Annotated in this window: 53 protein-coding genes and 1 pseudogene (1 of these 54 running past the window's edge); 23 read left to right on the plus strand and 31 right to left on the minus strand. The window is 68.5% G+C overall.

Annotation, left to right across the window (positions count from 1 at the left end; genetic code table 11):
• From ACODRX_RS05595 to fdhD, 4 genes and pseudogenes are all read left to right on the plus strand, one after another.
• Positions 1 to 532, plus strand: a pseudogene (locus ACODRX_RS05595) (DNA primase); the annotation flags it as partial.
• Between the two features lie 65 nt (positions 533 to 597).
• Positions 598 to 1,326, plus strand: coding sequence for a hypothetical protein (locus tag ACODRX_RS05600; protein WP_488870109.1), 729 nt, complete (start codon positions 598 to 600; stop codon positions 1,324 to 1,326).
• 327 nt (positions 1,327 to 1,653) lie between these two features.
• On the plus strand, positions 1,654 to 4,035 hold the full coding sequence (rpoD, locus tag ACODRX_RS05605) for an RNA polymerase sigma factor RpoD (protein ID WP_488870110.1): 2,382 nt from the start codon (positions 1,654 to 1,656) through the stop codon (positions 4,033 to 4,035).
• 59 nt (positions 4,036 to 4,094) lie between these two features.
• Entirely contained in the window at positions 4,095 to 4,940 is an 846-nt protein-coding gene (fdhD, locus tag ACODRX_RS05610; protein ID WP_488870111.1) for a formate dehydrogenase accessory sulfurtransferase FdhD, read from the plus strand.
• A gap of 94 nt (positions 4,941 to 5,034) precedes the next feature.
• Here the strand turns inward: fdhD and ACODRX_RS05615 are convergent, their stop codons facing one another.
• Entirely contained in the window at positions 5,035 to 6,591 is a 1,557-nt protein-coding gene (locus tag ACODRX_RS05615) for a class I adenylate-forming enzyme family protein (RefSeq protein ID WP_488870112.1), read from the minus strand.
• Positions 6,592 to 6,967: 376 nt separating this feature from the next.
• Here ACODRX_RS05615 and ACODRX_RS05620 point away from each other — a divergent pair, with 376 nt between their 5' ends.
• A complete protein-coding gene (locus ACODRX_RS05620) occupies positions 6,968 to 7,273 on the plus strand; it encodes a winged helix-turn-helix transcriptional regulator (protein ID WP_488870113.1) in 306 nt (101 codons plus the stop codon).
• 79 nt (positions 7,274 to 7,352) lie between these two features.
• Positions 7,353 to 7,706, plus strand: coding sequence for an FKBP-type peptidyl-prolyl cis-trans isomerase (locus ACODRX_RS05625; RefSeq protein WP_488870115.1), 354 nt, complete (start codon positions 7,353 to 7,355; stop codon positions 7,704 to 7,706).
• Between the two features lie 51 nt (positions 7,707 to 7,757).
• Here the strand turns inward: ACODRX_RS05625 and ACODRX_RS05630 are convergent, their stop codons facing one another.
• On the minus strand, positions 7,758 to 9,791 hold the full coding sequence (locus ACODRX_RS05630) for a VC_2705 family sodium/solute symporter (protein WP_488870116.1): 2,034 nt from the start codon (positions 9,789 to 9,791) through the stop codon (positions 7,758 to 7,760).
• Complete coding sequence (locus tag ACODRX_RS05635) at positions 9,792 to 10,028, minus strand: hypothetical protein (RefSeq protein ID WP_488870117.1); 237 nt, start codon at positions 10,026 to 10,028, stop codon at positions 9,792 to 9,794.
• A 203-nt stretch (positions 10,029 to 10,231) separates the two neighbouring features.
• Here ACODRX_RS05635 and ACODRX_RS05640 point away from each other — a divergent pair, with 203 nt between their 5' ends.
• The 3 genes from ACODRX_RS05640 to ACODRX_RS05650 are packed head-to-tail and all read left to right on the plus strand — an operon-like array spanning position 10,232 to position 12,176.
• Entirely contained in the window at positions 10,232 to 11,062 is an 831-nt protein-coding gene (locus ACODRX_RS05640; RefSeq protein ID WP_488870118.1) for a hypothetical protein, read from the plus strand.
• Between the two features lie 26 nt (positions 11,063 to 11,088).
• Entirely contained in the window at positions 11,089 to 11,661 is a 573-nt protein-coding gene (locus tag ACODRX_RS05645; protein WP_488870119.1) for a sigma-70 family RNA polymerase sigma factor, read from the plus strand.
• Positions 11,658 to 12,176, plus strand: coding sequence for a hypothetical protein (locus tag ACODRX_RS05650; RefSeq protein WP_488870121.1), 519 nt, complete (start codon positions 11,658 to 11,660; stop codon positions 12,174 to 12,176). The genes ACODRX_RS05645 and ACODRX_RS05650 overlap by 4 nt, the downstream gene beginning before the upstream one ends.
• Here the strand turns inward: ACODRX_RS05650 and ppk2 are convergent.
• From ppk2 to murJ, 3 genes are all read right to left on the minus strand, one after another.
• Complete coding sequence (gene ppk2 / locus ACODRX_RS05655) at positions 12,170 to 13,084, minus strand: polyphosphate kinase 2 (RefSeq protein ID WP_488870123.1); 915 nt, start codon at positions 13,082 to 13,084, stop codon at positions 12,170 to 12,172. The genes ACODRX_RS05650 and ppk2 overlap by 7 nt on opposite strands.
• A gap of 84 nt (positions 13,085 to 13,168) precedes the next feature.
• Complete coding sequence (locus tag ACODRX_RS05660) at positions 13,169 to 14,017, minus strand: SirB1 family protein (RefSeq protein ID WP_488870124.1); 849 nt, start codon at positions 14,015 to 14,017, stop codon at positions 13,169 to 13,171.
• A gap of 19 nt (positions 14,018 to 14,036) precedes the next feature.
• Positions 14,037 to 15,602 carry a murein biosynthesis integral membrane protein MurJ gene (gene murJ / locus ACODRX_RS05665; protein WP_488870125.1) on the minus strand — a complete coding sequence of 522 codons (1,566 nt, stop codon included), beginning with the start codon at positions 15,600 to 15,602 and terminating at the stop codon, positions 14,037 to 14,039.
• Between the two features lie 128 nt (positions 15,603 to 15,730).
• On the opposite strand from murJ, the gene rpsT reads away from it, so the two are divergent.
• The gene (gene rpsT, locus ACODRX_RS05670) at positions 15,731 to 16,027 is read left to right on the plus strand and encodes a 30S ribosomal protein S20 (RefSeq protein ID WP_488870127.1); all 297 of its coding nucleotides are present in this window, start codon (positions 15,731 to 15,733) and stop codon (positions 16,025 to 16,027) included.
• A gap of 227 nt (positions 16,028 to 16,254) precedes the next feature.
• Here the strand turns inward: rpsT and ACODRX_RS05675 are convergent, their stop codons facing one another.
• Positions 16,255 to 16,590, minus strand: a complete 336-nt coding sequence (locus ACODRX_RS05675) for a DUF3579 domain-containing protein (RefSeq protein WP_488870129.1) — start codon at positions 16,588 to 16,590, stop codon at positions 16,255 to 16,257.
• Between the two features lie 291 nt (positions 16,591 to 16,881).
• Between ACODRX_RS05675 and ACODRX_RS05680 the strand changes: the two genes are divergently transcribed.
• Together ACODRX_RS05680 and argF are read left to right on the plus strand one after the other, a co-directional pair.
• The gene (locus ACODRX_RS05680) at positions 16,882 to 18,084 is read left to right on the plus strand and encodes an aspartate aminotransferase family protein (RefSeq protein WP_488870130.1); all 1,203 of its coding nucleotides are present in this window, start codon (positions 16,882 to 16,884) and stop codon (positions 18,082 to 18,084) included.
• Between the two features lie 24 nt (positions 18,085 to 18,108).
• Positions 18,109 to 19,029 carry an ornithine carbamoyltransferase gene (gene argF, locus ACODRX_RS05685; RefSeq protein WP_488870327.1) on the plus strand — a complete coding sequence of 307 codons (921 nt, stop codon included), beginning with the start codon at positions 18,109 to 18,111 and terminating at the stop codon, positions 19,027 to 19,029.
• Between the two features lie 99 nt (positions 19,030 to 19,128).
• Here argF and ACODRX_RS05690 read toward each other — a convergent pair whose 3' ends face one another.
• Genes ACODRX_RS05690 through ACODRX_RS05700 form a run of 3 tightly spaced genes read right to left on the minus strand, consistent with a single transcriptional unit; the run spans position 19,129 to position 21,583 of the window.
• Positions 19,129 to 19,329: a hypothetical protein gene (locus tag ACODRX_RS05690; RefSeq protein WP_488870131.1), complete on the minus strand. Its 201-nt coding sequence runs from the start codon at positions 19,327 to 19,329 to the stop codon at positions 19,129 to 19,131.
• Between the two features lie 2 nt (positions 19,330 to 19,331).
• Positions 19,332 to 21,269 (minus strand): ferrous iron transporter B, encoded by a 1,938-nt coding sequence (gene feoB, locus ACODRX_RS05695; protein WP_488870133.1) that lies wholly within the window; start codon positions 21,267 to 21,269, stop codon positions 19,332 to 19,334.
• Positions 21,266 to 21,583: a FeoA family protein gene (locus ACODRX_RS05700; RefSeq protein ID WP_488870134.1), complete on the minus strand. Its 318-nt coding sequence runs from the start codon at positions 21,581 to 21,583 to the stop codon at positions 21,266 to 21,268. The genes feoB and ACODRX_RS05700 overlap by 4 nt, the downstream gene beginning before the upstream one ends.
• Positions 21,584 to 21,755: 172 nt before the next feature.
• On the opposite strand from ACODRX_RS05700, the gene ACODRX_RS05705 reads away from it, so the two are divergent.
• Positions 21,756 to 22,076 (plus strand): YkgJ family cysteine cluster protein, encoded by a 321-nt coding sequence (locus tag ACODRX_RS05705; RefSeq protein WP_488870136.1) that lies wholly within the window; start codon positions 21,756 to 21,758, stop codon positions 22,074 to 22,076.
• Between the two features lie 6 nt (positions 22,077 to 22,082).
• Here ACODRX_RS05705 and ACODRX_RS05710 read toward each other — a convergent pair whose 3' ends face one another.
• Positions 22,083 to 22,553, minus strand: a complete 471-nt coding sequence (locus ACODRX_RS05710; RefSeq protein ID WP_488870137.1) for an Lrp/AsnC family transcriptional regulator — start codon at positions 22,551 to 22,553, stop codon at positions 22,083 to 22,085.
• A 128-nt stretch (positions 22,554 to 22,681) separates the two neighbouring features.
• Between ACODRX_RS05710 and ACODRX_RS05715 the strand changes: the two genes are divergently transcribed.
• The 6 genes from ACODRX_RS05715 (at position 22,682) to ACODRX_RS05740 (ending at position 28,020) form a co-directional block, all read left to right on the plus strand.
• Positions 22,682 to 24,076, plus strand: a complete 1,395-nt coding sequence (locus tag ACODRX_RS05715; protein WP_488870138.1) for an amino acid permease — start codon at positions 22,682 to 22,684, stop codon at positions 24,074 to 24,076.
• 34 nt (positions 24,077 to 24,110) lie between these two features.
• Positions 24,111 to 25,331: an amino acid aminotransferase gene (locus ACODRX_RS05720; protein WP_488870139.1), complete on the plus strand. Its 1,221-nt coding sequence runs from the start codon at positions 24,111 to 24,113 to the stop codon at positions 25,329 to 25,331.
• Positions 25,328 to 26,185 (plus strand): tryptophan 2,3-dioxygenase, encoded by an 858-nt coding sequence (gene kynA, locus ACODRX_RS05725; protein ID WP_488870141.1) that lies wholly within the window; start codon positions 25,328 to 25,330, stop codon positions 26,183 to 26,185. Before ACODRX_RS05720 ends, kynA begins: the two co-directional genes overlap by 4 nt.
• Positions 26,186 to 26,193: 8 nt before the next feature.
• On the plus strand, positions 26,194 to 26,571 hold the full coding sequence (locus tag ACODRX_RS05730; RefSeq protein ID WP_488870142.1) for a RidA family protein: 378 nt from the start codon (positions 26,194 to 26,196) through the stop codon (positions 26,569 to 26,571).
• Position 26,572: 1 nt separating this feature from the next.
• Positions 26,573 to 27,211 carry an arylformamidase gene (kynB, locus tag ACODRX_RS05735; protein WP_488870144.1) on the plus strand — a complete coding sequence of 213 codons (639 nt, stop codon included), beginning with the start codon at positions 26,573 to 26,575 and terminating at the stop codon, positions 27,209 to 27,211.
• A gap of 104 nt (positions 27,212 to 27,315) precedes the next feature.
• Positions 27,316 to 28,020, plus strand: coding sequence for a 3'-5' exonuclease (locus ACODRX_RS05740; RefSeq protein ID WP_488870145.1), 705 nt, complete (start codon positions 27,316 to 27,318; stop codon positions 28,018 to 28,020).
• On the opposite strand, the gene ACODRX_RS05745 is transcribed toward ACODRX_RS05740, so the two are convergent.
• On the minus strand, positions 27,995 to 29,488 hold the full coding sequence (locus tag ACODRX_RS05745; protein WP_488870146.1) for an L-lactate permease: 1,494 nt from the start codon (positions 29,486 to 29,488) through the stop codon (positions 27,995 to 27,997). The two genes, ACODRX_RS05740 and ACODRX_RS05745, sit on opposite strands and share 26 nt — an antisense overlap.
• Positions 29,489 to 29,580: 92 nt before the next feature.
• Between ACODRX_RS05745 and ACODRX_RS05750 the strand changes: the two genes are divergently transcribed.
• Positions 29,581 to 30,156, plus strand: coding sequence for a helix-turn-helix domain-containing protein (locus tag ACODRX_RS05750; RefSeq protein WP_488870147.1), 576 nt, complete (start codon positions 29,581 to 29,583; stop codon positions 30,154 to 30,156).
• A gap of 24 nt (positions 30,157 to 30,180) precedes the next feature.
• Here ACODRX_RS05750 and ACODRX_RS05755 read toward each other — a convergent pair whose 3' ends face one another.
• From ACODRX_RS05755 to ACODRX_RS05830, 16 genes are all read right to left on the minus strand, one after another.
• Entirely contained in the window at positions 30,181 to 31,050 is an 870-nt protein-coding gene (locus ACODRX_RS05755) for a class I SAM-dependent methyltransferase (protein WP_488870148.1), read from the minus strand.
• A gap of 72 nt (positions 31,051 to 31,122) precedes the next feature.
• Positions 31,123 to 32,178, minus strand: a complete 1,056-nt coding sequence (locus tag ACODRX_RS05760) for an adenosine deaminase (protein WP_488870149.1) — start codon at positions 32,176 to 32,178, stop codon at positions 31,123 to 31,125.
• Between the two features lie 22 nt (positions 32,179 to 32,200).
• Positions 32,201 to 33,385 (minus strand): histidinol-phosphate transaminase, encoded by a 1,185-nt coding sequence (locus ACODRX_RS05765; RefSeq protein ID WP_488870151.1) that lies wholly within the window; start codon positions 33,383 to 33,385, stop codon positions 32,201 to 32,203.
• 2 nt (positions 33,386 to 33,387) lie between these two features.
• Positions 33,388 to 34,785 (minus strand): FAD-binding oxidoreductase, encoded by a 1,398-nt coding sequence (locus ACODRX_RS05770; RefSeq protein ID WP_488870152.1) that lies wholly within the window; start codon positions 34,783 to 34,785, stop codon positions 33,388 to 33,390.
• Between the two features lie 24 nt (positions 34,786 to 34,809).
• The gene (hutH, locus tag ACODRX_RS05775) at positions 34,810 to 36,402 is read right to left on the minus strand and encodes a histidine ammonia-lyase (protein WP_488870154.1); all 1,593 of its coding nucleotides are present in this window, start codon (positions 36,400 to 36,402) and stop codon (positions 34,810 to 34,812) included.
• Between the two features lie 72 nt (positions 36,403 to 36,474).
• The gene (gene hutC / locus ACODRX_RS05780) at positions 36,475 to 37,245 is read right to left on the minus strand and encodes a histidine utilization transcriptional repressor HutC (RefSeq protein ID WP_488870155.1); all 771 of its coding nucleotides are present in this window, start codon (positions 37,243 to 37,245) and stop codon (positions 36,475 to 36,477) included.
• Between the two features lie 28 nt (positions 37,246 to 37,273).
• Positions 37,274 to 38,056, minus strand: coding sequence for an ABC transporter ATP-binding protein (locus tag ACODRX_RS05785; RefSeq protein ID WP_488870156.1), 783 nt, complete (start codon positions 38,054 to 38,056; stop codon positions 37,274 to 37,276).
• Complete coding sequence (locus ACODRX_RS05790) at positions 38,053 to 38,910, minus strand: ABC transporter permease (RefSeq protein WP_488870158.1); 858 nt, start codon at positions 38,908 to 38,910, stop codon at positions 38,053 to 38,055. The genes ACODRX_RS05785 and ACODRX_RS05790 overlap by 4 nt, the downstream gene beginning before the upstream one ends.
• 2 nt (positions 38,911 to 38,912) lie before the next feature.
• A complete protein-coding gene (locus ACODRX_RS05795; RefSeq protein WP_488870159.1) occupies positions 38,913 to 39,875 on the minus strand; it encodes an ABC transporter substrate-binding protein in 963 nt (320 codons plus the stop codon).
• Between the two features lie 80 nt (positions 39,876 to 39,955).
• Positions 39,956 to 40,780: a phytanoyl-CoA dioxygenase family protein gene (locus tag ACODRX_RS05800; RefSeq protein WP_488870161.1), complete on the minus strand. Its 825-nt coding sequence runs from the start codon at positions 40,778 to 40,780 to the stop codon at positions 39,956 to 39,958.
• A gap of 332 nt (positions 40,781 to 41,112) precedes the next feature.
• Positions 41,113 to 42,276, minus strand: a complete 1,164-nt coding sequence (locus tag ACODRX_RS05805; RefSeq protein ID WP_488870162.1) for a BMP family ABC transporter substrate-binding protein — start codon at positions 42,274 to 42,276, stop codon at positions 41,113 to 41,115.
• A 91-nt stretch (positions 42,277 to 42,367) separates the two neighbouring features.
• A complete protein-coding gene (locus tag ACODRX_RS05810; protein ID WP_488870328.1) occupies positions 42,368 to 43,288 on the minus strand; it encodes an ABC transporter permease in 921 nt (306 codons plus the stop codon).
• Positions 43,288 to 44,385, minus strand: a complete 1,098-nt coding sequence (locus ACODRX_RS05815) for an ABC transporter permease (RefSeq protein ID WP_488870164.1) — start codon at positions 44,383 to 44,385, stop codon at positions 43,288 to 43,290. Before ACODRX_RS05815 ends, ACODRX_RS05810 begins: the two co-directional genes overlap by 1 nt.
• Entirely contained in the window at positions 44,372 to 45,922 is a 1,551-nt protein-coding gene (locus ACODRX_RS05820; RefSeq protein ID WP_488870166.1) for an ABC transporter ATP-binding protein, read from the minus strand. The genes ACODRX_RS05815 and ACODRX_RS05820 overlap by 14 nt, the downstream gene beginning before the upstream one ends.
• Before the next feature lie 22 nt (positions 45,923 to 45,944).
• Positions 45,945 to 46,904: a LysR family transcriptional regulator gene (locus tag ACODRX_RS05825; protein WP_488870168.1), complete on the minus strand. Its 960-nt coding sequence runs from the start codon at positions 46,902 to 46,904 to the stop codon at positions 45,945 to 45,947.
• 105 nt (positions 46,905 to 47,009) lie between these two features.
• Entirely contained in the window at positions 47,010 to 49,028 is a 2,019-nt protein-coding gene (locus tag ACODRX_RS05830; RefSeq protein WP_488870169.1) for a sensor domain-containing diguanylate cyclase, read from the minus strand.
• 406 nt (positions 49,029 to 49,434) lie between these two features.
• Here ACODRX_RS05830 and ACODRX_RS05835 point away from each other — a divergent pair, with 406 nt between their 5' ends.
• Positions 49,435 to 50,457, plus strand: coding sequence for a porin (locus ACODRX_RS05835; protein ID WP_488870171.1), 1,023 nt, complete (start codon positions 49,435 to 49,437; stop codon positions 50,455 to 50,457).
• A 261-nt stretch (positions 50,458 to 50,718) separates the two neighbouring features.
• On the opposite strand, the gene hslO is transcribed toward ACODRX_RS05835, so the two are convergent.
• Positions 50,719 to 51,708: an Hsp33 family molecular chaperone HslO gene (gene hslO / locus ACODRX_RS05840; protein WP_488870173.1), complete on the minus strand. Its 990-nt coding sequence runs from the start codon at positions 51,706 to 51,708 to the stop codon at positions 50,719 to 50,721.
• A gap of 41 nt (positions 51,709 to 51,749) precedes the next feature.
• Positions 51,750 to 52,274 carry a gamma carbonic anhydrase family protein gene (locus ACODRX_RS05845; RefSeq protein ID WP_488870174.1) on the minus strand — a complete coding sequence of 175 codons (525 nt, stop codon included), beginning with the start codon at positions 52,272 to 52,274 and terminating at the stop codon, positions 51,750 to 51,752.
• A 63-nt stretch (positions 52,275 to 52,337) separates the two neighbouring features.
• Between ACODRX_RS05845 and ACODRX_RS05850 the strand changes: the two genes are divergently transcribed.
• Together ACODRX_RS05850 and ACODRX_RS05855 are read left to right on the plus strand one after the other, a co-directional pair.
• Complete coding sequence (locus ACODRX_RS05850; protein WP_488870176.1) at positions 52,338 to 53,147, plus strand: ferritin-like domain-containing protein; 810 nt, start codon at positions 52,338 to 52,340, stop codon at positions 53,145 to 53,147.
• A gap of 112 nt (positions 53,148 to 53,259) precedes the next feature.
• On the plus strand, positions 53,260 to 54,444 hold the full coding sequence (locus ACODRX_RS05855) for a YuxH family protein (protein ID WP_488870178.1): 1,185 nt from the start codon (positions 53,260 to 53,262) through the stop codon (positions 54,442 to 54,444).
• An 11-nt stretch (positions 54,445 to 54,455) separates the two neighbouring features.
• Here ACODRX_RS05855 and ACODRX_RS05860 read toward each other — a convergent pair whose 3' ends face one another.
• On the minus strand, positions 54,456 to 55,367 hold the 3' portion of the coding sequence (locus ACODRX_RS05860; RefSeq protein ID WP_488870180.1) for a LysR substrate-binding domain-containing protein. Its footprint extends 93 nt past the window's final position; 912 of the gene's 1,005 nt are visible here — the last part of the coding sequence; its start codon lies off the right edge, out of view; it ends in the stop codon at positions 54,456 to 54,458.

The following is a 55,367-nucleotide window of genomic DNA, read 5'->3' on the forward strand; positions in this document are numbered from 1 at the left end:
GCAGGGCAACTGGGGCGCGCGCGCGCGCCGCCCGTATCCCGGCGGCGGCCGTTCGCGCTGGGCGCCGCCGCCCCCGGCCCAGCCGCCCATGCCCAGCGTGGCCGTGTCGCGCGAGGATCAGGCGGTGCGGCTGCTGCTGTCGCACATGGACTTCCTGGAGAACTTCTCGCCCGAGGACATGGCGACACTGGCCCACCTCGACGCGCCCTACGGCCCGTTGTTCGGCTGGATAGAGCAGCAGTTCCTGGCCCATGGCGCCCAGCCCTGGGCGGTGCTGCGCGAAAGGCTGCCCGGCCATGCCAGCGCCGGCTTCGCCACGGGGCTGATGGACAGCCACCATGCCCAGGCCGAGGGGCCGCTGGCCGAGATCCGCCAGGAGCTGCGCGACGTGCTCGGCCGCATCGTGCAGGCCCAGCTCAAGCGCGAGAACACCGCGCTGGCCCTGCAGGCGGGCAGCGATCCGCGGGCCGTCGACATCCTGCGCCGCAACCTGGAGCGCATCCGGGTGCTGAGCACCCAGCTGCAGCGCTGAGATGGCGACGGCGCGCGCTGGCCGCACCAGGCCCATCCATCCACCTGCCACCCCGGGAGGCATCCATGCGCGGCAATCTTGATTTCGGCTCCTGGTCGGGCCTGCTGACCACCTTGCTGAGCCTGGTGCTGGTATCGCTGGTCGCGGTCGGCATCCGGCTGGTGTTCATGCAAACGCTGCAGCGGCGCCGCGAGCGCGAGAACCGGCAGATCAACGAACGCCTCAAGACCCTGATCGCCGCCTACAAGACGCTGGGCGGAGCCTTCACCGGCAACCTCGACGTAGACCCCACCCACCGCCGTGACCTGCTGCGCCGCGCTAGCGAGGCCGCACAGGCCGCAGATGCGGCCGCCCCGGCCCCGGCCGTGGGCCCCGCCCCATCCGAGGCCGGCCTGGAGCGCAGGCGTCTCACCCGCGATGCGGTGGAGGCCGCGCTGTCCGACATACTGCTGCTCGGCACGCAGGAGCAGGTGCGGCTGGCCGCGCAGGTGGCGCAAGACATGGTGGCCGGGCGCACGGTGCAGGTCGGCGCGCTGGTCACATCGCTGCGCATCTTCATCCGCGAGGCGCTGGACCTGGAGCCCATTCCCGCCGAGCTGGCGATTCCCAGCCAGGGCCCGCTGCGCAATTCGGCCGGCTCGGGCGCGCGGCGCAGCGGCGGTGCTGGCGGCGGGGGTGGTGGTGGCGGTGGCGGCGCAGGGATGGGCGCAGGAGCCGGGGGCGGCGGCATGGGCATGGGCATGGGTCTCGGCGCCGGCATGCACCATGCGGCGGATGGGCATACCAGGGATTGACCCTAGCCGTTCTGCTCTTGACATTGCACAAATCGCTATAATATAAGGCTCATCGGCAAGAGCGACAGCAGCACCTCCGGGCCGGGCCAGCGTACAAATTCGGATTCATACACGACCGATACGCCATTTGCCACCAGCGCAAGCGCCCATATATCCGCAAGGACTGCACTCCAAATGTTCGCCCAGACATCTTGCCCCTGGAGGAATGCTCCTCGTGCATTTGCCTGCCGTGGCGATGCACGCGGGCGCCACGCACCCGTGCATGGCGCCGCGCCGGTTCCATTTGTGTGTTCGTTTGTGTGTCTTCTTTGATTCTTGAGGGTCTCCATGCCTGCCACCAAGTCCGCGAAGCCAGCCAAGCCGTCCAAAGCCGGGGCTACCACCTCCAGAAACCCATCCACGACGGATGCGGCCGCCTCGCCAGCGGCCGCGCCCAAAGTTGCATCAGTGTCCAAGAAAGCGTCTGTGTCCTCTACCAAAAACCTCTCCAAGGCCGAGCTGCTGAAGGCGGCCGACGCGCTGCTGGAAGCAGCGGAACCGAAGAAGCGCGGCAAGAAGGCCGCCACCGACGAGGCCGCGGCACAAGCCAAGCCTGCCAAGAAGGCCGCCGCCAAGGCTCCGGCCAAGAAGGCCGCCGCCCCCGCCAAGAAGGCGGCTGCCGCCAAGGGCCGCAAGGCCAAGTCCGAAGACGAGGTCGACGACACCGATTTCTCGGACATCGAGGAGGATCTCGAGGTCGAGGTCGAAGCTGAGGTCGAAGTCGACACCACCGCCAGCAGCGAGCCCGCAGAGAAGGTCAAGCCACTGCGCATGAAGCTCAGCAAGGCCAAGGAGCGCGCGCTGATGAAGGAATTCGGCCTGGACGAGACCGTCCTGACCGAAGAGGAAATGTCCACCCGCCGCCAGCGCCTGAAGGCGCTGATCAAGCTGGGCAAGACCCGCGGCTACCTCACCAACGCCGAGATCTCCGATCACCTGCCCGACAAGCTGGTCGACGCCGAGACGCTGGAAGTCGTGATCTCCATGCTCAACGACATGGGCGTGGCCGTGTACGAGCAGACGCCCGATGCCGAGACCCTGCTGCTGAACAACACCGGCCAGTCCGCCACCACCGAGGAAGAGGCCGAGGAAGAAGCCGAGGCCGCGCTGTCCACCGTGGACTCCGAATTCGGCCGCACCACCGACCCGGTGCGCATGTACATGCGCGAGATGGGCACGGTCGAGCTGCTGACCCGCGAGGGTGAGATCGAGATCGCCAAGCGCATCGAAGGCGGCCTGCAGGACATGATGCTGGCCATCAGCACCTCGCCCGCGACCATCGCCGAGATCCTCGCCATGGGCGAGGAGATCCGCGAGGGCAAGGTCGTCATCTCCACCGTGGTGGACGGCTTTGCCGACGCCGACGAGAACGACGACTACGTGGCCGAGGAAGACTTCGACGAATACGACGAAGAGGACGACGACGACGGCAAGGGCGGCTCCAAGGCGCTGACCAAGAAGCTCGAAGAGCTGAAGAACGAGGCCCTGCGCCGCTTCGACAAGCTGCGCGAGCTGTTCGAGCAGCTGCACCAGATGTACGACAAGCAGGGCTACAGCTCGGCCGGCTACGCCCAGGTGCAGCAGAGCCTGTCGCAGGAGCTGATGACCATCCGCTTCACCGCCAAGACCATCGAGAAGCTGTGCGACATGGTGCGCGAGCAGGTGGACGGCGTGCGCCAGAAGGAGCGCAGCCTGCGCAAGATCATCGTCGACAAGTGCGGCATCCCGCAGGAGAAGTTCATCACCGACTTCCCCGCCAACCTGCTGAACCTGCAGTGGGTCGAGAAGGAGGCCCAGTCGAGCCAGCCCTGGAGCGCCATCATCGGCCGCAACATCCCGCCGATCCAGGAGCTGCAGCAGAACCTGATCGACCTGCAGGCCCGCGTCGTGGTGCCGCTCGACGAGCTCAAGCTCATCAACAAGCGCATGAACGACGGCGAGCGCGCCTCGCGCAATGCCAAGAAGGAGATGATCGAGGCCAACCTGCGCCTGGTGATCTCGATCGCGAAGAAGTACACCAACCGCGGCCTGCAGTTCCTCGACCTGATCCAGGAAGGCAACATCGGCCTGATGAAGGCGGTGGACAAGTTCGAATACCGCCGCGGCTACAAGTTCTCGACCTACGCCACCTGGTGGATCCGCCAGGCCATCACGCGCTCGATCGCCGACCAGGCGCGCACCATCCGCATCCCGGTGCACATGATCGAGACCATCAACAAGATGAACCGCATCTCGCGCCAGCACTTGCAGGAATTCGGCTATGAGCCCGATGCCTCGCTGCTGGCCGAGAAGATGGAGATCCCCGAGGACAAGATCCGCAAGATCATGAAGATCGCCAAGGAGCCGATCTCGATGGAAACCCCCATCGGCGACGACGACGACTCCCACCTGGGCGACTTCATCGAGGACAGCGCCAACACCGCGCCGGTGGACGCCGCGATGCAGGCCGGCCTGCGCGACGTGGTCAAGGACATCCTCGACGGCCTGACCCCGCGCGAAGCCAAGGTGCTGCGCATGCGCTTCGGCATCGAGATGAGCACCGACCACACGCTGGAGGAAGTGGGCAAGCAGTTCGATGTGACGCGCGAGCGCATCCGCCAGATCGAGGCCAAGGCGCTGCGCAAGCTCAAGCACCCGAGCCGCTCGGACAAGCTGCGCAGCTTCATCTAAGCCCGCGCTGCACCATAATCAAAGCCCCGCTGCCGCGGGGCTTTGTCCTTGGAGACCCCATGCCATCCCCTGCCTCCTCCGCCCCCCTGCACCTGCAAGACGACGGCACGCCGGCCGCGCCCTCCCTGCAGGCCGGCCCGGTGCAGGTGCTGACGGCAGACGGCCAGGAGCAGCGCGACGACTGGATCGCCGCCGAGGTGCCGGTGGCGCTGGTCTTCAACGGCCTGTCGCATGCGGTGATGATGGCCACGCCGCAGGACCTGGCCGCGTTCGCGCTGGGCTTCGCGCTCAGCGAAGGCATCATCGACAGCCCGGCTGACTGCTACGGCATCGAGGTGCAGGCCGGCAGCGGCGAAGCCATCGAGGTACGGCTGGACATCGCCAGCCAGCATTTCGCGCGCCTCAAGAGCCGGCGCCGCAGCCTGGCCGGGCGCACCGGCTGCGGCGTCTGCGGCATCGACAGCCTGCAGGCGCTCGACCTGCAGCCCCAGCCGCTCGCGCCGCCGGCCTGGGTGCAGCAGATCACGCTCGCCACGCTGGCGCGCGCCTTCGCCGAGCTGCCCGCGCACCAGCCGCTGAACCGCCAGGCCGGCGCCATCCATGCCGCCGCCTGGGCGCGGCTTGATGGCGGCATCGCCGTGGCCATGGAGGACGTGGGCCGCCACAATGCGCTCGACAAGCTGCTGGGCCACATGGCGCAGCAGCAACTGCTCGGCACGCCGGGCTTCGTCGCGATGACCAGCCGCGCCAGCTACGAACTGGTGCGCAAATGCGCCCGGCTCGGCCTGCCGGTGCTGGCCACCATCTCCGCCCCTACCACGCTGGCCATCCAGATCGCGCAGCAGGCCCGGCTGCAGCTCTACGGCCTGTGCCGCGGCAACCGGGCCGTGCGCTACGCCGCTTGAGCTTTACTACCAAAAACATAGCTGCCAGCGCCTACCAGCCAATGGATTCAATAAAAAATGTATTTAAAACCATTGCATGGCAAGCGCTTGCAGCTCACTTTTCTGAAGACTGCTCGTAACGCTCGCGCAGCTCGCGCTTGAGTACCTTGCCGATCTCGCTGCGCGGCAGCTGCGGCACCAGCAGCAGCTCGGCCACGCGCTGGGTCTTGCCGACGCGGCCATTGAGCCAGGCCTGCAGCTCGGCCGCGCCGACATCCGAGCCCGGGCGCAGCACTGCGTAGGCCACCGGCGTTTCGCCCCACTGCTCCGAGGCCACGCCCACCACCGCGCACTCCTGCACCTGCGGATGCTGCAGCAGCACCTGCTCGATATCGCTGGGGTAGATGTTGAAACCGCCGGAGATGATCATGTCCTTCTTGCGGTCGCCGAGCACCAGGAAACCGTCCTCGTCCAGGCGGCCGACATCGCCGGTGCGGATGAAGCGCAGGCCCGCGGCATCGAACCACTCGGCCTCGCGGGTTTTCTCGGGCAGGCGGTAGTAGCCGGTCATCATCGCCGACGAGCGGCCCACGATCTCGCCCGTATGGCCGGGCGGCAGCTCATGCCCCTGTTCGTCGACGAAGCGCACATCCACGCCGTCGCGCGGCCGGCCCACGGTGTGCAGCTTGTCGGGATGCCGCTCGCAATGCAGCTCACAGCCCACGCCGCCCTCGGTCATGCCGTAGTACTCGATCAGCCGGCCCGGCCAGCGCCGCAGCACCTCGGCCTTCAGCGCCGCCTTGAAGGGCGCGCTGGTACAGAACTTGGTCGTCAGCCGGCTCAGGTCGGCCGCGTCGAAGCCGGCGAAGTTCATCAGCCGCTGGTACTGCACCGGCACCAGCATGGTGTGCGTGGCGCCCTCCTGCTGCGCCAGGCGCAGGTATTCGGCGCTGTCGAACTTGCGCATCAGCACCAGCGTGCCGCCCATGCCCAGCGTGGGCAGCGCCGCCACCAGCGTGGTGTTGGAATACAGCGGCGTGGCCGACAGCGACACCGTGCCCGGCCCGTAGCCGTTGATCTCGGCCCGCTTCAGGTGCGCCCAGCGCATGCCCCAGGACTGGATGATGCCCTTGGGCACGCCGGTGGTGCCCGAGGAATAGATCAGGTTGAAGGCCCAGTCGGGCTGCGGCGCGATGGCCTGCGCCGCAGCGCCGACCCCTTCGGCCAGCCAGCGCGACCAGGGCTGGCCGCTGTCGGAATCGTCCAGCGCGATGCAAGGTATCGAGGCGTCCGCCAGCGCCCACTCGGCGGCCACCTCGGCATCGCGGAACAGCAGCCGCGCCTGGGCGTTGGCCAGCATCGCGTCCAGGTGCGCGGCCGTGGCCGAGGGCGCCAGCGGCGCCACCACCAGGCCGGCCCGCAGCGCGCCCAGAAACACCAGCAGGTACTCCAGCGAGGTGCCGGCGCAGACCGCGATCACATCGCCGCTCGCCAGGCCTGCGCGCTGCAGCCGCGCGGCCACCCGCTCCAGCGCCAGCGCCAGCTCCGCATATGTAAGCGAGCGCTCACCCAGCACCACGGCGCGGTGCTGCGGGCGGTGCCGGGCATGCAAGCCCACCAGGGCTGGCAGCGAGCCGAAGGGCTCGGCCAGCGCCGTCTCCAGATATTCCATGTTCGTATCCATCTTCAGTCCACGGTGGCAACCAAGCCGCAAGCGTAGCGGATGCCCCGCCTCTTGCGCCCCCTGCCCTGGGGCAAGCCCGGTTTTCCATGTATCAACCCCCCATTAGCATCCGCAGAAGGGGCGGCTGCAGGCCGGGAAACTGCAGGCCCGCGCTCGGACATGTGCTCATACAAACGTAGCAGGCTCGCAACACTTTTTCCAGGTTTGGCACCGAATAGATGTATATGCCTATACACACTGCCGCAGGAGCTACTAAACTTGTAGCAAAATCCGTACTGTCCTATCGTTGGACCTGCGGCGGAACGATTTTTGAACGCATGCCACGCGGCCTGCTCTTCAACACTGCGCAAGGAGAACCATAGATATGAGCGCCAAGGAAAACACTGCAATCAACCAGCTTTTCGCGCGGCTGGAATGCCGTTACGCTTTGCGCGTCCTGTGGGCGCTGAGGGATGGCCATCCGCAGACCTTCCGTCTGCTGCAGGACAGCGTGGGGGGCATCACCCCCAACACCTTGAACACCCGCATCAAGGAGCTGCGCGAAGCCGGCTTCCTGGACCACAACAGCGATGGCTACACCGTGACCCCGTCCGGCCAGGATCTGCTCAAGCGCCTGTCCGACGTGCAGGCCTTCGCCACCCGCTGGGTGGCTGCGCAAGTCAAGAAGTGATGCGCTCCGGATGGAGCCAGCCCGCTCACGGCGGGTTTTTCCTTGGTCAGACTCTGTAAGCAGAGAGGAAGATGTCGATATGAGTTTCACAACCACCGCCAGCGGGCTGCAATACCAGGACGAGGTGCTTGGCACCGGCGCCGAGGCGGTCAAGGGCAAGCAGGTCACCGTGCACTACACCGGCTGGCTGTACAACGATGGCCAGCAGGGCGCCAAATTCGATTCCAGCAAGGATCGCAACGACCCCTTCGTGTTCCCGCTGGGTGCCGGCATGGTCATCAAGGGCTGGGACGAAGGCGTGCAAGGCATGAAGGAAGGCGGCAAGCGCACCCTGCTCATCCCCGCCAGCCTGGGCTACGGCGCACGCGGCGCCGGCGGCGTGATCCCGCCGAACGCCACGCTGAAATTCGAGGTGGAGCTGCTCAAGGCCTGAGCCCTTGCGCAAGCACGCATCCAGGGCCGCCCTCGGGCGGCCCTGGCCGTTTCAGCGGTTCCGCTGGCGCCATTTTTCATACTGGCTGGCCGCCACGGTGACCGCAAAGCCCACGGGCACGCCGAACACCCCCGCCTGCGTGGGCTGTATGCCCCACCACAAATGGCCCGCGCTGCCGCGCACCGCCGCCAGGCTGGGCAGGTTGAGCAGCATGTACAGCAGGGTCACCAGCAGCCCCGCGGCCATGCCGCAGCTCGCGCCCAGCCGCGTGGCGCCCTTCCAGTACAGCCCCAGCAGCATCGCCGGCACGAAGGCCGAGGCGGCGAGCGAGAACGAGGCCGACACCAGCACCAGGATCTCCGAGGTCTTGATCGAGGCCACCGCCGCCGCCACCAGCGCCACCATCAGCAGCGTGAACTTGCTCAGGATCACCCGCTGCTCCGGCGTCACCGGCGGCTGGCGCTGCTGCAGGTACAGATCGCGCACCAACGCATTGCTGATGGTCAGCAGCAGGCCGTCGGCGGTGGACAGCGCGGCCGCCAGCCCGCCGGCCGCGACCAGGCCCGCCATCACATACGGCAGGCCACCGAGCTCGGGCGTCGCCAGCATGATCAGGTCGGCGCCCAGCCGCACCTCGGCCCACTGCACGATGCCGTCGCCGTTGACGTCCTCGATGGACAGCAGCGAGCCATCGACCCGCGCCCACTGCGCGATCCAGTTGGGCAGCTGCTCGAACGAGCTGCCCACCAGGTTCTGCATCACCTCCAGCTTGACCATGGCCGCCAGCGCCGGCGTGCTCGCGTACAGCAGCGCGACGAAGAACAGCGTCCACCCCACCGAATGCCGCGCCCCGGCCACCGTGGGCGCGGTGTAGTAGCGCGTGAGCAGGTGCGGCAGCCCGGCGGTGCCCAGCATCAGGCAGAAGATCAGCGCCAGGAAGTTGCGCCGCGACAGCTCGAACTGCTGGCGCTCGGCCGGGCTGCCCTGCGGATCGCCGGCAAAGGCCAGCGCATACGGCGGCACGCCTCCCAGCGGCCGGGCGCGGGCCCGGTTCTCCTTCATCTGCGCGGTCCACAGCTCGCGCGCCGCGGCCTCGTCCTTGGGCAGGGCGGCCAGCGCGCGGCCGGCAGCCAGCACCTGGCCCAGGTCGGCATTGCTGATGCGCAGCTGGTGCACCTGCTCGCGCAGGCGCTCGCGCTCCGCCTCCAGCGCGGCCGGTATGTTGCGCAGGCGCGATTCATAGACCAGCGCGCGCTCCAGGTAGATGGTCTCCACCTGCCGCTCCAGCGGATCGGCCAGCAGCGCCTGCTCCTTCGCGGCGATCTGGCCGAGCTGGCTGGCATACACCAGCGGCGCGGCCGGATTGCCCAGCTGCTGGTAGGCCAGCCACGACACCGGTATCAGAAAGGCCAGCAGCATGACCGCGTACTGCGCCACCTGGGTCCAGGTGATGGCGCGCATGCCGCCCAGAAACGAGCACAGCAGCACGCCGCCAAGCCCCAGCATGATGCCGATCTCGAACTGCACGCCGGTCAGCCGCGACGCGATCAGGCCCACCGCATAGATCTGCGCCACCACGTACGAGAACGAGCACAGCACCGCCGCCCAGGCCGCCATCACCCGCGGCCAGCGCCCGCCGTAGCGCAGCTGGAAGAAATCCGGCAGCGTGTACAGCCGCAGGGCCCGCAGCTGCGGCGCGATCAGCAGCCCCACCAGCACGAAGCCGCCGGTCCAGCCCAGCAGGTAGGCCAGGCCGCCGGCCTGCTCGAAGGTGCCGGAAAAGCCCTGCAGGTACAGCGCGCCGGGCAGGCTGATGAACGAGGCCGCGCTCATCCAGTCGGCCGCGGCCGCCATGCCGTTGTAGAACGGCGGAATGCTGCGCCCCGCCACGTAGTACTGCTCGGGGTCGGCCGTGCGCCCCCACACGCCGATGACCGCATACATCATCACCGGCAGGAACAGGAAGATCGGCCCTATCCACTGCCGGGGCAGGCCCTCGCGCTCGGCCCAGACCATGCAGGCGATGAACAGGCATACGGCCAGCAGATAGATCGCGAAGCGGCGGTGGCGCTGCAGCATGGCCATCTAGCGGATATCCCGCTGCGGGTGGCGCCACAGGTACAGCGCATAGCCCGACAGCAGCAGCACATACAGCACCGGCAGGCCGGCCGCATAGCGGTAGGCGGCGGCCTCGCCCCACAGCCGGTCGATGTCGCGCGCGAAGTACAGGCCCCCGAAGGTGGAGGCGAACAGCGCCAGCAGCACCAGCAGCTTCACCCGGTTGAAGCGGAACACCACAAAGCCATGATCTTCATCGCGCATATTGCTATGGTTTTTACATATGGTAAGCGAACGACTATAGCGAGATTCTTTCCGCCGGCGCAGGGCATGCCGGCTCGTGGTTAACCCTGGGTCGGCCGCCGCGGCCAGGTTTCGCCTGCTTACAAACCGGTTGCCGCGATGCAACCCCTTTTGGGCGGCTGCCGCGTTTCAGTACTTGTCATCCACCACCACAGGAAGCATCCATGCCTCTCACCACCTCCCTTCGCGCCGGCCGCGCCGGCCTGATCGCGGCGCTGCTGGTCCTGGCCGGCAGCAGCCAGGCGGCCACCCTGGCCGATGTGCGCATCATCGACCGCGCCAGCGGCCAGAGCCTGCCGCTATACCGCCACCGTGGCGAATACTGGGTGGCGGGCCAGCCCGGCGCCAGCTACGCGATCGAGGTCGGCAACCGCACCGGGCAGCGCATACTCGCGGTCATCAGCGTCGACGGGGTGAATGTGATCACCGGCCGCAGCGCCGCGGCCGCGCCCACCGACGGCTATGTGTTCTCGCCCTGGGAGACTGCGGCCATCACCGGCTGGCGCAAGAACGAGCAGCAGGTGGCGGCCTTCTATTTCTCGGACCGCGACTCCTCCTACGCCAGCCGCACCGGCCGGCCGGCCGACGTAGGCGTGATCGGCGTGGCCTTGTTCGGCGAGCGCCAGCGGCCCCGCCCCATGCCGCCGTACCCGGCGCCCCGCTCCGCGCCCTATTCCGGCGAGGCGGATGCCGCCGCCAAGTCCAGCGAGGCGGCGCCGCCCGCCGCGGCCCAGGCGGAGAAATCCGCCGGCATGGCGGCGCCCGCGCCGTCGCTGGGCACCGGCCACGGCGCGATCGAGGCGTCCTACAGCGGCAGCACCGAATTCACCAGCGCCACCGCGCGGCCGGTGCAGCTGCTGCGCATCCGCTACGACAGCCATGCCAAGCTGGTGGCCCAGGGCGTGATCCCGCAGCACCGCCCCTACCCGCAGCCGCGGCCGAACCCCTTTCCCGCGGCGAGCAGCGGCTATGTGCCCGATCCGCCGCGGTGGTGAGCGGGCATGCCGGCATAATCGCCGGCATGCCCGAGCCCGCGCCGACCGACGAAGAGCTGATGCAGGCCTACGCGGCCGGCCACGCCGAGGCATTCGCGCCGCTGTACGAGCGCAACAGCCGGCGGCTGTGGCGCTATCTTTTCAGGAATACCGGCAGCGCCGCGCTGGCCGAGGACCTGAGCCAGGACGTGTGGTTCGCGGTGGTCGATAGCGCCGCGCGCTACCAGGTGCGCAGCAGCTTCGGCACCTGGCTGTTCACGCTGGCCCACCACCGGCTCGTCGACCATTGGCGCCGCCACCGGGTGGCGCTGAGCCTGTCGGACGACAGCGAAGAGAGCCGGCAGCTGGCCGACAGCCTGTTCGCCGCATCCGGCTTCGAGCCCGAGCGCCAGCTCGACCGCCGCACCGCGGGCCGGCTGCTGCTGCAGGCGCTGGCCGAACTGCCGCCCGAGCAGCGGGCCACCTTCTTGCTGCAGGCCGAGGCCGGCATGCCGCTGGCCGACATCGCCCGCGCCACCCAGGTGCCGCTGGAGACGGCCAGGAGCCGGCTGCGCTATGCCCGCGCCAGGCTGCGCGAAGCCCTGCAGGTGATCGCATGAGCCCAGACCGCCCCTCTGCGCCGCCGGCCGACCCGCTGGTCCAGCTCTACCGCGAGGCCAGCGCGCAGGACGGCGGCCCGGGCCCGGCCGCGCGCGAGCGGGTGCTGCAGTACGCCGCCGCGCAGGCCCGCCGGCGCCAGGCCCCGGCGGCTGCCAACGACGGGCGCTGGCTGCGGCAGGCGCTGGCCGGCATCGCCGCCATCGGTGTGGTGGGCGTGGCGGGTATGCTGGTGCTGCAGCAGCAGGGTCGGCAGGCCGGCGATGGGCCGGCCCTGGAATCGGCCGCGCCGGCCGCTTTGGGGGCGCCGGCTGCAGCGCCGCCGCCCCTCCAATCTCCGGCGCCCATGGCGCGCACCGATGCCGCAGCGGCACCATCCAAGGCCGCCGCGCGGGACTGCCCGGCCGGGCCGGCCCGGGAAGCAAAACGGGCGCATGCCGATGCTGGCGCACCTAGCACACACCCGCTGGAGGATGAGCACTGCGCGCCGCCGGCGCGCCAGCCGCAGGATCAGTAGATTTCCGGCACGAACATCTGCGCCGGCACCGGCTGGCGGATGTAGTCGGGGTGGCGCACCCGGTCGGGCAGCACCACCTGGTCGTGGTCGATCTCGGTATAGGGCATCTGCCCGAGCAGGTGCGCGATGCAGTTCAGCCGCGCCTTCTGCTTGTCCACCGCCTGCACCACCCACCAGGGCGCCTCGGGGATGTGGGTGCGCTCCAGCATCGCCTCCTTGGCCTTGGTGTACTCTTCCCAGCGCACCCGGCTTTGCAGGTCCATGGGCGACAGCTTCCATTGCTTGAGCGGGTCGTGGATGCGGCCCAGGAAGCGCAGGTGCTGCTCCTCGTCGGTGATCGAGAACCAGTACTTGATCAGCCGTATGCCCGAACGCACCAGCATCTTCTCGAATTCGGGCACCGAGCGGAAGAACTCCTCGTACTCATCGTCGGTGCAAAAGCCCATCACCTTCTCGACGCCGGCGCGGTTGTACCAGCTGCGGTCGAACAGCACGATCTCGCCGGCCGCCGGCAGGTGCGCCACATAACGCTGGAAATACCACTGCGTGCGCTCGCGGTCGTTGGGCGCCGGCAGCGCCGCCACGCGCACCACGCGGGGGTTGAGCCGCTGGGTGATGCGCTTGATCACGCCGCCCTTGCCGGCCGCATCACGCCCCTCGAACAGGATGACGACCTTCTCGCCGGTGTGCTGCACCCAGTCCTGCAGCTTCACGAGCTCGCCCTGCAGCCGCACCAGCTCGCGGAAATACTGGTAGTCGGGATCGGACAGCCCGGCGGCGGCGAATGGCGCGCCGTTGAGCAGGCCGTCCTCCATCTCCAGCTCCAGCGATTCGTCGTAGCTATCCATCACATCACGCGCGATGCGCTGCATGATGTCCTCGGGCATGAGTCTTAATTTGTCTTTCATGGCAAGCACTTCCACTATCCGGGAAATCATGCAACATGTCTATGACACCTTCATGACAACAGCATGTCATTTGGCAGAAACTTGTTACATCTTCTGTAACAACTCCAGCCGGTGGCGGATCTCGGGCGCATCGCCGGCGCCTTCCGCATGCTCCAGGTACTGGCCCAGGTCCGCCGAGGCCCGGTCCTTGACGCCCAGCTCGGCATAGGCAAGGCCCCGGTCGCGCACCTCGGCCCAGGCGCCGGGTTCAAGCACGACGCGCCGGTTCTGCACCTCGATCAGCCGCGGCCAGTTGCGCTCGCTGCGGTAAATCTCCTTGAGGTTGCCGAGCATGCGGGCGACGATGTCGCGCGGCGCCGCCGGCTGCAGGTACAGGCCCAGCGGCACCTCGTCATCGAGCGCGCGCAGCTGGGGCGGGCGCACCGACTCCAGCATCTCCGCCAGCATGCTGCTCGAAAAGGACTGGCCGGTCAGCGGGTCCAGCACCACCTGCCCTTCCGGCAGGCTCACCTTCAGCAGGAAATGGCCGGGGAACCCCACGCCATGCACCTGCAGCCGCAGCTCGGCCGCCAGCTCCAGCCAGATCACCGCCAGCGACACCGGAATGCCCCGGCGCTTGTGCAGCACCACGTTCAGGCAGCTGTTGTCGGGTGCGTAGTAGTCGTTGGCATTGCCCTGGAAGCCCCACTCGCCGTAGAACATGTGGTTCAGGAACTTGAGCCGCGCCAGCGGGCTCTGGCTCGTGCTGTCGCGCTGGCTGTGCAGCTGCCCGCTCAGCAGGTCGACCTCGTGCAGCACCTGCTGCACGTCCAGCTGCGGATACTCGATGCAGGCCAGCGAAGCCGCGGCCTCCAGCAGCGGGAATTCGCTGTCGCTTTGCACCAGCGACGAAAAATGCTCCAGAGGAGTCGGCAACGAAAAGCTCAGATCCATACCCGTCCCATGTTCCCCGCTATCTTCGCAGCAGCTCCCTCAGGCGCATGCCCGACAGCGCCAGGGCCCCGAAATACAGCACCACCGAGGCGGCCAGCCAGCCGGCCATCAGCGCAAAGCGCCGGATGCGCTCCGCGCCCAGCGCCACCCAGTCGAAATGCTGCGCACCGTACACCAAAAATATAGCAAGCAATGCGGACGCGAACAGCACACGGGCCGCAAACCCCTGCCAGCCGGGCAAAGGCCGGAAGCTGCCGCGGCGCACCAGGCCGATCAGCAGCCACAAGGCATTCACCAGCGCGCCCAGGCCGATCGACAGCGCCAGGCCCGCATGCGCGAGCCAGGGCACCAGCATCAGGTTCAGCAGCTGCGTCACCACCAGCACGCAGACCGCGATCTTCACCGGGGTGCGGATGTCCTGGCTGGCATAGAAGCCCGGCGCCAGCACCTTGATCGCCACCATGCCGATCAGCCCGGCGCCATAGCCCATCAGCGCTACCGCGATGCGCTCCACATCCGAGCCCTTGAGCGCGCCGTAGTGGAACAGCGTCGCCACCAGCGGCGTGGCAAAGGCCAGCAGCGCCACCGCGCAGGGCATGGCCAGCAGCACCACCATGCGCAGGCCCCAGTCCAGCATCGCGCCATAGCGCTCGGCGTCGCCCGCCGCCCTGGCGGCCGACAGCTGCGGCGTCAGCACCACGCCCAGCGCCACGCCCAGCAGCGCCGTGGGAAACTCCATCAGCCGGTCGGCATAGAACAGCCAGGTCACGCTGCCCACCGCCAGGTAGGAGGCGATCTGGGTGTTGATCATCAGCGAGATCTGCGCCACGCCCACGCCCAGCAGCGCCGGCGCCATCAGCCGCAGGATGCGCCGCACGCCCGCGTCGCGCCAGGCCGCGCGCACCGCCGCCGGGCTGAACGAGATGCGCGGCAGCATGTGGATGCGCCGCAACGCCGGGAACTGCACCGCCAGCTGCAGGATGCCGCCCAGCATCACCCCGGCCGCCATCGCATAGATGGGCTCCTGGCCCGCGCGCTGCAGCCACGGCGCCAGCAGCAGCGCGGCCACGATCATGCTGAGGTTGAGCAGCACCGGCGTGGCCGCCGGCACCACGAAGCGCCGCCAGGTATTGAGCACGCCGGCCGCCAGCGCCACCAGCGACATGAAGCCGATGTAGGGGAACATCCAGCGCGTCATCAGCACCGCGGCATCGTAGCCGTGGGGCGCCTGCCGCAGGCCGCTGGCCAGCAGCCACACCAGCAGCGGCGCGCCCACCACGCCCAGCACGCAGCTCGCCACCAGGATCCAGAACAGCACCGTGGCCACGCTGTGCACCAGGTCGCGCGTGCGCTCGTCGCCCTCGGTGGTGCGCGTGGCGGCCAGCACCGGCACGAAGGCCTGGCTGAATGCGCCCTCGGCGAACAGGCGGCGAAACAGATTGGGAATGCGGAAGGCGACGTTGAATGCGTCGGTCAGCGCGCTGGCCCCGAAGAGCGATGCCATCAGCAGATCGCGGGCCAGCCCGGTGATGCGCGACAGCAGCGTGAACAGGGAGACGGTGGAGGCGGCTTTGAACAGTGACACCCGGCGAGTGTAGCGCCGGCCATGCCCTCCCCGCGCCCGCCTTGCCGCCCCTGCATGGCAAATGTTGGTAAACACGCTATAATCGCGGGTTCGCTGACAACATCCTCAGACTTTCAAGGAAAACCATCATGGCAGGAAAGCCAGTCAAGAAGAACCCTCGTTTGGCATCGGGCCGCAAGCGCGCCCGCCAGAACATCAAGCTGAACGCAGCCAACACCTCGCTGCGTTCGAAGTACCGCACCGCAGTCAAGAACGTGGAAAAGGCCGTTGCCGCGGGCGACAAGGCCAAGGCCACCGAGCTGTTCGCCAAGGCCCAATCGGTGATCGACACCATCGCCGACAAGGGCATCTTCCACAAGAACAAGGCTGCTCGCGACAAGAGCCGCATCGCCGCCAAGGTCAAGGCCTTGGCACTGGCCGCCTGATACCAGGCCGCCACACCAAGACAACAGCCCGGGCGGCATTCGCGCCGCCCGCCGTTTGAATCGGGTGCGCTGTCAGCAGCAAAAAAGCCGTCTCCAGGGACGGCTTTTTTGCGCCCGGAACTAGCTAAAAATATAGCTGCTTGCGCTTACACAGCAATGATTTCAGATACTTTTATATCTGAAATCACCTGTACACAAGCACAAGCAGCTATATTTTTTAAAACTTCTCAGGCGCGGCGGGCGGTGGCGCCATAGTGGTCGTCGAGCAGCGAGCAGGCCTCGGAAGTCTGCAAGTGGTTGTCGCGGGCAAAGCCCATCACGAAATCCCAGGCCATGGGGTTGGACTGCCGCAGATCGGAGTGCACGATCACGCACTTCACGCTGCCCACCATGGTCGGGACGCACCACGGCGAATAGCCCAGGTGGCTGCCCGGCCGGGCGCCGCCAGGGCGGAACTGGCTCATCACGCCCGCCAGCCGCTCGGCCCAATCGCTGGGACGAAATGTCTTTCCGTCCTCGGTGATACCTTGGATGAAAACTTCTTGAGCTGTTGGCGATACCATGGGTGTGTAGTCTGTTGTATTGCCCGCGGCCAGGATCGCTGCGCCGGAGCAAAGCGGGTATTTTAACTCTTATATAAGAGATAGGGTTTCCATCAACATCAATTGCATGCATGCCTTTATGCGCAAAACGCATGAACCACCGATGGTGCACCGCAATGCTGTGATGCGGATTCTTCAATAGTCCTGCCGGCAACACCCCCTAGAATGGCTGCTCCCATCGATGCGATTCCTGCATTGATGGGGCTTGCAACCCCGCTTTTTTCTTTTCATTTCTTTGCCTGGAGATTTTCCATGAACGACATTGCCCAGCCAACCGAGCCCCATGTGATGACGACCTATGGCCGCGTGCCGGTCGCCCTCGCGCGAGGCCAGGGCGTGCGCGTGTGGGACGTCAACGGCAAGGAATACCTGGATGCGCTGGCCGGCATCGCGGTCAACACCCTGGGCCACAACCACGCGCGCTTCGTGGCCGCGCTGCAGCAGCAGCTGGCCACGCTGATCCACTGCTCCAACTACTACTACGTGCCCGGCCAGGAAAAGCTCGCTGCCTTGCTGACCGAGCGCGCGCAAATGAGCAACGCCTTCTTCTGCAGCACCGGCCTGGAAGCCAATGAGGCGGCCATCAAGGTGGCGCGCAAGTTCGGCGTGGACAAGGGCATCGCCGAGCCCGCGATCATCGTGTTCGAGCATGCCTTCCACGGCCGCTCCATCGCCACCATGAGCGCCACCGCCAACCCCAAGGTGCGCAACGGCTTCGGCCCGCTGCTCGACGGCTTCGTGCGCGTGCCGGCCAATGACTTCGCGGCGCTGAAGGCCGCCGCCGACGCCAACGGCAACGTGGTCGCAGTGATGATGGAGCCCATCCAGGGCGAAGGCGGCCTGCACCCGATGCGCGCCGAATTCATGCAGCAGGTGCGCCAGCTGTGCGACGAGCGCGACTGGCTGTTCATCGTCGACGAAGTACAAAGCGGCATGGGCCGCACCGGCAAGTGGTTCGCCCACCAGTGGGCCGGCATCGTGCCCGACGTGATGAGCCTGGCCAAGGGCCTGGGCTCGGGCGTGCCGATCGGCGCGCTGCTGGCCGGCCCGCGCGCCGCCAAGGTGCTGCAGCCGGGCAACCACGGCACCACCTTCGGCGGCAACCCGCTGGCCATGCGCGCCGGCGCCGAGACCGTGGCGATCATCGAGGCCGAGGGCCTGCTGGCCAATGCCACCGAAGTGGGCGCGCACCTGAAGGCCGCGCTGCAAAAGGAGCTGGCCGGCGAAAGCGGCGTCATCGAGGTGCGCGGCCAGGGCCTGATGATCGGCGTGGAGCTGAACCAGCCCTGCGGCGCGCTGGTGAACCTGGGCGCCGAGGCCGGCCTGCTGTTCAGCGTGACCGCCGACACCGTGATCCGCCTGGTGCCGGCACTGATACTGACCAAGGCCGAGGCCGACGAGATCGCTACCCGGCTGGCGCGGCTGGTCAAGGATTTCCTGGCCAAGAAGGACTGAGAGGCGCCCATGACCGACAAGACCATCAAGCACTACCTGCAATTCCAGGACTTCGGCGCCGACGAGTACACCTACCTGCTGGCGCGCGCCGCGCTGATCAAGCGCAGGTTCAAGAACTACGAGAAGCACTACACGCTGGTGGACCGCACGCTGGCGATGATCTTCGAGAAGGCCAGCACGCGCACGCGCGTGAGCTTCGAGGCCGGCATGTACCAGCTCGGCGGCTCGGTGGTGCACCTGACCACCGGCGACAGCCAGCTCGGCCGCGCCGAGCCCATCGAGGACAGCGCGCGCGTCATCAGCCGCATGACCGACCTGGTGATGATCCGCACCTTCGGCCAGGACAAGATCGAGCGCTTCGCGCAGTACTCGCGCGTGCCGGTCATCAACGGCCTGACCAACGAGTTCCACCCCTGCCAGATCCTGGCCGACATCTTCACCTTCATCGAGCACCGCGGCTCCATCCAGGGCAAGGTGGTGGCCTGGGTGGGCGACGGCAACAACATGGCCAACACCTGGCTGCAGGCGGCCAACCTGCTGGGCTTCAAGGTGCATGTGAGCACGCCCAGCGGCTACGGCATCGACGAGCAGCTGGCCTTCGGCGGCCAGGCCTTCGATGCGGGCTGCTACCAGGTGTTCGACGATCCGATGGACGCCTGCCGCGGCGCCCACCTGGTGACCACCGACGTGTGGACCAGCATGGGCTACGAGGAAGAGAACGAGGCGCGCCGCAAGGCCTTCGCCGACTGGTGCGTGGACGCCGAGATGATGGCCGTGGCCCAGCCCGACGCCTTGTTCATGCACTGCCTGCCGGCGCACCGTGGCGAAGAGGTACAGGCCGATGTGATCGACGGCCCCCAATCCGTCGTCTGGGACGAGGCCGAGAACCGGATGCACGTGCAAAAGGCACTCATGGAGTACCTTTTGCTCGGCCGGCTGTCATGATGGGTTGAGCGTTGAGCGTTGAGGGTTTTGGGTTGAGCGTGGAAGTCGCAAAACGCAAAACGCACAACGCCCGGGGGCGGCCCGGCGGTGAAAAAGGCCTCAAGCCTTGCGGCCGGCCTGCGCGCCCTTGTCGGCGCAGCTGTCGCCGCCGCAGGCGCTGCAGCCGCCGCAGCCCGAGTCCTTGGGCGCCAGCGCCGGGTGCAGCCGCGCCGCCTTCTGGCGCCAGCCCACCGGCAGATAGCGCCAGACCAGCGACAGGGCAGCGGCCGCCACGATCAGGCCCACGATGATCTCTTGCATGATTAGCCTCCTCCCAGCGCCAGCGCGACGCGGTAGGTGATGAAACTGGCCAGATACGCCAGGCCAAACAGATAGCCCACCATCAGCAGCGGATAGCGCCAGCCATTGGTCTCGCGCCGCACCGCGGCGATGGTGGAGATGCACTGCGGCGCGAAGATGAACCACACCAGCAGCGACAGCGCGGTGGCCAGCGACCAGCTCTGCGCGATCAGCGGCTCCAGCGCGCTGGCCACGTCGTCGCCCGAGGCCGACAGCGCATAGACCGTGCCCAGCGCGCCCACCGCCACCTCGCGCGCGGCCATGCCGGGCACCAGCGCGATGGAGATCTGCCAGTTGAAGCCTATCGGCGCCAGCAGCACTTCCAGCCAGCCACCGATGCGGCCCGCGAAGCTGTAGCGGATGGCCGCCCCGGCCGCGCCATCGGGCGCCGCCGGGTAGCTGGCCAAAAACCACAGCACGATGCTCACCGTGAGGATGATGCCGCCCACGCGGCGCAGGAAGATCAGCGCCCGCTCGTACAGCCCCAGCGCCAGGCTGTGCACGCTGGGCCAGCGGTAGGCCGGCAGCTCCATCAGCAGCGGCGTGGGGCCGGCATTCTTGCGCGCCAGCCGGGCCACGAAGGCCACCGCCATCGCGCTGGCGATGCCGCCCACGTACAGGCCGAACAGCACCAGCCCCTGCAGGTTGAAGATGCCGCCCACCGTGCGCGCCGGGATGAAGGCGCCGATCAGCAGCGCATACACCGGCAGGCGCGCCGAGCAGGTCATCAGCGGCGCGATCATGATGGTCACCAGCCGGTCGCGCCAGCTGGTGATCGAGCGCGTGGCCATGATGCCCGGCACCGCGCAGGCAAAGCTCGACAGCAGCGGGATGAACGAGCGCCCCGACAGCCCCACCGTGCCCATCAGCCGGTCCAGCAGGAAGGCCGCGCGCGGCAGGTAGCCCGAGTCTTCCAGCGCGAGGATGAAGAAGAACAGGATCAGGATCTGCGGCAGGAACACCAGCACCGCGCCGACCCCGGCCAGAATGCCGTCGACGATCAGGCTGTGCAGCACGCCTTCGGGCAGGTGCTCACCCACCGTGTTGGCCAGCGCGGTCACCCCGTCCTTGATGGCGTCCATCGGCGGCTGCGCCCAGCTGAACACGGCCTGGAACATCAAAAACAGCGTCGCCGCCAGCAGCAGCATGCCCCACAGCGGGTGCAGCACCAGCGCGTCGATGCGGTCGTCGCGCTGCGTATGCAGCGGCGGCTCCTGCACGCAATCGGCCATGATGCGCGACACCTGCCGGTGCAGCGCCAGCACCTGCTCGCGCGGGTCCGCCGGCTGCGCCGCGCCGGCGCCGGCGGCCACGGGCGCGGCCAGCGCCCGCACCTCGTCGCCGTCCAGCCAACCGAGCAGCTCGCGCGCGCCGTCCTGGCGCACGCCCACCGAGGCCAGCACCGGCATGCCCAGCGCGCGCGACAGGGCTTCGCGGTCGATCCGGATGCCCTGGCGCTCGGCCATGTCGCTCATGTTCAGCACCAGCACCATGGGCAGGCCCAGGCGCCGTGCCTCCAGCACCAGGCGCAGGTTCAGCCGCAGGTGGGTCGCATCGGTCACGCACACCAGCAGTTCGGGCGGCGCCTCGCTGGCATGCAGGCCCGAGACGATGTCGTGGGTGATGCGCTCGTCCTCGCTGTGCGCATGCAGGCTGTAGGTGCCGGGCAGATCGAGCACGCGCACACGGCGCCCGCTGGCGGTGGTGAGCCAGCCTTCCTTGCGCTCCACGGTTACGCCGGCATAGTTCGCCACTTTCTGGCGCGCGCCGGTCAGCAGGTTGAACAGCGCGGTCTTGCCGCAGTTGGGATTGCCCAGCAAGGCCAGGCGCAGCGGCGCCGCGCCGGCGGCGGCCGCCGCGCCCATAGGTTGGAGCGGCTGCAGGGGTGGGCGCGCCGTCATACGCCAGCCTCGCTCACGCGCACCTGCACCAGCGCGGCTTCGTGGCGCCGCAGCGCAAACGTGGCCTGGCCGACGCGCACCGCCAGCGGATCGCCGCCGGGAAAGCCCGCGGCCACGATGCGCACCGGCTCTCCCGGCAAAAAGCCGATCTCCATCAAGCGCAGCAGCAGGGCCTGCCCGGACGCATCGCTGGCCGGCACCAGGCCCACCACGCGCGCCGGCGTCTGGCGCGGCAAGGCATCGAGAAGAATCACATCGGCATCATGGGAGCCGGCCGGACGGCTGCCGCCCGGCGGCGTATTCACGGAAATCATCACAGGTGGTAGATATTGATAACTATTCTCATTTTTGACCCAATTGTCGCCGATGCGCCACGGGCCCCGCCGGAAGCAGACAAGCCCCAGGGGTCTTGGCAGCGCAGCGCCGGCCATGCTCGATGGCCTGCCGCGCGGCACAATATACCCCTGCCGACACCATCCGCCCCCCATGAGCCACCCCTGCCTGACCTGCGGCGCCTGCTGCGCCTCGTTCCGCGTGGACTTTTCCGTGCACGAATCCCAGGAACATGGCGGCCAGGTGCCGGCTGGGCTGATCGAGGAAGTCACCGCCCACACCTGCCGCATGCGCGGCACCGACTGGGCGCGCCCGCGCTGCGCGGCGCTGGCGGGCAAGGTGGGCGAGAAGGCGCACTGCGGCATCTACGAATGGCGCCCCTCGCCTTGCCGCGAGTTCGCCGCCGGCAGCGATGCCTGCAACCGGGTACGGCTGCGCCACGGCCTGCCGCCGCTGGACAGCGGACTGCTGTAGGGCGGCCTATTCCACCGGCAGGCCGCCGAGCTGCCCCTTGAACTCCTGCAGCGAGAAATGCGTGTGCACCTGGCGCACGCCCGGCAGGCGATGCAGCTTGCGCTGCAGCAGCTCGGAATAGGCATCGAGGTCGCGCGCGACCACCACCAGCAGGAAATCCTCCGGCCCCGAGATGCCATGGAACATCACCACCTCGGGGATGGCACAGACCGCCTCCTCGAAGCTCAGCGACGATTCCTCGTTCTGGTGGTCGATCGCCACCATCACGAAGGCCAGCACGCCGAAGCCCAGCGCGCGCCGATCCAGCGCCGCGTGGTAGCCGGTGATCACGCCCCCGTCCTCCAGCCGCTTGATGCGCCGCCACGACGGCGACTGCGACAGGTTCACCCGCTGGGCCAGGTCGCCGGAGGTGAGGCGCGCATTCTCCTGCAGCGCGCGAATCAGCAAACGGTCGGTCTTGTCGATTTCGATTGGCATAAAAATATTCTCATTTCACAAATAATTGGATTGATTATCCAATTTTTCTACATTTCATGGATAACCATTAATACCATCGCTGGTCCTGCACCTAGCATGCGCGCATCCACCAACCACGGAGACAAGGCATGCAGGCCTTCGAAGACATCGTCCAGCGCGAAGCCGGACTGAAACAACAACTGAGCGCCGGCCAGATGGCGATGATCGCCATCGGCGGCGCCATCGGCACCGGCCTCTTCCTGGGCAGCGGCTTCGCGATCGGCTTTGCCGGGCCCAGCGTGCTCATCAGCTATGCCGTGGGCGCGGTGATCTCGCTGCTGCTGATGGGGTGCCTCGCCGAGATGACGGTGGCCCACCCCACCTCGGGCTCGTTCGGCGCCTATGCCGAGCACTACATCGCGCCCGTCGCCGGCTTTCTCGTGCGCTACGCCTACTGGGCCGCCGTGGTGCTGGCCGTGGGCACCGAGGTGACGGCCATCGGCCTGTACATGGGCTACTGGTTCCCCGAGGTGCCGCGCTGGACCTGGGTGCTGCTGTTCTCGGCCGTGCTGATCGGCGTGAACATGATGAGCGTCAAGGCCTTCGGCGCCGTGGAGTACAGCTTCTCGCTGGTGAAGATCATCGCCATCGCGGCCTTCATCGTCATCGGCGCCTGGGTGGTCTTCGGCACCCGGCCCGAGGGCGTGGGCTTCGGCAACTACGTGAGCCACGGCGGCTTCTTTCCCAAGGGCGGCTGGGGTACCTGGGTGGGCGTCATCATCGCCATCTTCAGCTACCTGAGCATCGAGATGATCGCCGTCGCCGCCGGCGAGGCCAAGGACCCGCAGCGCGCCATCACCAGCGCCTTCCGCTCGACCATGGTGCGCCTGGTGGTGTTCTACCTGGCCACCATCGCGCTGATGCTGGCCATCGTGCCCTGGAGCGCCGCCGGCAAGGAGGGCAGCCCCTTCGTCAAGGTGATGGAGATCATCGGCCTGCCCGGCGGCGCCGGCGTGGTCAACTTCGTGGTGCTGGTGGCCGCGCTGTCGGCGATGAACAGCCAGCTCTACATCACCACGCGCATGATGTTCAGCCTGTCGCGCGCCGGCCATGCACCGGCCGTGCTGGGCCGCGTCAACGCGCGCGGCGTGCCGCTGCCGGCGCTGCTGCTGTCGTGCCTGGGCATTGCCGTGGCCACAGTGTTCAACATCGTCAACCCCGAGCAGTCCTTCATGCTGATGATGTCGGTATCGATGTTCGGCGCCATGTTCACCTGGTTCATGATCTTCGTCACGCACTGGTTCTTCCGCCGCCGCTGGGTGCGCCAGGGCAATGCCCCGCTGGCCTTCCGCATGTGGGGCTTTCCGTGGCTGACGCTGCTGGGCGCAGGGCTGATGCTGGCCGCGCTGCTGTCCACGCCGTTCATCGATGTGTTCCACCTCACGCTGCTCACCGGCGTGCCCTTCCTGCTGCTGCTCGCCGCCGCCTATGCGCTGTGGTACCGCAAGCCCGCCAGGCCCCTGGCCGCGGCGCAGGCGCAGTGACCCTTTTTTCCTTGGCTTTCCTCTGTAATCCACCATGACCACACCTTCCCTCTTCGCCCATGTCCCGCCCTACGCCGGCGATCCCATCCTGTCGCTGATGGAGGCCTTCCAGCAGGACAGCCACCCGTCCAAGGTCAGCCTGAGCATCGGCCTGTACTTCGACGAGCAGGGCCGCCTGCCCGTGCTGGACTGCGTGCGCCAGGCCGCGCAGGCGCTGAGCCAGAACACCACGCCCTGCGGCTACCTGCCGATCGAGGGCATCGCCCCCTACCGCCAGCTGGTGCAGAATCTGGTGTTCGGCGCCGGCCACGAGGCCGTGCGCAGCCAGCGCATCGCCACCATCCAGTCGCTGGGCGGCTCGGGCGCGCTTAAGGTGGGCGCCGACTTCATCAAGCGCTACTTTCCCGATGCCGAGATCTGGCTCAGCGACCCGACCTGGGAGAACCACCTCGCCATCTTCGAGGGCGCGGGCCTGCGCACGCACAGCTACCCCTACTACGACCCGGCCAGCGGCGGCCTGCGCTTCGATGCGATGCTGGATGCGCTGCGCGGCATTCCCCCGGGCAGCGTGGTGCTGCTGCATGCCAGCTGCCACAACCCCACCGGCGTTGACCTGTCGCGCGCGCAGTGGCAGCAGCTGATTCCGGTGATCGTCGAGCGCGGCCTGATTCCCTTCGTGGACATGGCCTACCAGGGCTTTGGCGACGGCCTCGACGAGGACGCCTGGTCGGTGCGCGCACTGGCCGATGCCGGCGCCCAGGCCTTCGTGGCGAACTCGTTTTCGAAGAACTTCTCGCTCTATGGCGAGCGCGTGGGCGGCCTGAGCGTGGTCTGCGGCGACGCAGCCACGGCCACCAACGTGCTGGGCCAGCTCAAGGCCACGGTGCGGCGCAACTACTCTTCGCCGCCGACCCAGGGCGCGCGCCTGGTGCAGCAGGTGCTGCAGTCGCCCGGGCTGAGCGCGCAATGGGCCGGCGAGCTGGCCGCGATGCGCGGCCGCATCAAGGACATGCGCGCGCGCCTGCACGCGGCGCTGCACCAGAACTTCGGCGAGCGGCGCGACTTCGGCTTCCTGCTCACGCAGCGCGGTATGTTCAGCTACACCGGCATCACCGAGCCCCAGGTCAACCGCCTGCGCGACGAGCATGGCGTGTACCTGATCCGTTCGGGCCGCATGTGCATGTCGGGCCTGTCGCAGGCCAATGTGCAGTATGTGGCCGACGCCATCACCACCGTGCTGGAGAGCGAGCGATGAGCGCACCTGCCAGCCCCGAGAGCATCGTGGCCGAGGAGCGGGCCCAGCTCGACTTCAGCCAGTCGATGAGCTACGGCGACTACCTGCACCTCGACGAGGTGCTCGGCGCCCAGCACCCGCTGTCGCCCGCGCACGACGAGATGCTGTTCATCGTCCAACACCAGACCAGCGAGCTGTGGATGAAGCTGATGCTGCACGAGCTGCGCGCGGCCACCGCCGCGATCGCCAACCCCTCGGACGCAAGCCGCCCCGACGCCTTCAAGATGCTGGCGCGCGTCTCGCGCATCATGGAGCAGCTGGTCAGCGCCTGGACCGTGCTCTCGACCATGACGCCCACCGAGTACACCGCCATGCGCCCCTACCTGGCCAGCTCCAGCGGCTTCCAGAGCGCGCAGTACCGCTGCATCGAATTCGCGCTGGGCAACAAGAACGCGGCCATGCTCAAGCCCCACGCGCACCGCCCCGACCTGCTGGCCCAGGTCGAGGCGGCCTACCGCGCGCCTTCGCTGTACGACCAGGCGCTGCGCCTGCTGGCGCGCCAGGGGCTGCAGATTCCGGCCAGCCACCTGGAGCGCGACTGGAGCCAGCCCTACAGCGCCAGCCCCGAGGTCGAGGCCGCCTGGGCCGCCGTGTACCGCGACCCGCACCAGCACTGGGACCTGTACCAGCTCGGCGAGAAGCTCGCCGACATCGAGGACGCCTTCCGCCTGTGGCGCTTTCGCCATGTGACCACGGTGGAGCGCGTGATCGGCTTCAAGCGCGGCACCGGCGGCACCGGCGGCGTGAGCTACCTGCGCAAGATGCTGGATGTCGTACTCTTCCCCGAAATCTGGTCCGTCCGCACCGCTCTTTGAGGCATTCCATGAAGCAAATCGTAGACACCGGCCTGCCGCCGCTCAAGCAACCGTTCTCCTGGGCCGTCAAGGCCAGCGGCCAGATGCTGTTCACCGCCCATGGCCCGGTGCGGCCGGACGGCAGCATAGACACCGGCTCCATAGAACAGCAGGCACGCCTGACCTTCGCCAACCTGCGCAATGCCGTGCAGGCGAGCGGCGGCACGCTGGCCGATGTGGCCCAGGTGCTGATCTACATGACCGACGTGGCCGACATGCCGGCCATCGACGCGGTGTACCGCGAGTTCTTCGAGGCGCCCTACCCCAACCGTTCCAGCATGGGCATCTCCGCGCTGGTGGTGCCGGGCATGAAGATCGAGATCGTGGCCTACGCCATGGTGCCCTGACATGACACGCCGCATCTGGGACATATCCCCCGCCATCCATGCGGCCAGCCCGGTGTTTCCGGGCGACACGCCCTACTCGCAGCAATGGTGCGCCACCATCGGCCCCGGCTGCCCGGTGAACGTCAGCGCGATCACGCTCTCGCCCCATGTGGGCGCGCATGCTGACGCGCCGCTGCACTACGATGCCGCCGGTGCCAGCATCGGCGCTGTCGATCTCGGCGCCTTTCTCGGCCCCTGCCGCGTGATCCATGCGATCGGCTGCGGGCCGCTGATCGAGTGGCGCCACATCGCCCATGCGCTCGCGCCCGGGCTGCCGCCGCGCGTGCTGGTGCGCACCTACGAGCGCGCCCCCGCTGGCTGGGACGGCGATCTCGCCGCCTATGCGCCCGAGACCGTCTCGCGCCTGGCCGACCTGGGCGTGCAGCTGATCGGCATCGACACCGCCAGCATCGATCCGGCCAGCAGCAAGACCCTGGACAGCCACCAGGTCATCCGCCGCCGCGGCCTGCGCGTGCTGGAGAACCTGGTGCTCGACGAGGTGCCCGAGGGCGACTACGAGCTGATCGCGCTGCCGCTCAAGCTGGTGCAGGCCGATGCCTCGCCGGTGCGCGCGGTGCTGCGCGCGCTGCAGGCACGATAGGCGCTGGAGACTCTTGGGGCCGCTGGAGCAGCGGCTATGATCCGGGCAACCGCCTGCGCGCGTGCCGCAGGCCCTGTCCGTCCATTCCTTCCAAGGCATCCGCCATGACCTTCCCCGACACCGGGGCCCGGCAGCAGCCCAGCGCCGCCGTGCCGGCCGAGCGCATCGCCATCCTCGACTTCGAGACCACCGGCATGAGCCCCGCGCACGGCGCGCGTGCGGCCGAGGTGGGCATCGTGCTGGTCGAGCACGGCCGCATCGCCGGGCGCTTTCAGAGCCTGATGAACGCCGGCCAGCACATGCCCCCCTTCATCACCCAGCTCACCGGCATCACCACCGCCATGCTGCAGGCCGCGCCGCCGGCCGAGGCAGTGATGCGCGAGGCCGCGGCCTTCGTCGGCGACGCGCCGCTGATCGCGCACAACGCCGCTTTCGACAGCAAGTTCTGGCTCGACGAGCTGCAGCGCGCCGGCTGCCACACGGCAACGCGCTTCGCCTGCACCGTGCTGCTGTCGCGCCGGCTCTACCCCGAGGCACCCAGCCACTCGCTGGGCCGCATCGTGCGCCACCTGCAGCTGCCGCCGGCCGACAAGGCCCACCGCGCGCTCGCCGATGCCGAGATGACCGCCCACCTGCTGCTGCGCATGCAGGCCGACCTGCGCGGGCGCTGGCACATCCCCGACCCGCACCACGCGCTGCTGCAGCGGATCCAGGCCTGCCCGCGCAAGCACCTGGCGCGGCTGCTGCAGCAAAGCTCGCAGGCACAGAGCCAGCCCACGCTCCTCAAGCCCGGCTCCATGCCAGGTTGAGCAGGCCCAGCAGCGCCACCGCCACCAGGTCGACGGCCAGCACCGCGCGCTGCAGCCAGCGCCGCAGCTCCGGCCCTTCGGCGCCCTGGTGCAGCAGCTGCAGCGCCATCTCCACCTTGCCCGGCGAGGCCATCAGCAGCAGCGCGGCGCTCACGTTGTGCACCGCCATGAAGGGCAGCAGCGGCACGCCCAGCGCATGCGCGATCTCGGCCTGCGTGGCGGCGAACATCGCGTTCGCGCCAGTGTTGGAGCCGGTCACGAAGCCGCCCAGCGCCCCCACGAAGGGCGCGGCCAGCACATACCACGGCCCGCCCTGCGCCAGCCCGCGCGCCAGCTGCGCGGCCATGCCCGAGGCTGCCATCAGCACGCCCAAGGCGATGAACAGCGCCGTCACCGGCGCCACCTGCGCCCAGGCGCGCCCGACGCGCCGCAGCGATTCGCGCGCCGGCCACCCACTCGTGAAAATGCCCCCACGCTTGCTCACTGCGTGTAGCCGCTGCCCCCCGAGGGGGCGCTTTTCATCTTGGGGCGGCCCGGCGATGAAAAAGCCCGCCGCCAGCAGCAGCCACAGCGCCGGCGATGCCAGCCCGTGCCAGGCCGCGGGCAGGTCCAGCGCGCGCAGCAGCCAGCCGGCCGCCAGCACGCCGCCCAGCAGCAGCGCATAGGCGGCCAGCGCCCGCCGGCCCAGCGGCGGCAAGCGTGCGCCGCCGGCGGCCTGGCGCCGCGTGCGCAGCAGGTGGAGGGCCACCACCACCAGCGCGCCCAGCGCACCGGCCGGTGCGGTGCCGGCCACCGCGTTCATCAGCGCCACCGCCGCGGTGAGCAGCAGGCCCGACAGCAGGCCCTGCAGCAGCGCCTTGCCACGCCCGCCCGGCTCGGCGGCCAGCCATGCGGCCGCCATGCCGGTGACCGCGAACGGGATCGCGCTCACCAGCGCCGAGGCCAGGCCCAGCGCGTCGAAGCCCAGGCCGGCCATCCTGGCTGCGATCAAGGTGCCGGGCCCCATCGAGCCCCAGGGCACGGCGCACAGCCCCAGCAGCCCGATGAGCGCCACCTTGCGCGCCGCCAGGCCGTAGTGCGCCAGCAGCGGAATGCCTATCGTCACGCCCACGCCAAAGCCGGTGACCGACTCGGCAAACGGGGTGATGCCATGCACCACCAGCAAGACCGCGCCGGTGCCGCTGCCGGTATGGTCCAGCAGCCACCGCGCCAGCGACTGCTGCGCCCCCGACTGGCGCAGCAGCTCGGACAGCAGCAGCCCGCCGCCAACGATGAGCACCACCTCCAGCAGCACCGGCAGCCAGGCCCGCGCGGCCTGCAGCCACACGCCGGCCGGCTGCGCAAAGGCCTGGCCGCTGGCCAGCGCCGCCGCGAGGATGCCGAGGCAGGCCGCCGGCAGCGAGCGCAACCCGGCCAGCAGCGCCGCGACCACCGTCAGCACCGGCAAGGCGCTCAGAAACAGGTACATTGCAATGACTCCGTGAAAATAATTTCCTATTTGCAAAATTATTTTCTCATAAGCAATTTTTAAACACAAGCAACAGCGACAAGGAGGCGGGCTTGAATCCCACCACAGCATTGGAAGCGCCGCAGCCGGATGCCCAGTTCGGCGCGGCCGTGCGCTCGCGCCGCGCGCAGCTGGGCATCACGCTGGACCAGCTGGCCCAGGCCAGCGGCGTGTCGCCGGGCGCGCTATCGCGGGTGGAGCGCGGCCTGCTGGCCACCAGCCTGCGCAACGCGATGGCGATCGCGCGCGGCCTGGGCTGCGAGCTGGGCGAGCTGGTGCAAAGCGCCGCGGCCGCCCAGGTCACCCGCGCCGGCGAGCACCTGCGCTATGCCGACGGGAGCAGCGGCGTGGAGCGCCTGGCCCTGGCCAGCCCCGGCGCGGGCGTGAACCTGGTGGAATACCGTTTTCCGCCGCGGGCCGAATCCAGCCCTTTCGCGGCCCACCGCGCGGGCACGCGCGAGGTCTTCCATGTGCTGGAGGGCAGCATCGCGGTCTTTACCGCGCAGGAGCAGGTGCTGCTGCACGCGGGCGACACGGCCACGCTGGTGGTGGACAGCGAGCACCGCCTCGCCAATGCGGGCGACGCGCCCGCGCGGCTGCTATTGCTGGTGCTGTCGCCGCAGGGCTGAGCCTGGTGTCAATGCTGCCGCCAATCAGTCCTGCAGCCCCAGCATGGCCATGCCGTACAGCGGCGCCCCCAGCCAGGGGCACCACAGGGATTCGAGCGCGAACCCCGGCCAGCCATAGCATTCCGAGGCGCTGTGCGCCTGCAACAGCCGCAGGCGCGGATGCGCATCGGCCAGCTCCTGCGTCTGCGCCACGCCCCAGCGGAACTGCGCGCCGGTAGGCCCTACGCTCGGGTGCATGCCCGCATGGCCCACGGCCCAGCTCGTCAGCACGTCGAGCAGCAGGCGCGAGCCGCGCGGCGCGCAGCGGGCGAACTCCGCCAGCACCGCCCGCACCTGCGCGGGCTCCAGGTACATGAGCACGCCTTCGCAGATGACCAGCACCGGCGGCGCGTCCGCGCCCTGCGGCAGGCCCAGGCGGCTCCACCAGCCGGGCCGGGCGATATCGATCTCGGCGCAGCGCATGCGCGGCCCACATGCCAGCAGCTGGCCGCGCAGCTGCACCACTTCGGGCAGGTCGGCATCCAGCCACTGGTTGGCGCCGGTGTCGAACCATTGGAAGTAATGCGACAGGCCACAGCCCAGGTTGGCGCCCTGCCCCGTGGGATGCTCGGCGAAGAAGGCCTGCGCCGCCTGCTTGATCAGCTGGGTGCGCCACAGCACGTTCAGCACCGTGGGCAGGTCGGCCAGGTAGGCCGAGGCGTCCTCGCCCAGGCGCCGCAGCAGGCCGGCGGCCACCGCGTCGTCGCAGGCCAGCCAGGGAAAACTGCGCCCCCCGTGCGCACGCGCGGCCAGCGGAATCAGCAGCGTGCTCGGCACGGCCGGCAGCCGCATGCGGCATGGCGGATCATCCAGGCGCTGCGCCGGGGCGCGGCGGCGGCTTCGGGGTTGCGGCACGGTCTCTCCAGGGTCGGGGCAGGCTCCATTGTGATCGCGGCGCAATGACCCGGGAGTGCGATATGAACTTGGCTATTGCCCCATGGCCGCAAAGCGCTCGAAGCACTGGCGCAGCTGCCCCAGCCACACGCTCTTTTGCGCCGGCGGCACGAAGCTGGCCTCGAAGCTGTTCGCGGCCAGCTGCCAGGCCTCGCGCGCGCCCATGCCGGTGGCGGCGAAGAGCTGCACGAAGTTGTCGTTCACATAGCCGCCGAAGTAGGCCGGATCGTCCGAATTGACGGTGGCCACCAGCCCCTGCGCCAGCAGCTGGGGCATGTTGTGCTCCGCCAGGTCGGGAAAGACCTGCAGCTTCTGGTTGGACAGCGGGCAGACGGTGAGCGGAATGCGCTGCTCGCGCAGCCGCGCCACCAGCGCCGCATCGCGCAGCGCCTGCACGCCATGGTCGATGCGCTCGGCATACAGCACATCGAGCGCGCCCCAGATGTAGGCCGGCGGCCCCTCCTCGCCCGCATGGGCCACGCGGTGCAGGCCCAGCTCATGGCAATGCGCGAACACGCTGGCGAATTTTTCCGGCGGGTTGCCGACTTCGCTGCTGTCCAGCCCCACGCCGCTGAAGTAGTCGCGCAGCGGCAATGCCTGCTCCAGCGTGAGCCAGGCATCGTCCTCGCTCAGGTGGCGCAGGAAGTTCAGGATCAGCTGCGAGCTGATGCCCCAGCGCTTTTGTGCCGCCAGGCAGGCGCGGTGCAGGCCGAGGATGACGTGCTTGATGTGCACGCCGCGCGCGGTATGCGTCTGCGGGTCGAAGAAGATCTCGGTATGCACCACGTTGTCGGCCGCCGCTCTTTCGAGGTAGGCCATGCCCAGCTCGAAGAAGTCCTGCTCGGTCAGCAGCACGCTGGCGCCGGCGTAGTAGATGTCGAGAAAGCTCTGCAGGTTGGTGAAGGCATAGGCGGCGCGCAGCGCCTCCACGCTGGGATAGGGCAGCTGCACCCCATTCCTTTGCGCCAGCGCGAAGATCAGCTCGGGCTCGAGCGAGCCTTCGATATGCATGTGCAGCTCGGCCTTGGGCATGGCGCGCAGCAGGGCCGGCAAATGCGCAGCGGCAATGGCTGGAATGGAATCGTTCATCGATGGGCTCCGTGGGCAGACCCTAGCATTGTGTCGCAACTGGAGCCGCCGCAAACCGTTCACCCGGGGGCGCAAGCGCCTCCAGCAGCGCCTCCACGAACCGCTGGTTGTCTGCCGCAGCGCCTATGGATACGCGCAGGAAGTGCTCGAACCCCGGGTCCTTCCACGGCTTGACGATCACCCCGCGCTCCAGCAGCGCCTGGGCAACCGGGGCGCTGGCCCGGCCGATATCCAGGAACAGGAAATTGGCCGCCGATGGCGCAATGCGCAGCCCCTGCAGCGGCTGGCCGGGCGCGGCCAAGGCAGCCAGCTGCGCGGCAAGCGCCTCGCGCAGCTGCACCGTCCGCGCCACGGCATGCTCCATGTGCCCGGCATCCGACAGCGCCGCCAGCGCAGCGCGCTGCGCAGCCAGGTTGACATTGAAGGGCGAGCGCACCTTGTCGAGCAGCGCCGCCAGCTCCAGCTCGCTGGCGATCCCGTAGCCCACCCGCAGCCCGGCAAGCCCCCAGGCTTTCGAGAAGGTGCGCAGCACGATCCAGGGGCCGCGGCGCGCCGCCAGCTGCGCCAGCACGTCGGGATAGCCCGGCGCATGCCGCGCATACTCGTGGTAGGCCTCGTCCACCACCAGCACCGTGCGCTCGGAGGCGGCCTCCAGCACACGCGCGAAGGCGGCGGCATCCATCATGCAGCCCACCGGGTTGGAGGGATTGGGCAGGAAGGCGAGCTTGGGCTCGCGCCGCAGCGCCGCGCACCAGGCCGCCACATCGAAGCCAAGCTCCGCGTTCAGCTCCAGCAGCTGTACCCCGGCGCCCATCATCCGGGGATAGATCTCGTGCAGGCCAAACACCGGGCGCTGGGTGAGCGCCAGATCGTCCGGCCCGAGGAACACCTCGCACAGCAGCTTGACGAGGTCTTCGGAGCCGTCGCCAAACACCAGCCCGCCGGCCGCCACGCCCAGCCTCTCGGCCAAGGCATGGCGCAACGCCGTGCAGTTGGCATCGGGATAGTTGCCGACATCGCCGGCCAGGCCGGCCAGCGCGCGCGCCACCGCGGGGCTCGGGCCAAATGGATTTTCATTGCTCGCCAGCCGCGAGATCCGCTCGATCCGGTAGCGCTCGCGCACGGCGGCGTTCGATGGGCCGGCGTTGTATGCCGCAAGCTGCAGCACCTGTGGCCGGGCAAGCGCGGAAATGGTGGATGGGCGCATGTTCAGAAGACCTTTCCGGGGTTCATCAGGTTCAAAGGGTCCAGGGCCTGCTTGATCGCCGCCATCGCGGCGAGCTCCTGCGGCGTGCGGCTGCAGGCGAGATAGGGTTTCTTGTGCAGGCCGATGCCGTGCTCGGCGGAAACGCTGCCACTGCAGTCGCCCACCAGGCCATAGACCAGGCGCTCGACCGCTTCGCATTCGCCGCCCACGGTCTTGCCATCCACCGAGATATGCAGGTTGCCGTCCCCCACATGGCCGAAGAACAGCACCAGGCATTGCGGCCAGCGCGCGCGCAGCGCCGCCTCGCAGGCCGAGGCGAAGCGGCCAATGCCGGCGCGCTCCAGGCTGACATCGAAATTGATGGGCGGATGCATGTGCTGGTTGAGCTCGGCCGTGGCCTCGCGCAGCGCCCACAGCTGGCGCGCCTGGGCGATCGACTGCGCCAGCACCGCATCCGACACCCAGTGCCGCTCCAGGCATTCCTGCAGCTGCTGCTCAAGCTCGGCGAGCAAGCCATCGAGCGCATCGCCGTCGATGGCGACCAGTGCCGCCAGCGGGTAGCTGCCCGCCATGGGCTGCGCCATGCCGCGCCACTGCGCGGCCGCGTCCACGAAGCCCCGCCACATCAGCTCGAACGCGGCCACCCGGTTGCCGAAGCGCCGCTGCAGCGCGCCCAGCACCGACAGCGCCTCATCGAAGCCAGGCAGGGCCAGCAGCGCGGTGGCACTGCTGCGGGGCGCCGGCCTCAGCCGCAGCAGCACGCGGGTGATGACCCCCAGCGTGCCTTCCGCGCCGATGAACACCTGCTTGAGGTCGTAGCCGGTGTTGTTCTTGATCATCGGGCGCAACATGGGCAGCAGGCTGCCGTCGGCCAGCACCACTTCGAGGCCAAGCACCTGCTCGCGCATCATTCCATGCTGCAGCACGCCGTTGCCGCCGGCATTCGTGGCTACGTTGCCGCCGATCTGGCAGCTGCCGCGGGCGCCCAGGTCCACGCCGAACAGCATGCCCGCCTGCGCCGCAGCCTCCTGCACCGCCTGCAGCGTGGCGCCGGCCTGCACCTGCATGACCGCGCTGCGCCCATCCACGCTCTGCACCGCATTCATGCGCTCCATGTTCAGTGCGACCGCATGGCGCAGGGGCGCGGCGGCGCCAGCCAGCCCGGTGAGGCCGCCCTGGGACACGACCGGCACCCGGTGCCGGGCACAAAGCCGCATCAGCGCCTGCACCTGGCCGGTGCTGCTCGGCCGCACCAGCGCCAGCGGGCGCTCGGCGGCCATGCCGCTCCAGTCGCTCCAGTAGCGCTGCGGCACCTGCGGGGCGGCAAGCACCGCCTCCGCGCCCAGCAGCGCCGCCAGCGCCGCCACGAATGGTCCCGGGTCTGCGTTCTCGTCGCGCATGGTGTTCCCCTTTGGCATCCGGCTTCACAGCCCCGGCGATCGCGCCGGCCCGCCGCGCAGGCTGGGCAGGATCGCCCTGAGCGGCTGCGGCCACTCGGCCTGCAGCGCCCACAGCCGCATGGCCTCGATGAACGGCGCAAGATACACATCCCGCTCCACGAATGGCACCTTGCCGCGGATGAGGGCCAACTGCTGCTCCACCAAGACCGAGCTCTTGAGGCGGCGATCGAACTCCATGCCCTGGGCGGCGGCCATGGCCTCCACGCCGACGATGACCGCCGTGTTGTGCGCCATCCCGCCCAGGCGGCGCGCGCCGTAGGTGGCCATGGAGACATGGTCTTCCTGGTTGGCCGAGGTGGGCAGGCTGGTGACGCTGCTGGGATGGGCCAGGCACTGGTTCTCGGCGGCCAGGGCGGCGGCCGTGACCTGGGCGATCATGAAGCCCGAGTTCACGCCGCTATCGGCGATCAGGAAGGCCGGCAGGCCCGACAGGCCGGTATCCAGCAGCAGGGCCATGCGGCGCTCGGAGATGGCGCCGATCTCGGCCAGGGCCAGCGCGATGATGTCGGCCGCGAAGGCCACGGGCTCGGCATGGAAGTTACCGCCCGAGATCACGTCGCCGTTGTCGAACACCAGCGGGTTGTCCGATGCGGCATTGGCCTCGATCACCAGCACCCGGGCCGCATGGGCCAGGTTGTCCAGGCAGGCGCCCATGACCTGGGGCACGCAGCGGATGGAGTACGGGTCCTGCACGCGGCCGCAGTTCGGGTGCGAGGGGTCGATCTCGCTGCCCTCCAGCAGCTCGCGCACGACGGCGGCCACCGCGATCTGGCCGGCCTGGCCGCGCGCCTCGTGGATGCGGGCATCGAAGGGCTTGACCGAGCCCTTGATGGCCTCCAGCGTCAGGCAGCCTGCCACCAGGCCGGCGGCGAACACGCTCTCGGCCTGGAACAGCCCGGACAGCGCCAGCGCAGTCGACACCTGGGTGCCATTGAGCAGCGCCAGCCCTTCCTTGGGCTGCAGCACAAAGGGCTCGAGGCCGACGTGCGCGAGCGCCTCCTTGCCCGAAACCAGCCGGCCCGCCACCTTGGCCTGGCCTTCGCCGATCAGCACGCAGGCAAGATGCGACAGCGGCGCAAGGTCGCCGGACGCCCCCACCGAGCCCTTGGCCGGGATCACCGGCAGCACGTCCGCATTGGCCAGCGCCAGCAGCGCATCGGCCAGCTCCGGCCGTGCGCCGGAATGCCCGCGCGCCAGGCTGACGGCCTTGGTCGCCAGCACCAGGCGCACCACGGGGTCGGCCAGCGCCTCGCCGGTGCCCACGCTGTGCGAGAGCACCAGGTTGCGCTGGAGTTCGGCCAGGCGGCCGTGCTCGATCTTGGTCGAGGCCAGCTTGCCGAAACCCGTATTGATGCCGTAGACCACCTGGTCCTCATCGACGATGCGCTGCACATGCGCCTGCGCGGCCCGCATGGCGGCATAGGCCTGCGGGCACAGCGACAGCCTGGCCCCGCCGCGCTCGATCTCGCGCAGCTGGGCCAGCGTGACCTTGCCGGGGCTCAGCTCAAGCGCCTGGCCGGTGGACGGAACTTGCTCGGGGTATGCAGTATCTTTCATGACTATACCTGTCTATACATTTCAAGAAAACAAAGGTCGCTGTCTGAACAGCTCCCTGGCGGCTATCGGGCTTCAGCCCTCGTGGGGAGAATCGGTGCGGAACCGGCTGCCCAGCCGGTAGCGCATTCCTGGGTGCAGGCAATGCACCCAGGTGACGGGGGTGCCGCGGTACCAGGTGCGGCGCGTCAGCATCAAGCACGGCTGGTCCTGCGCCATCTGCAGGTGCTGCGCCTGCTCGGCGGTGGGCAATATCGCATCCACCACATGCTCGATCTGCTCGAACGGCACATTGCGCACGAGGTAGATCGAGGGCTGGATCTGCGAGAAATCCTGCGCGATGAAATCCGGGGCCATGCGGGGATTCACATAGCGGTCCTCCAGTTGCACCGGCACCTCGTTTTCAAAATGCACGCCCTGCAGATGAAACACCGAGTCGCCCACCGGCATGTCGAGCGCCGCGGCCACCTCGGGCGCGGCCGACACCCGGCACAGCTGGAGCACCTCGAAGCGATGGTCATGGCCGCGCTGGCGAATCTCCTCGGCAATGTGGGCAATGCGCAGCAGCGTGGACTGCGGCTTCTCCTCCGCGACAAACGACCCCACCCCCGCCACGCGCACGATGACGCCCTGCTCGGCCAGTTCGCGCAGCGCGCGATTGACCGTCATGCGGGCCACGCCGAACTCCTGCACCAGCTCCTGCTCCGAGGGCACGCGCTCACCCGCGGCGAGGCTGCCATCGGATATCTTGCCCAGCACATAGTCCTTGACCTGCTGGTACAGGGCCACGGGCCCATCCCGCCCGAGAGCAAGCGGCTGGCGAAGTTCGGCGGCGGAGGAATTCATGGGTGTGAACCGTTCTATGCGACAACCCCTAGTGTGCAGCAGCCGCCAGGGCCTCGACGCGGATTTCCTCCGTGAGCCTGGCCTTGAGGTCGATGAACTCCGGCGAGGTCTTCACCGTGTAGTGCCGCGGATGGGGCAAACCCACCGGGATCTCTGCCTTGATACGGCCCGGGCGGGCGCTGAACACGGCCACGCGGCTCGCCATGAAGATGGACTCGTCGATGTCGTGCGTGACGAAGATCACGGTCTTGCGGTGCGTCTCCCAGATGCCGAGCAGCAGCTCCTGCATGACCACGCGCGTCTGGTTGTCCAATGCGCCGAAGGGCTCGTCGAGCAGCAGGATCTTCGGGTCATTGGCCAGGGCGCGGGCAATCGCCACGCGCTGTTGCATGCCGCCGGAGAGCTGCTTGGGATAGTGGGCCTCGAAGCCCTCCAGCCCGACGCTGGCGATGAAGTGCCCGGCCACCTCCTTTTGCTGCGCCGCCGGCATGCCCTTCTCGCGCAGGCCGAAGCAGATGTTCTGCCGCACGTCGAGCCAGGGAAACAAGGTATAGCTCTGGAAGACCACGCCGCGATCCGCGCCCGGGCCGCCAACGGGCCGGCCATCGAGCAGGATCTCGCCGCTGCTCGGCGTCTCCAGCCCGGCAACCAGCCTGAGCAAGGTGGATTTGCCGCAGCCCGAGGGGCCGAGCACGGTGATGAAGTCGTTGTCGGCCACCTCCAGGCTGGTGGGCTGCAGCGCCACGGTCGGCGCGTTGCCCCGGGTGCCGGGAAAGACCTTGGACACGTTGCGGATCGACAGGCGGCTCATCGCATCAGGCTCCAGGGAAACAGTTTCTGGTTGAGCTTCTTGAACGCCAGGTCCGAGGCCAGGCCCACCAGACCGATGATCACGATGCCCGCGATGATGTTGTCGGTGGCCATCAGCGCCTGGCTGTCCATGATCATGTGGCCGATGCCCGATGCAGCGCCGATCAGCTCCGCCACGACCACATAGGTCCAACCCAGGCCCAGCACCTGGCGCAAGGCCTCGGCGATCTCGGGCGCCGCGCCCGGCAGGATCACCCGCCGGATCACGCTCGCATCCCCGGAGCCCAGGGTATAGGCGGCCTCCACCAGGTCCCGGCGCGAATTGCCGACGATCATCATCACCATCAGCGTGAGCTGGAAGAAGCAGCCGATGAAGATGATGGACAGCTTCTGCGCCTCGCCGATCCCCACCCACATGATGAGCAGCGGAATGAAGGCCGACGCGGGCAGGTAGCGGGCAAAGGAGATAAAGGGCTCGAACACCGCCTCGACCGGCTTGTAGGCCCCCATGGCGATGCCCAGCGGCACGGCCACCGCCGCGGCCAGCACAAAGCCGCCCAGCACGCGCCACACCGTCATGCCCACGTCGCTCAGAAAGCCGAACTGCGCGAACAGCTTCCAGGCCGCCCCCACCGCCTGCAGCGGCGAGGCCAGGAAATGCGGCGCGACGATGCCGGCCGCCGTCAGGAAGGTCCAGAACAGCAGGAACAGCGCGAAGAAGCCCACGCCCAGGAACAGACGGACACGGGGATCGACCGGGTGCAGCAGCCGCATCTTGCGGGGCCCGCTGGCGCGGGGCGGGTCGGCGGGCAAAGCGCCCGCCGCCGGTTTGTCCATGGAGCTGATGGAGGCCATGCTCACTTCCTCAGGAACTGCGTGTCGAACAGGCGTTCGAGGTTGGGGGGAATGACACGGATCACGCCCGTCTCCAGCAGCAAGGCGGCCGCCTCCTTGTTGAAGGCCTGGATCTCGCCATCGAAGAAGCGGATGTTGGCCTCGCGGTCGGCCCACTTGATCTTGCTTTGCGAGGCCTCGAACTGCTCGGGCGTTTGCTTGACGTCGGCGCCCATGATGGCGAAGGCCTTGGCCCTGTCCTTCTCGATCAGCTCCAGCGCCTCGAAATAGCTTTCGGTCAGCCCCTTGGCGGCCTGGGGGTGGTCCTTGATGAACCCGGGCGTGCAGCCGAAAGTGTCGAACACCATGGCGTACTGCTTGGAGTCGGCGATCAGCCGGCCCTTGCCGGGCTGGCTGCGCACCAGGCCCAGGTAGGGCTCGTAGGTCACGGCCGCGTCCAGCCCGCTGTTGCCCGCGATCAGCGCGTTGGCGGCCTGCGCGGGCTCCAGTGTCACCATCTTCACGTCCTTGAGCGTCATGCCGTGCTTCTTGAGGATCCAGGCCAGCGAGAAATAGGGATTGGTGCCGGGCGCGGATACGCCGATGGTCTTGCCCTTGAGGTCCTCGACCCTGTCGATGCCGGGCCGCGCCACGATGCCGTCGGCGCCCATGCCCTGGTCCATCTTGAACAGCTGGGTCGTGGCCACACCATTGGCGTTCCAGACGATCCAGGTCTCGGTCGAGGTGGCGGCGCATTGCACATCGCCCGAGGCGATCGCCAGGTGGCGGTCCTTCTGGGGAACCTTGCGGATGCTCACGTCGAGCCCGTGCTTCTTGAAAATGCCGGCCTCCTTGGCCAGCGTCAGCGGGCCGAAGCCGGTCCAGCCGGACATGGCGACGGACACCTTGGTCTCCTGCGCCAGGACCGCCCCGCACAGGCCTACGGCCAGCGTCAGGCCCAACATGGTTTTCTTCATCATGGACATGGAAAATCCCCTTATCGACATTGACGACACTGTGCGGGCACCTGGCGCCTTGCAGCAGGCGGCCGGCTCCACCCCGGGTCCTAGGCCACCTGGGCGCCATCGCGCCAGACGACGGGGAACATCGGGTCGTCGAACGGCCCGCCATCCCGCATCGCCAGGCCCTTGATCGGCGGCGAGCCCTTGCCGCCGCGATCCACATACACCGCGTCATCGCCCACCCAGCGCGCCGAAAACACGCGGCGTGGCACCTGCGAGCGATTGCCCGGCGCGCCATGCACGGTGCGGAAGTTGAAGGCGATCACATCGCCGGGCTCCATGTCCCAGCCGGCAATATCGAACTGCCCGCGCGCGCCGTCGATATCGGGCAAGGCCTCGTAGCGGTCCTGCTCATACAGGCGCGTGCCGTCGAAGCGCATCGGGCGGAAGTCCTGGCCCCAGCGGTGCGAGCCGCGCACACACTCCATCACCACGCTGCGGGCCACGCGATCGAGCGGCGTCCACATGCTCACCGACTGCCTGCCGTCGACGCAGTAGTAGGGCTGGTCCTGGTGCCAGGGCGTGACGGTGCTGCCACCCGGCTGCTTCACCAGCACATGGTCATGGAAAAAGCGCGCGCTGCGCGAACGCATCAGCCGCGCGGCCAGCGCCCCCGCATGCGAGCGGGTGACGAATTCGCGGAACTCGGCAATGCGCTGCCAATTGCACAGGTCCTGGAAGAACGGCGCGCTGCCATCGGCCGGCACGACCGAGCGCTCCATGGGGCTGGGGCTTTCCATGAGCTTGCGCACCCCTTCGCGCAGCGGCTCGACCCAATCCGTGAACGCGTTGCGGATCACGATCACGCCGTCCTTTTCGAAGGCCTCGATATCGGCATCCGAAACCAAGCTCTGCTCAAGCATTGCCATGTCCATGTCTCCTCTCGTCTTGCCTATACATCAATGTGAAAAATAGCCCCGTCCCTTACTGTGGTGTTCCACGAACTCGGCGCGATGCTCAAGGCCGCATCTGTGGCCCTGCGCATTCCATGCCGGGTGGCGCAAGAATCGCTCAGCTGCATGTACCTGTATATACATATCTACCCTGTGCGGGTTTTCACCTGAGCTGGCAAAGCGCAAAAAGACGGTTCGCTGGCTGGCCGCGCACGCTCGCGGCAGCACCGTGGCGGCCCGGAGAATGCCCCAGACGCGACAAAGGCCGCAGATGCGGCCTTTGTCGATGGCGGCGCGAAGCCCGCGGCTTACTTGCCCGAGCCCGGCACCTGGCCTTCCACGCCCTGCACGTAGAAGTTGATGCCGCGCATGAAGTTGTCGTCGGCCACCGCGCCTTCGGCCAGCACTTCCTTGCCGGTGTTGTCCTTGAGGGGGCCCTTCCAGATGCTGAAAGTGCCGTCCTTCAGGCCCTTCTTGACTTCGTCGAGCCTGGCCTTGGCATTGTCGGGAACATCGGCGGCGAGCGAGACCAGATCGATCGAGCCTTCCTTCACGCCCCACCAGGTGTGGCCGCTCTTCCAGGTGCCGTTGAGCACGTCGTTCACGGTCTTGGAGTAGTACGGCGTCCAGTTGATGATGGCCGAGCCCAGGTGGGCCTTGGGGCCATAGGCGGTCATGTCCGAATCCCAGCCGAAGGCGCGCTTGCCCTTTTCCTCGGCGGTCTTGAGCACCGCGGGCGAATCGGTGTTCTGGAACAGGATGTCGGCGCCGCCGTTGATCAGCGAGGTGGCGGCCTCGGTCTCCTTCGGGGGGCTGAACCAGTCGTTCACCCAGACCACCTTGGTGGTGATCTTGGGGTTCATGCTCTGCGCGCCCAGCGTGAAGCTGTCGATGTTGCGCAGCACCTCGGGGATCGGCACCGAGCCGACCACGCCCAGCACGTTGGACTTGGTCATCGCGCCGGCGACGATGCCGGCCAGGTAGGCGCCCTCGTAGGTGCGGCTGTCGTAGGTGGCGACGTTGTCGGCGTTCTTGTAGCCGGTGGCATGCTCGAACTTCACGTCCTTGAAGTCGGGCGCCACGCGCATCACCGGCTCCATGTAGCCGAAGCTGGTGGCAAACACCAGCTTGTTGCCATTGGCCGCCATGTCGCGGAACACGCGCTCGGCATCGGCGCCTTCGGGAATGCTCTCGACGAACGAGGTCTGGATCTTGTCGCCGAACTCCTTCTCCAGCGCCTTGCGGGCCTGGTCATGGGCATAGGACCAGCCGCCGTCGCCCACCGGGCCGACATAGCCGAAGGCGATCTTCAGCGGGCCGCTGGCTGCGGGCGCCTGCGCCGCCGGTGCGGGCGCCGGGCTGGCGGCTGGTGCCGGAGCTTCTTCCTTTTTGCCGCAGCCGGCAAGCACCGCAGCTGTCAGTGCCGACAGCGCGGCGGCCTTCACAAGCGTGCGTTTCGCGATTTGAGTCATGGTTGCCTTTCCTTTCAGGGAGGATTATTGCGTGCCGGGGGCCTTGCCCTCCATGCCAGCCACAAAGATTTGCCAAGAACGTGTTTACGTTCTAAGAGCCAGGGTAGAAGGGCTTGCCCAGCGATGCCGGCATGTTGATGCGTATCCATGCCGGATTGCGCGATATCAGCACCAGCACCACGACGGTGGCCAGGTACGGCAGCATCGCCAGCAGCTGGCTGGCCACCTGCACGCCGGAGGCCTGCAGGTGGAACTGCAGCATGGTCACGCCGCCGAACAGGTAGGCGCCCAGCAGCACCCGGGCCGGGCGCCAGGTGGCAAAGGTGGTCAGCGCCAGCGCGATCCAGCCGCGGCCCGACACCATGTTCTCGACCCACAACGGCGTGTACACGGTGGAGATGAAGGCGCCCGCCAGGCCGCACATCGCGCCGCCGAACACCACCGCCGCCAGCCGTATGCGCCGCACCGGATAGCCCAGCGCATGCGCCGACTCGGGCGACTCGCCCACCGAGCGCAGCACCAGCCCCGCACGGGTGCGGTACAGGAACCAGACCAGCGCCGCCGCCAGCGCCATCGCGCCGTAGACCAGCGGATGCAGGCGGAACAGCGCCGGCCCCACCACCGGCAGCTCGCCCAGCACCGGAATGGCGAACTTGGGCAGCTCGGGCATGCGCGCCTGCACGAAGTCGATGCCGACGAAGGCGGAAAAGCCCACGCCGAACAGCGACAGCGCCAGCCCGGTGGCGTACTGGTTGGTATTGAGCCAGATCACCAGCCAGCCGAAGGCCAGCGCCAGCAGCGCGCCCGCCGCCATGCCGGCGGCAAAGCCCAGCCAGGGGCTGCCGGTCTTGACCACGGTGGCGAAGCCCGCGATGGCCGCGCACAGCATCATGCCCTCGGCGCCGAGATTGACCACACCCGATTTCTCGTTGATCAGCAGGCCCAGCGAAGCCAGCGCCAGCACGGTGCCGGCCGTGAGCGTGGCGCCCAGCAGCAATGCATACGATTCCATCATTGCCCTCCCTGCTTCAGCACCGGCGCGGCGCCGGGGCGCGCCGGCACCCAGCGCAGGCGGTAGGCGATCAAGGTATCGCAGGCCAGCAGCACGAACAGCAGCAGGCCCTGGAACACGCCGGTCAGCGACTTGGGCAGGCCCAGGCGCGACTGCGCCAGCTCGCCACCGATGTAGAACATGCTCATCAGCACCGCCGAGAACACCATGCCCACCGGATGCAAGCGCCCGACGAAGGCCACGATGATGGCCGCGAACCCGTAGCCCATGGGCACGAAGGGCGTGAGCTGCCCCACCGGCCCGGCCACTTCGAGCGCGCCGGCCAGCCCGGCGCAGCCGCCCGACACCAGCAGCGCCACCCACAGCGCGCGGCGCGAGGAAAAGCCCGCGTAGCGCGCCGCCGCCGGCGCCAGCCCGCCCACCTGCTGCGCATAGCCCGCGCGGAAGCGAAACAGGAACAGCCACAGCGCCGCCACGCCCAGCAGCGCGATCACCACGCCGATGTTCATGCGCAGGCCCTGCACCAGGCGCGGCACCTGGGTGACGCGCTCGAACATCTTGGTCTGCGGGAAGTTGTAGCCCATGGGGTCCTTCCACGGGCCGAACACCAGGTAGCTCAGCACCTGGGTGGCCACGTAGACCAGCATCAGGCTGACCAGGATTTCGTTGGCGTTGAACCTGTCGCGCAGCAGCGCGACGATGCCGGCCCAGGCCATGCCGCCCAGCACGCCGGCCAGCAGCACCGCCGGCACGATCCAGGGTCCGGTGCTCTTGTCGGCCAGCAGCGCCACGCCGCCAGCCGCCACCGCGCCGATGACGAACTGCCCCTCGGCGCCGATGTTCCACACGTTGGAGCGAAAGCACACCGCCAGGCCGAGCGCGATCAGCAGCAGCGGCGTGGCCTTCATCGTCAGCTCGGCCAGCGCATACGGCGACTTGATCGGCTCCCAGAAAAAGGCCTGCAGGCCTCGCACCGGGTCCTTGCCCAGCACCGCGAACAACAGCACGCCGAGCAGCACCGTGACCGCCAGCGCCAGCAGCGGCGATGCATAGGCCCAGTGCCGCGACGGCTGCGGCCGCGCCTCAAGCTTGAGCATGGCCCACCTCCTCCCACAATCCACTCATCCAGGCTCCTATCTGTTCCACCGAGGCATCGGCACGCGCCACCGGCGGCGACAGCCGCCCCTTGGCGATCACATGCAGCCGATCGCACATCTCGAACAATTCGTCCAGCTCCTCGCTCAGCACCAGCACCGCGCAGCCCTGGTCGCGCAGCGCCAGCAGCTCGGCGCGGATCTGCGCCGCCGCGCCCACGTCAACGCCCCAGGTCGGCTGCGCGACGATCAGCAGGCGGGGCCGGGCATCGATCTCGCGGCCGACGATGAACTTCTGCAGGTTGCCGCCGGACAGCGACTTGGCCGCCGCATGCGGGCCTCCGGCCTTGACGCCGAAGCGCTGGATGATGGCGCGCGCCTTCTCGTCGAGCTGCGCCATGCGGATCCAGCCGGCCTTGCCCAGCATGTCGCTGCGGGTGAGCAGCAGGTTGTGCGCCAGCCCCATCACCGGCACCGCGCCGCGGCCCAGGCGCTCTTCGGGCACGAAGTGCAGCCCCAGCGCGCGCCGCTGGCGCGGCCCCAGCCGCCCGGCGGCCACGCCGGCGACCTGCACCATCGCCGGCGCGGCGCGCCGGTCCTCGCCCGACAGCGCGTACAGCAATTCCTTCTGGCCATTGCCGGACACGCCGGCAATGCCCACCACCTCGCCGGCGCGCACCTCAAGGCCGATGCCCGACAGGTCGACGCCGAACTGGTCCTGGCGCGCGAGCTGCAGGCCCTGCACCCGCAGCACCGCCTCGCCGGGGTTCAGCGGCCGGTGCGTGAGCGCCGGCGGCTCGGCGCCGATCATCAGCCGCGACAGCGAGGCATTGCTCTGCTCGCGCGGGTCGCACACGCCGGTGACCTTGCCGCCGCGCAGCACGGTGCAGGCGGTGCACAGCGCGCGGATCTCGTGCAGCTTGTGGCTGATGTACAGGATGCTGCAGCCCTGGGCCGCCAGCTGGCGCAGCACCACGAAGAGCTTGTCCACCGCCTGCGGCGTGAGCACCGAGGTGGGCTCGTCGAGGATCAGCACGCGCGGCTCGGTCAGCAGGCCGCGGATGATCTCCACCCGCTGCATCTCGCCCACCGAGAGCGTGTGCACCGGGCGCTGCGGGTCCACCTCCAGCCCGTACTGGCCGGCGATCGCCTCGATGCGCCGCGCCACCTCGGCCAGCGGCATCTGCCGGTCCTGGCCGAGCCAGACGTTCTCGGCCACGGTGAGCGTATCGAACAGGCTGAAATGCTGGAACACCATGCTGATGCCCAGCTGCCGCGCCTCTTGCGGATTGCGGATCGCCGCCGGCTGCCCGTCGACCAGGATCTGGCCCTCGTCGGGCTTGACCGCGCCGTAGATGATCTTCATCAGCGTGGACTTGCCCGCGCCGTTCTCGCCCAGCACCGCATGGATCTCGCCGGCGCGCACCGACAGCGACACCCCGCTGTTGGCCACCACCGACGGATAGCGCTTGGTGATGCCCGCCAGTTGCAGGCGCAGCGGCGGCGAGGCGGCGGGAGCTGGTGCGGTGTCAGAACTCATGGGCGGCAATTGTCTCTCAGATTCATGGAATGTCAGGCGATGTAACGTTCGCGCCCCGGCTCAGCGCCACGGCCGTCTTCTTCAGGCACTCGCGCAGCCAGCCCACGGCCTCCGAACCGTGCGAGCGCGCATGCCACAGCTGGTAGTACTGCAGCGCGGGCAGCGCCACCGGGCAGGGCAGGATGACCACCGGCAGCCGGTCGGTGAAGCGCTCGCAGAACTGCCGGCCGGTGGTGAGCACAAGCAAGCTTGATGCCACGATGTTGGGGATCGCGCTGAAATGGGTGCAGCGCGCCATCACATGCCGCTGCACGCCCAGCGCATCCAGGTGGGCATCGATCACGCCGCGCGCGCCGGGGTAGGTGGGCGTGGGCGCGATGTGCTCGGACTCCAGCCAGCTGGCCATGTCCCAGCCGCGGCGCACCGCCGGATGCTGCTTGCTGACCATGCACACCACCTCGTCGCTCAGCAGGCTGGCGGTGTACAGGTCGTCCGTGGGCTTGAGCCAGTTGCCCACCACCACGTCGATGTCGCCCTGCTCCAGCTGCGCGTGGTAGTGCGTCTCGGGCGACAGCGAATAGATCTCCACCGGGCACAGCGGCGCCTCGTTCTTGATGCGCGCCACCAGCGACGGGATGAACAGCGGGTCCAGGTAGTCGCTGGCCGCGATGCGGAAGGTGCGGGTGGCGGTGCGCGGATCGAAGGTGCGCACATCGGAGAACAGGCCCTCGGCCGCGCGCAGGATGGCCGCCGCCGGCTCCACCATGCGCTGCCCCACCTCGGTCGGCATCATGCCCGAGCCCGAGCGCACCAGCAGCGGATCGCCCGCCAGGTCGCGCAGGCGCTTGAGCGCCGCCGACACCGCCGGCTGGTACATGCCCAGGCGCAGCGCCGCGCGCGACACGCTGCGCTCGGTGAGCACGGTGTGCAGCACCCGTATCAGGTGCAGGTCGATCTTGTCGAAAAGTGCTTGGTCCCGCATCGTTGGTATGGTGTCTATCGTGGTTTGGTTGCTCAGGGCAAGGCGTGGTGGATTTTGACACCGCCGCTCACCACGATGGTGCCATGCCGCGGTGCCGGCCCGGCACTATTTCGGTGCGGCGAGGGCCGGCAGGTGCCGGCTGTCGCAGTGCACGCCATCGCCGCCCGAGCGCTTGGCACGGTAGCATGCCAGGTCGCCCGCGCGCACCAGCGCCTCGGCCCCGGCATGCTCGCCGCTGACCGGCACCAGGCCGATGCTCAGGGTAAGCGGAATCTGCAGCAGCTGCGAGCGCGGCCGCCAGTGGCGCGCCTGCTCGCACAGGCGCTGCGCCAGCGCCATGGCCTGCGGCGCGCTGCAGCCGCGCAGCAGCAAGGCAAACTTGTCGCCCGACACCCGCGCCGCCCAGCCGCGGTGCGGCCACAGCAGCTGCAGCTGGTCGGCCACGTATCTCAGCACCCGGTCGCCTTCGGCCCGCCCGGCCACCGCGTTGATCGCGGACATGTTGTCGACATTGGCGTACAGCAGCATGCAGGGGGCTTCATCGCCATGCGCCGTGCGGCCGGCGGACTGCAGCAAGCGCTGCGCCTGCTCCAGCAGCGCCGGGTAGCCGGGCAGCTGGGTCAGCGCATCGATCGGCTGGGCGCAGTGCGCGCCAAGGGTGTCGCGGCCCGGCTCCTGCACGAAGCACAGCGTCCTGCGCACCGGCGCCGTTGCCACCGCAAAGGCCCGTACCCGCAGCGCCACCGGCTCGCCCCCCTTGCGCCGCACCCGCACCGCCACCCGGCAGTGGCCCTGCTGCTGCAGCGCATGCCAGGCCTGCGCCAGCGGCTGCTCGTCCACCAGCCAGCGGCCCACCGGCTGGGCGCGCAGCTCATGTTCCTCGTAGCCCAGGCTGCGGGCCAGCGCCCAGCCGCAGCGCTCCACCCGGTCGTCCTGCAGCAGCAGCACCCCTTCCTGCGCATGCTCGATCCAGGCTTCCACCAGCCGGCGCTGCTGCGTTGCGTCGGCCGCATGCCGGGCCTCGGTCGCGCTCGATTGCAACCACGCCTCCTCGATGGCGCGCAATTCATCGCCGGAATAATTGTTATGCCCCGCCACCAGGCCATGCAGATGGCGCAATCGGCGGGCATGCAGCCAGACCCAGGCGCCGGCCGGCAGCAGCACCGCCAGCGCGACGCCGGCCACCAGCCACCAGACGCCCGGCTGCCAGCCGGCCTGCGGCGCGAACCAGGCAAACGGCTCGCCACGCTGGCTGACCCGGGCCAGCAGCCAGCCGGACGAAGGGATCTCCGCCATGCTCACCGTGTAGGGGCCGAAGGCATGGGTCTGCGCCTGCGCAGGCGCGCCCGCCGGGCGCCGCTCGCGCCACCACTCCAGGGCCTGCTGCAGGCCGGGCTCGTCCCGCGCCTGGCCGAGCACCCGCGTCGGCTCGGGGTGCGCGAGGATCTGGCCGTCGGGCGTCACCACCACCAGCCCGGACTCCGCCGCCGGCGGCAGCAGCCCTTGCGACTGCAGCCGCAGCACGCCGGCCAGCGCGCCCTGCGGCACGCCCGACTTGTCGAGCAGCGGCATGCTGAAGACCATGCTGGCCTCGGTGGAGTCGCTGTGCACCGGCGCCGAGATCAGCGGCTTGCCCTGCACCAGCGTGCGCTTGAGCACATCGCGCTCGGCGGGGTCCACATCCGCCTCCTCGGCGGCCTTGCTGGCACGCAGGTTCAGGCGGAACACCTTGCTGCCCACCGCGATGACGATGCTGTCGAAATAGCGCGCCGCGGGCAGGCCCTGCTGCACCAGCCAGTCGACCGATGGCCGGGGATCGGCGGCCCAGGGGCCCAGGCCTTCGGCCACCGATGCCAGCACCTTCTGGCTCTGCTCCAGCTTGCTCGCCATCAGCTTGGCCAGCACCTCGATGTCCTCGCTTTGCTGCTCGAACAACTGGCGGGTGAAGGCCCGGCCCTGGTACTGCGACAACACATAGGCGGACAGGCCCGAGGCCAGGGCCACCGCCAGCGCCAGCACCGCCAGCAGCTTGGCCAGCCAGGGGCCGGGAAGCAGGCGAGGGCCATCGGCCGCCAGCGCTTCGCGGGCCTCCTGGGTGTCGTGCGGCATTTGCGGCTCGCTCACCGGCCGGCTCCTGCACATGGGTCCATCACATCCTCCTCATTGCACGCACTGTAGGCTCAAGCCGGCGCTTTGCTATCCGGTGAAAACACAGGGATGGGGCAAACCAGCATCCCCCCACAAACGCGCCTCAGGCAGCGCGCGTCTGCTGTATCAGCGCAACACTTGGGTAATTTCTAGAAGACGCAGCCCCGCTACTGATGCACAGTTGCGCCTGATTCGGGCAGCAGGCCCCGGCAAGCGCAGTTCGAGACGGGCGGCGAGCGGCAGGCGGATGCGGCGAATCGGCATGGTATTTGCTTAATAACAGGCCGCCCAATGCTGCGGATGCATGCGACGCGATGACCCGCGCCGAGCTCCCCCAGGCATGAGGCCCGGTCATCTTCCACATGCATAACAAAGGATGGGTATGAAAAAGTCTCTGCTTGTGCTGGCCGCTGCTGCGGCATGTGCCAGCGGCGCGCAAGCGCAATCGAACGTGCGGGTCACTGGCCTGACCGACGTCTATGTCGGCTCGATGAAAAGCCCCGGCGACTCCGGCCGCACCAGCGTCGTCAACAGCGGCGGCATGACCACCTCGTGGCTCGGCTTCCAGGGCACCGAAGACCTGGGCGGCGGCCTCAAGGTCGACTTTGCGCTGAATGCCTTCTTCCGCGGCGACACCGGCACGCCCGGCCGCTACAACGGCGACCCGTTCTTCTCGCGCGATGCCTATGTGCAGCTCAACGGCGGCTTCGGCGGCCTGCTGCTGGGCCGCACCAAGGCGCCCAACTTCCTGCCGACCATCCTGTTCAACCCCTTCGGCGACTCGTTCACCTTCTCGCCGCTGGTGCTGCACCAGAACGTGTCGCTGTTCAATTCCTCGGGCTGGAAGAACACCAACCCGTCGGACACCGGCTGGGCCAACCAGGTGGTCTACAGCACCCCCAACGTCGGCGGACTGACGGCCAACCTGCACTACCAGTTCGGCGAGCAGGCAGGCAGCAACAGCAAGAAGAACATCGGCGCCAACCTGCTGTACAGCGCCGGCCCGCTGGGCCTGACCGCGTTCTACGAGGACGTGGGCGTGTCCGACCCGGTGCCAGCCCTGCTGCCCGATGGCCGCAAGAACTGGATGCTGGGCGCCAGCTACGACCTCAAGGTGGTCAAGCTCATGGGCACCTATGGCCAGACCAAGGGCAAGAGCGACGGCTACAAGGGCAAGACGACTTCGCTGGGCGCCACCATCCCGCTGGCCGCCAACAGCCGCATCCTGGCCGCCTGGGCACAGACCAAGCTGGACCTGACCGACTCCAAGCGCAACACCGTCTCGGTGGGCTACAACTACGACCTCTCCAAGCGCACCGACGCCTACGCCATCGTGATGTACGACAAGGTCACGAACTTCGGCAACGGTACCAGCGTGGGCGTGGGCATCCGCCACCGCTTCTGATCGCCGCCATGGCCCTCAAGGGCCTGGCGCCGCGCAAGGAATGTGGGATCCACATTCCTTTTTTTATCGCCGGGCCGCCCCAAGATAAAAAGCGCCCCTCTCGGAGGGGCAGCGACCACACGCAGTGGAGAGCGTGGGGTGCCATTTTTATCGCCGGGCCGCCCCAAGACAAAAAGCGCCCCTCTCGGAGGGGCAGCGACCACACGCAGTGGGGAGCGTGGGGTGCCCGGTGCAGCGAGCAAGCGCGGGGACGATTTCTTTCTACTGCACCAGCCTGGGCGCCGGCGGATCGTTCCCCGGCTCGGTGAACAGATGCGCCGCGTCCACCGCGTCATAGCGGTACTGCTGGCCGCAGTATTCGCAGCCCACCTCGATCACGCCTTGCTCTTCGAGAATGCTCTCGGCCTCTTCGCGGCCCAGGTTGCGCAGCATGTTGCTCACGCGCTCGCGGCTGCAGGTGCAGGCGAAGTGCGGGCCGCCCTCGCCGTCCTCGGGCACGAAGCGCAGCAGCTTCTCCTCCCAGAACAGGCGGCGCAGGATGGTTTCCACATCCAGGCTCAGCAACTCCTGCTGCGTGAGGCTGGCGGCCAGGTGCGCGAGGCGGTTGTAGTCCTCGTTGAAGTCCATCTCGTCGGCCTGCTCGGCCGACAGATCGCCGCGCGCGAGGTTGGCCTCGCCCTTGAGCGGCATGCGCTGCAGCATCAGGCCCGCGGCCACCTGGTCGTTGGCCGCCAGCACCAGCACCGCGTCGAGCTGCTCCGACTGGCGCATGTACTGCTGCAGCACCTGGGCCAGGCTCTCCATGCGGTTGCCGTGCGCATCCGACAGCGGCACCACGCCCTGGTAGGGCTGCTGGCCGGGCAGTTTCTCCTTCGGGTCCAGCGTGATGGCGCAGCGCCCGCCGCCATGCAGATTCAGCAGCGCGGCCAGACGGGCATCATCCGGCACCTCGCCCACCACCGTGGCGGTGGCGCGCAGGCCCAGGCTGGACTGCACCTCGGCCACGGCCAGCTTGACCGGCCCGTCGCCGAACACCTGCAGGATCAGGGCGCCGTTGAACTTGATGTTGGACTGCATCAGCATGCCGGCCGCCGCCATCTGGCCCAGCAGCTCGCGCACCGGCTCGGGATAGGGGCCCGAAGCGGTATTGTTGGCGCGGCGGCGCAGGATTTCCTGCCACGCATCGGTCAGGCGCACGATCGCACCCCGCACGGGCAAGCCGTCAAAGAGAAACTTGTGTAATTCGGACACTACTGCCTTTCGAGACGCGCCTTCGACACCGCGAAGGCCGTTCAGTCGATTTTCTTCAATGTGGCACGAAACCGCCGGGCATTCGCCACATAGCCTTGCGCGCTGCGCTTGAGGCCGGCGATCTGCTCCTCGGTCAGGGGGCGCACGAGCTTGGCGGGCGAGCCCATGATCATGCTGCCATCGGGAAACTCCTTATTCTCGGTCACCAGCGAACCTGCGCCAACGATGCAGTTTTTGCCGATCTTCGCGCCGTTGAGCACCACCGCGCCTATGCCGATCAGCGTCTCGTCGCCGATCGTGCAGCCATGCAGCATGACCATGTGGCCGATGGTCACGTTCTCGCCGATCGACAGCGGCTTGCCCAGGTCGGTGTGCAGCACGCTGCCGTCCTGCACGTTCGAGCCGCGGCCGATGGCTATCAGCTCATTGTCGCCGCGCACCACCGCGCCGAACCATACGCTGCTATCCTCGGCCATGCGCACATTGCCCATCACCCGGGCGCTGTCCGCGACCCATGCCGACTCCGCGATCTGCGGCCTTACACCATTCAACTCGTAGCTTGCCATACCGTCTCCGTGGGGTTGCCCTGCATCCAATACCATGCAGTTACGCAACCTAGAATTGTAGAGATGGAGTTACGTCAACAAGCGCTGGCGGCGCTGCGCCTGAGCGATCCCGAGGCCAAATCCCAGATGGCGCTCGACCTGCATGCCCAGGTCGCTCACTTAAAAATAGCAATCGATGCCGAAATCCCGGCGCCGCCGCTGGCGGCGCTGCCCGGCCATCCGCCACGGCCCGAACTCAGGGCCCACACCGAGGTGGCGCGCCGCTCGCCGGCCACGCTGGCCGGGCGCGCCGTGCTGCTGCATGCGATCGCGCACATCGAGTTCAATGCCATCAACCTGGCGCTGGACGCGATCTGGCGCTTCGCCGGCATGCCCGAGGCCTACTACCGCGACTGGCTGCGGGTGGCGGGCGAGGAAGCCAAGCACTTTCGCCTGCTGCGCGCCCACCTGCAGGCCATGGGCTACGACTACGGCGACTTTCCGGCCCATCAGGGCCTGTGGACCATGTGCGAGCGCACCGCGCCCGACATCGTGGCCCGCATGGCGCTGGTGCCGCGCACGCTCGAAGCCCGCGGCCTCGACGCCACGCCGCTGATCCAGGCCAAGCTGCGCCAGATCGGCACCGAGGACGCGCTTGCGGCGGTCGCCATTCTGGACATCATCTTGCGCGAGGAAGTGGGCCATGTGGCAATTGGCAACCATTGGTATCGCCAGCTGTGCGCCCAGCGCGGCCTGGATGCCGAGGCGCACTACACCGAACTGGTACGGCACTACGAGGCGCCGCGGCCCAAACCGCCGTTCAACACCGCGGCACGGCGCGCCGCCGGCTTTTCGGAGGCCGAATTGAGCTCGCTGGACGGAAACAATAAATGACAAAATCCGTGGCGGCTCTGCCGGTGCGCTGCCGCCGGCCATACCAAGATAGAGGGATCTGTGGCAGGCCCTGGCTTCGGACATGGCCGCCGCCAGCCCCTATCGCTTGCCCATGACAACGACCGCCGCCAATCCCCAGCTGCTGCAGACCGTGCCGATTGCGCGGCAAGCCCTCGTGCAGGCTGACGGCGCCATCGCGGGCTTCGAGCTGTTCAACCGCTCCCGCCCGCACAACGGCCACACCATGGACTCGGACGCGGCCCTGGCCTTCACCGCGCTCTCGCATGTGGAGCCCGAGGCCCTCGCCGGGCAGCACCTGCTGTTCCTGAACTGCACGCATGAAACCCTGGCCGGCGAGCATCTGGCGCTGCTGCCGCTGCACCAGGTGGTGCTGGAGATCCCGCTGCTCGGCCATGCCGCGGGCCACGAGGTGCAGATCCGCCTGCCGATGCTGCAATCGCTGCGCAACCAGGGCCTGCGGCTGGCCTTCGACCGCTTCGTGCTGGAAAGCGCCTACGCTCCCTGGCTGCCGCTGGCCGACTTCATCAAGATCGACCTGTCGACGCTCAGCCCGGATCGGGCGGTGCTGCTGCTGCAGTATGCACGGCGCCTGTCCGGCGCCAGCCTAGTGGCCGACAAGATAGAAACCACCGCCCAGCTCAAGCTGGCCCGCGAACACCGGGTCGACCTGCTGCAGGGCTTCGCAGTGGCGCGCCCCACGCTCAGCCCTGCCCGGATCATGGTGCCCACGCTGGCGCAGGTGCGCCAGCTGCTGGCCCAGCCCAGCCTGCCCCTGGCCGCGGCCTATGTGCAGCGGCATGCCGTGCTGGCCTACAACCTGATGCGCCTGATGCGCTCGCTGCACCTGGATGCCAGCCACGCCTGCCTCACGGTCGACGAGATGCTGCAGGTGCTGGGGCCGCAGCAGCTCGGCCACTGGGCCAACCTGATGCGCTCCGTCACCCATGCGCGCGTATCCGAGGCAGCGCAAGACCGGCAGGCCGCCATGCAGGCCCGCTACATCGCCATGCAGTCGGAGCTCGATGGCGCGCCCATCGCCTTCGCCGTCGCGCTGGCCGCCGCGCTGACCCACGATCCCCAGATCTCGTCGCGGCAGCTGCCCCGGCAGGTGCAGCAGGCGCTGCACATGCAGGCCGCCGCGACGGCGGCCTACCTGCAGCAGGCCCGGGCCGCCGAGTCCTGGCTCGCCGATCCGGCGGGCCCGGCCCCACCCGCGGCGCAGCTGCGGCAGCTGCGCGCCGCCATGCAGTGGGCGGATTCGGTGCAGGCCGACTGAGCCCCATTGTTTCATTCAGCCACCGGCGCGGCCGTGCCCGCCTGGGCGCTGGCCTGCTGCAGCCAGCGGCCAAAATCGGCCAGCGCCACCGCACGGGGCTCACGCGGCTCACGGGACTCAAGCGGCTCATGCGCCCCGGACGCGGCTGCCGCCGAGTCGGGCACCACCCAGTAATATGCGCGCTCGCCGCGCAGCACGCGCGCGCAGGCCACGACCAGGTCGCCACGCGCCAGCTCCTCCTCGATCAGCATCGGCGGTATCAGCGCCACCCCCATGCCATGGCTGGCCGCCACCGCCAGCATCGAGAACAGCTCGTAGCGCGGCCCCTGCAGCGCCCGCGGCGCCTGCACGCCCACCGCCTCGAACCAGTGGCGCCAGCCCTCGGGGCGCGTGCTTTGCTGCAGCAGCGGCAGCGTGGCCAGCACCTCGGGCGCCACTTGCAGGTAGGCCCGGCCCCGGCCACGGCTGGTGGCCCCTTCCAGCAGGCGCGGGCTGCACACCGGAGCTATCACCTCGTCCATCAGCCAGGTGGCGCGGGTGCCCGGCCACTGCAGCGCCTGCTCGGGCGTGCCGGCGTAGATGGCGGCATCCACCGTGCGCTCGGCAAACAGGAAGGGCCGGGTCTGCACGTCGATGTGCACCACCACCTCCGGATGCAGCTCGTGGAACTGCGGCAGCCGCGGCAGCAGCCAGCGCGTGGCGAAGGTGGGCACCGCGGCAATGCTGATCGCGCCGCCGGCGCCCTGCTGCGCCATGATGTCCAGCGTGCCCTGCTCCATGCCCTGCAGCCACTGCGCCACCTGCCGGCTGTACTGGCGGCCGGCCGCGGTGAGCACCACACCGTGGCGCGTGCGCCGAAACAGCGCCAGGCCCAGCTGCGCCTCCAGCGCGATGATCTGGCGCGACACCGCGCTCTGGGTGAG

It is taken from the genome of Comamonas sp. FG99, assembly GCF_057808605.1.

What these genes read in the sequence shown, in the direction of transcription:
- ACODRX_RS05810 (WP_488870328.1), bottom strand. Translation starts at nt 43,288, where the DNA reads ATGGAATCGTATGCATTGCTGCTGGGCGCCACGCTCACGGCCGGCACC.
- ACODRX_RS05690 (WP_488870131.1), bottom strand. Translation starts at nt 19,329, where the DNA reads ATGCAAGAGATCATCGTGGGCCTGATCGTGGCGGCCGCTGCCCTGTCG.
- ACODRX_RS05785 (WP_488870156.1), bottom strand. Translation starts at nt 38,056, where the DNA reads ATGAGCCGCCTGTCGATCCGCAACGTGTCCAAGGTCTTTCCCGGCACC.
- ACODRX_RS05820 (WP_488870166.1), bottom strand. Translation starts at nt 45,922, where the DNA reads ATGAGTTCTGACACCGCACCAGCTCCCGCCGCCTCGCCGCCGCTGCGC.
- ACODRX_RS05760 (WP_488870149.1), bottom strand. Translation starts at nt 32,178, where the DNA reads ATGAACGATTCCATTCCAGCCATTGCCGCTGCGCATTTGCCGGCCCTG.
- ACODRX_RS05850 (WP_488870176.1), top strand. Translation starts at nt 52,338, where the DNA reads ATGGAGTTACGTCAACAAGCGCTGGCGGCGCTGCGCCTGAGCGATCCC.
- ACODRX_RS05790 (WP_488870158.1), bottom strand. Translation starts at nt 38,910, where the DNA reads ATGGCCTCCATCAGCTCCATGGACAAACCGGCGGCGGGCGCTTTGCCC.
- ACODRX_RS05620 (WP_488870113.1), top strand. Translation starts at nt 6,968, where the DNA reads ATGAGCGCCAAGGAAAACACTGCAATCAACCAGCTTTTCGCGCGGCTG.
- fdhD (WP_488870111.1), top strand. Translation starts at nt 4,095, where the DNA reads ATGCCATCCCCTGCCTCCTCCGCCCCCCTGCACCTGCAAGACGACGGC.
- rpoD (WP_488870110.1), top strand. Translation starts at nt 1,654, where the DNA reads ATGCCTGCCACCAAGTCCGCGAAGCCAGCCAAGCCGTCCAAAGCCGGG.
- ACODRX_RS05715 (WP_488870138.1), top strand. Translation starts at nt 22,682, where the DNA reads ATGCAGGCCTTCGAAGACATCGTCCAGCGCGAAGCCGGACTGAAACAA.
- ACODRX_RS05845 (WP_488870174.1), bottom strand. Translation starts at nt 52,274, where the DNA reads ATGGCAAGCTACGAGTTGAATGGTGTAAGGCCGCAGATCGCGGAGTCG.
- ACODRX_RS05700 (WP_488870134.1), bottom strand. Translation starts at nt 21,583, where the DNA reads ATGATTTCCGTGAATACGCCGCCGGGCGGCAGCCGTCCGGCCGGCTCC.
- ACODRX_RS05815 (WP_488870164.1), bottom strand. Translation starts at nt 44,385, where the DNA reads ATGCTCAAGCTTGAGGCGCGGCCGCAGCCGTCGCGGCACTGGGCCTAT.
- hutH (WP_488870154.1), bottom strand. Translation starts at nt 36,402, where the DNA reads ATGAAAGATACTGCATACCCCGAGCAAGTTCCGTCCACCGGCCAGGCG.
- ACODRX_RS05660 (WP_488870124.1), bottom strand. Translation starts at nt 14,017, where the DNA reads ATGGATCTGAGCTTTTCGTTGCCGACTCCTCTGGAGCATTTTTCGTCG.
- ACODRX_RS05635 (WP_488870117.1), bottom strand. Translation starts at nt 10,028, where the DNA reads ATGCGCGATGAAGATCATGGCTTTGTGGTGTTCCGCTTCAACCGGGTG.
- ACODRX_RS05825 (WP_488870168.1), bottom strand. Translation starts at nt 46,904, where the DNA reads ATGCGGGACCAAGCACTTTTCGACAAGATCGACCTGCACCTGATACGG.
- ACODRX_RS05600 (WP_488870109.1), top strand. Translation starts at nt 598, where the DNA reads ATGCGCGGCAATCTTGATTTCGGCTCCTGGTCGGGCCTGCTGACCACC.
- ACODRX_RS05640 (WP_488870118.1), top strand. Translation starts at nt 10,232, where the DNA reads ATGCCTCTCACCACCTCCCTTCGCGCCGGCCGCGCCGGCCTGATCGCG.
- ACODRX_RS05800 (WP_488870161.1), bottom strand. Translation starts at nt 40,780, where the DNA reads ATGGCAATGCTTGAGCAGAGCTTGGTTTCGGATGCCGATATCGAGGCC.
- ACODRX_RS05650 (WP_488870121.1), top strand. Translation starts at nt 11,658, where the DNA reads ATGAGCCCAGACCGCCCCTCTGCGCCGCCGGCCGACCCGCTGGTCCAG.
- hutC (WP_488870155.1), bottom strand. Translation starts at nt 37,245, where the DNA reads ATGAATTCCTCCGCCGCCGAACTTCGCCAGCCGCTTGCTCTCGGGCGG.
- ACODRX_RS05645 (WP_488870119.1), top strand. Translation starts at nt 11,089, where the DNA reads ATGCCCGAGCCCGCGCCGACCGACGAAGAGCTGATGCAGGCCTACGCG.
- ACODRX_RS05835 (WP_488870171.1), top strand. Translation starts at nt 49,435, where the DNA reads ATGAAAAAGTCTCTGCTTGTGCTGGCCGCTGCTGCGGCATGTGCCAGC.
- ACODRX_RS05740 (WP_488870145.1), top strand. Translation starts at nt 27,316, where the DNA reads ATGACCTTCCCCGACACCGGGGCCCGGCAGCAGCCCAGCGCCGCCGTG.
- ACODRX_RS05730 (WP_488870142.1), top strand. Translation starts at nt 26,194, where the DNA reads ATGAAGCAAATCGTAGACACCGGCCTGCCGCCGCTCAAGCAACCGTTC.
- ACODRX_RS05855 (WP_488870178.1), top strand. Translation starts at nt 53,260, where the DNA reads ATGACAACGACCGCCGCCAATCCCCAGCTGCTGCAGACCGTGCCGATT.
- feoB (WP_488870133.1), bottom strand. Translation starts at nt 21,269, where the DNA reads ATGACGGCGCGCCCACCCCTGCAGCCGCTCCAACCTATGGGCGCGGCG.
- ACODRX_RS05705 (WP_488870136.1), top strand. Translation starts at nt 21,756, where the DNA reads ATGAGCCACCCCTGCCTGACCTGCGGCGCCTGCTGCGCCTCGTTCCGC.
- ACODRX_RS05765 (WP_488870151.1), bottom strand. Translation starts at nt 33,385, where the DNA reads ATGCGCCCATCCACCATTTCCGCGCTTGCCCGGCCACAGGTGCTGCAG.
- ACODRX_RS05710 (WP_488870137.1), bottom strand. Translation starts at nt 22,553, where the DNA reads ATGCCAATCGAAATCGACAAGACCGACCGTTTGCTGATTCGCGCGCTG.
- ACODRX_RS05720 (WP_488870139.1), top strand. Translation starts at nt 24,111, where the DNA reads ATGACCACACCTTCCCTCTTCGCCCATGTCCCGCCCTACGCCGGCGAT.
- ppk2 (WP_488870123.1), bottom strand. Translation starts at nt 13,084, where the DNA reads ATGAAAGACAAATTAAGACTCATGCCCGAGGACATCATGCAGCGCATC.
- ACODRX_RS05675 (WP_488870129.1), bottom strand. Translation starts at nt 16,590, where the DNA reads ATGGTATCGCCAACAGCTCAAGAAGTTTTCATCCAAGGTATCACCGAG.
- kynA (WP_488870141.1), top strand. Translation starts at nt 25,328, where the DNA reads ATGAGCGCACCTGCCAGCCCCGAGAGCATCGTGGCCGAGGAGCGGGCC.
- ACODRX_RS05615 (WP_488870112.1), bottom strand. Translation starts at nt 6,591, where the DNA reads ATGGAATATCTGGAGACGGCGCTGGCCGAGCCCTTCGGCTCGCTGCCA.
- rpsT (WP_488870127.1), top strand. Translation starts at nt 15,731, where the DNA reads ATGGCAGGAAAGCCAGTCAAGAAGAACCCTCGTTTGGCATCGGGCCGC.
- ACODRX_RS05805 (WP_488870162.1), bottom strand. Translation starts at nt 42,276, where the DNA reads ATGACTCAAATCGCGAAACGCACGCTTGTGAAGGCCGCCGCGCTGTCG.
- ACODRX_RS05745 (WP_488870146.1), bottom strand. Translation starts at nt 29,488, where the DNA reads ATGTACCTGTTTCTGAGCGCCTTGCCGGTGCTGACGGTGGTCGCGGCG.
- ACODRX_RS05625 (WP_488870115.1), top strand. Translation starts at nt 7,353, where the DNA reads ATGAGTTTCACAACCACCGCCAGCGGGCTGCAATACCAGGACGAGGTG.
- kynB (WP_488870144.1), top strand. Translation starts at nt 26,573, where the DNA reads ATGACACGCCGCATCTGGGACATATCCCCCGCCATCCATGCGGCCAGC.
- ACODRX_RS05770 (WP_488870152.1), bottom strand. Translation starts at nt 34,785, where the DNA reads ATGCGCGACGAGAACGCAGACCCGGGACCATTCGTGGCGGCGCTGGCG.
- ACODRX_RS05680 (WP_488870130.1), top strand. Translation starts at nt 16,882, where the DNA reads ATGAACGACATTGCCCAGCCAACCGAGCCCCATGTGATGACGACCTAT.
- ACODRX_RS05630 (WP_488870116.1), bottom strand. Translation starts at nt 9,791, where the DNA reads ATGGCCATGCTGCAGCGCCACCGCCGCTTCGCGATCTATCTGCTGGCC.
- ACODRX_RS05795 (WP_488870159.1), bottom strand. Translation starts at nt 39,875, where the DNA reads ATGTCCATGATGAAGAAAACCATGTTGGGCCTGACGCTGGCCGTAGGC.